Here is a 57,671-nt window from a genome sequence, read left to right on the forward strand (position 1 = left end):
GCTTATCATTTGTTGCAGGCACCTCAAGCAGAACGCCATGGAGGCGCTGGCCTCGCCAAGTCCCATGCACGAAAGAATATCGGAGATCGTTCGCTATATCAACGAACATTATACGGAGGAATTATCACTGCATTTGCTGGCGGACAAGTTTTATATCAGCCCCTATTATTTGAGCCGTTATTTTAAAAAAGCGACGGGTTTTACATATGTAGAGTACGTAAACAGCGTGCGGATTAAGGAAGCTAAGAAGCTGCTGGAGCACTCCTCCATGAAGGTCAATTTAATCGCCAGGAGGGTAGGCTTTGGAAGTGTGACGCATTTCGGGCGGGTGTTCAAAGAGGTTACGGGCAACGCGCCATTATATTATAGAAGAAATCTGTGAAACCAGGTTTTAAATTTTTATTTGCCTAGCTGCGAATACCTCCCTGATGATGGCTTCAAAACACAAAGAAGTAGACCGCACTGTGATAAGGATTGCGGTCTACTTCGATTCGCGTAAAAAATTCTATAGCCAATCTCTTTTTTTAAGCGGTAAGTGTAACAAGGAGTCATGTCCCAGCAAGGCTCCTTGATTATTTTAATTTAGCAATCAATAAAACCGCTTTATTCCTATGCATTGCCTAGCGATGTACCTTCTAATTCACTTCTTAAGCATAGGCCCCAAGGAACATCTCCATGTCATCCTCGACATTTGTGATGCCGCCGATGCCGAACTGCTCCACCAGCACTTTCGTTATGTTTGGAGAGAGGAAGGCAGGCAGCGTTGGCCCGAGATGAATGTTTTTGACCCCGAGATAGAGCAGGGCCAGCAGCACGATAACCGCTTTTTGCTCATACCAGGCGATATTATATGAAATCGGCAGTTCGTTGATGTCATCAAGTCCCAATATTTCTTTTAGCTTCAGCGCAATGATGGCGAGCGAATAGGAGTCGTTGCATTGGCCCGCATCGAGAACGCGCGGGATACCACCGATTTCGCCGAGATCAAGCTTATTGTATTTGTATTTTGCACAGCCCGCAGTTAGGATGACCGTGTCGCGGGGAAGCTGCTGGGCAAACTCGGTATAATAATTGCGCGACTTCATCCGGCCATCGCATCCCGCCATGACGAAGAAACGCCGAATATCCCCCGCTTTAACAGCATCCACCACATCATCGGCGATGCTCGTTACGGTGTTATGGGCAAAGCCGCCAATGATTTCTCCAGTCTCCAGCTCGGTCGGAGGCTGACACTGCTTGGCGAGGGCAATCATCTCGGAGAAATCTTTAGGTTGACCGTCTACACCCTCCGGAATATGCTGTAAGCCAGGATAGCCGGTGTTGCCCGTCGTAAAGATGCGATTCACATAGCCTGGCTTTGGCGGTACGATGCAGTTGGTCGTCATCAGGATCGGACCGTTGAAGTCTTCGAATTCACTAGCTTGCTTCCACCAGGCATTGCCGTAATTCCCGATAAAATGATCGTACTTCTTGAAGGCCGGATAGTAGTGAGCCGGCAGCATTTCGCTATGGGTATACACGTCAACGCCTGTTCCTTCGGTTTGCTGCAGCAGTTCCTCCAAATCCTTCAGGTCATGGCCGCTCACTAGGATGCCCGGGCGATTACGCACCCCGATATTGACTTTCGTTACCTCGGGATGGCCATATACGCCGGTATTCGCTTGGTCAAGCAAGGCCATGGCATCTACGCCGAATTTCCCTGTCTCCATCACGAGTGCGACCAGCTGGTCAGCAGTCAATGCATCGTCCAAAGCAGCCGCTAGCGCACGCTGCATGAACTGCTCGACTTCACGATTAGTATAATTCAGTTGATAGGCATGATACAGGTATGCAGCCATACCTTTCAGTCCATAGGTGAGCAATTCACGCAGGGAACGGATATCGGGGTCTTCTGTGGCGAGCACGCCAACCTCCTGAGCTTTGGCATCAAGTGCCGCTTCATCGTTGCTATGCCAAACCGCCGCATCCGGCAGTGTCGTCCTGCTTGCTGGATGCTGATGCTCCCAGTGCTCACGCACTTCATCGCGAAGAGCGAGCGCCTCCCGAACTTTAGCGACGAACACATCCCGGTCGAAATTGGCGTTCGTGATCGTGGCGAACAACGAATCCATAATAAAAACGGATGTCCGGCGTTCCAGCGCGTCGGGCAGTTCCGTATCGATGCTAAAGAAGGAAATTCCCTTCAAAGTAAAAATAAGCAGATCCTGCAGGTTGGCGACATCAGGCGTTTTTCCGCAAACACCTACGATTGTACAGCCGACACCTTTAGATGCCTCTTGGCACTGAAAACAAAACATGGGCATCTGCTCGTCATGATTATTGAACGGAGCTTGATCCATTGGTTTGACCTCCTAATTTATAATTGTTAATAACGGCTTGTGCAAACATGCACATTGCCAATCCATCCGAAGCATAACGCAGGAGTAAAGGCAATCGGGTGATTGGAATCACAAAATATCAATTTGATCCAAAATATCCATAATTAGAGAAAATAAAGAAGGCAGCTTCACATTGTGGAAACAGAAGTTATTAAAACATCCTATACAAAAGGGAATTTGAATTTTAGAATGGATAATAATGAATAGCAGCTATGGAATTACTGGAGGTATTGTTGTGAGAAGATGGAAGACCCTGTTCCCATGGTTTGGACGGTTACAAATCATGCACAAAATTATTTTTATTTTCCTTCCTCTAATTTTTATTCCACTTTTTATATCGGGATATCTCTCAAGCTATAATTTCAGCCAATCTACCATTCAAAATATGGAGCAAAGCGCACGGGATGAGTCAAAATTAATTGTCTCCCAATTGGATTCTATTATTAGCAATGCCGAGAATAGCGCTAACTTTATTGCTACTGACATTAATCGCATCGTCGCTAGCTCGCCGGAGCAGCGCGATTCGGTACAAGAGCTAAAGTTCAGAAGACAGCTCCAAAGTAAACTATCCACCGGCCTTATTCTGTTTCCTGATGTTGACTCTGCCATTTTCATCGACAAGAACAACCACATTCATACTTCATACTCGCGCATAAACGAGTATGAGCATCAGATATTTAATAGTGGAATGATTGAACAGGTGACTCGGATGGGAAGCTATGGAAAGAATCGCTGGTTTTCTATGGAGCAGCGTAATTTTCTGGTCAGTGACCCGGCGGTTCCAGTTCTTACTCTTGGCAAGGTCGTGATCGATGTAGATAGCGGCAATAAGCTAGGCTCTCTATTCGTCAATGTGAAGGAAACGACATTCTCTTCATTTCTAGGTACAGGGAAAAATCAGGACATTTCCAAAACTTATTTGCTGGTGGATACTGAACAGAGGATTATTTCCAGTTCGAATCCGGAATATGTTCTGGAGCCATTTGATAACTTAATGATTAAGAGGCCTTTGACGTTTTTTGGCGAACCGTATTCCGAGATTATCGATCGTGCCCAAGGGCGGGAATTCATAAGTGTATATCCTTACGACAGAATGAAATGGAGCTTAGTGAACATTAATCCGATGACTGCACTAAAAAGCATGATCAGTCATAATGTTTGGATGACCGTCGCGATTGGGATGGTTTGTTTATTGCTTGCGCTTCTAGGGATAGCTCTGTTATCCAAGATCATAGTAAATCCCCTGCTTCAGCTTGCTAAGTCGATGCGGAGAGTGAAGGAAGGGGATCTGAACGTTACCGCAGCTATTCGTACACAGGATGAGACGGGGCTGCTCGCTTCCGTATTCAACCTCATGATCGATCGAATTAAGCAGCTTATCGCCACCGTGGAGAATGAGCAGCTTCGTAAGCGGGAATACGAGCTGGCGCTTATGCATGCCCAGATCAAGCCGCATTTCCTTTACAACACCTTGGATACGATTTATGTGCTTACGGATATGGAACGAACGGAGGAGGCCAGGGACACGACCAAAGCTCTTGCGGACTTCTATCGCGTTGCTCTTAGTAAGGGCTATGAGATTATTACGCTAGAGGAAGAGGTGAAAATCGTTAATGATTATTTAACGATTATGCAGGTTCGCTATCCTCATATTTTACAATATGATATCGCTATTCCTGACGAACTTAAGGGAATCAACATTCCTAAACTGTCACTGCAGCCCCTTGCTGAAAATGCGATATACCATGGATTGAAGACAAAGGACAGCAGCGGTTTTATTCGAGTTAGTGCGCATGCGGACAGGGAGCAAGTGATTATTAAAGTGGAGGATAATGGAGTGGGAATGTCTCCACAGCTTGTATCCCAAATTACTGATTTCAAAGCGGATTCTGATAAAAGAAAATCGATCGGTATATTTAGCGTGCATGAGAGATTGAAGCTGTATTTCGGTAACATTTATGGCCTTCATATCGAGAGCAGGGAAGGCGAGGGAACGATAGTTGAACTAATCCTACCCAATAACTACAACAAAGGTGAGCATCATGTATAAGGTTATGATTGTTGACGATGAACCACTATTCAGAGACTATATGCGCAGCAAGCTCGACTGGGCTAGCCATGGATTTCATATTTGCTGCGAGGCGGCTAATGGAAGAGAAGCGCTGGAGGAAGCCAAGGAGAATCGCCCCGATCTCGCATTCATTGATATATCCATGCCTTTTATCGACGGGCTGCAATTGGCGGAACTATTAAAGCAGACGCAGCCTGATATATCCGTTGTATTTGTGACAGGGCACAGTGAGTTTGATTATGCGAGGCAGGCGATCCGGCTCGGAGCCCAAGATTATTTGCTTAAGCCGTTCAATAAGGTTGAATTTTCAACGACGCTGCAGCGTGTAAAGCGTACCTTGGATGAACTATCACGGCCTGCTATTCAGGAGAATACCATCCCGCCGAAAACGAGGAGCACTGAAGTTGTTCCTTTTGATGTTCAGGAGAGGCTAATTTTAACCTTAAGGATGAGAGAGATGGATGCAGTCCGCGAGGAGCTAAGCCGAATCTGGCATGAAATGAACAATATCGAAATTTCAAGCGTTATAGGAAGGGGCTATTTGGAGGCACTAATCAACCTTTGCCGCGCTTACATTATTGAGTCTGAACTGAGCCCAGAAGAAGTATGGGGAACCGATAGCACACTTGAACAGCAGCTACAAACGCTTCGATCCTGGGAAGAGGCCGAGCTATGGATTCTTGAGCTCTTCAGCAAAGCGGTTAACTATAGAGAATCCTTTAAGCCATCCAAATCGTATCAATTATTTACGTCAGCCAAAGCATATATTCTACAAAACTATCCGGATTCAGAGCTGACCGTCGAAGGGGTGGCGCAAGCTCTATATATAGATGCCAGCTATTTGCGCAAGGTGTTTAAGAAGGAAGCTAACATTTCAGTCGTAGATTATATTACCTACATTCGCATGAAGGAAGCGAAGGACATCCTGCTAATCAGGTCAATAAAATTATCCGCCGTGGCAGAGAAAGTAGGATATAATGACCCGAATTATTTCAGTAAATGCTTTAAAAAAAGATATGGTCTGACACCTTCCGAATTCGAGCAGCTTCATGCAAAAAAGGCGAATCCTGAATAGATTCGTCTTTTTTGTCCTGTTTATTCCTTATTGTGCTCGATTATTACATTAATCAAAGCACTAAACAATTTTATAATAAAAATACACCTTGAAAGCGTTGCCAGGAACAAGGTGGGCAACAAGCAAAATCTAGAAAAGAGGGGTACAGCATGAAAAAAGTTTGGTTCAAGTCTTTAACAGCTCTAGTAACCATCGCCATGTTATCTTTGTTGCTAGCTGCTTGCTCAGGGGGAAATTCGAATCAGAGTTCTACAAGCCCAAGCGGTAGTACAGGAGAAGAGAAGGTTAAACTCAAGGTGTATGCCCAGCATTTTGATGATGATACCTCCAAACCGTTTGACTATGCGGTAGAAGAACTGAAGAAGGAAATGCCGAATGTTGAAATTGTGCTGGATCCTGCGGTGCAGGACGGATATCAGAAGCTAAAAACCTATGCTGCTACGGGGAATATGCCGGATATATTCGAAACGGACTGGGTAACTTTGCAAACCTTTGCTAAATCCAAAAACGTTCTCTTGTTAGATGAATTTGAAGAAACAGCGGCTTTTAAGAACAAGCTGAACCCGGGGGTTGAAGGAAGATTAATTGCCCCGGACGGTCATATTTATGCTTTTCCGTTTACCGGGATCGAATTCCAAATTCTCTATTACAACAAAGAGATATTTGAAGAGGTCGGTATTGAAGTACCGATCAAGACTGTTGATCAATTAGCGGAGGCTGCTAAAAAGCTGAAGGAAAAAGGATATGTTCCACTTTCTATTTTCGCTAAAGAAAAATGGATCTCCACAGCGCTATATCAAGGTTTTGTTACGCGTGAGGAAGCTATGGGCTACGGAAAGCTGGATGAAGCCGGTGTCACCGAACTGCCTGAATCCTTCGTCACTGCAGCTCATCAACTGAGAACATTGCAGGAAGCTGGCTTATTTGATGTAAACGCTACAAATACGAACTACGATCAAGCTTCCTCTTTATTTTACACGGGTAAGGCTGGGATGTTCGTGAATGGACAATGGGAAATCTATAGCTCTCAAGAGAAGCTCGGCGATAAAGTGGATTGGATGTACTGGCCAGCGAAGGATGAAGAAACCTATGAAAAAACAAAATATGCAGTCAACGGATCTCCGTCTCCCGGCGGCTTCGCTGTATCTCAGTCGACGAAAGATCCAGAGCTGACGGTGAAGGTAGCCAGCTTTCTTGCTCAAAAGGCAGCCGAGTATAAGTACGCTCAGCTTGGCAGCCCTATCGTATCCGTAAAAGTGGATGAGGAAATCATTGCGGATATTCCGCCGATGATGCAGCGCATCGCGGATGAAGTACTTCCAAATGCTACGGATTACGCGGTCGCCTTGAACAATGTTTCGATTAGAAATGTGCTGGATGATAATACCCAAAGTATGCTGATCGACGGTTACTCCACAGAGCAGTTTATTAAAAATCTAAATTCCGTATTGGCTAAAGAGAACAAGTAAGATATAGAGACCCAGGCCATCCCCCTTGATATATATATTTAAATCAGGGGGGATTGCTCCCAGGAAAGGAGTGGGTTAAACCATGAATAGATATTTAAGCAACAAGAAGGCGGTACTCATTTTTCTGTTGCCGGCATTGCTCGCCTATACGATCGTGCTCATCTCGCCGGTACTGCAAACGATGTATCGCAGTTTTTTTGAATGGGATGGATTAGGTACGGCCGTGTTTAATGGCCTTGATAATTATAAAGAAATGTTCCAGGATCCTCTATTAATGACCTCTTTGCGAAACGGCTTTATTTTTGCAGTTGTCCTTGTCGTTTTTCAAATTGGCCTCGGAACGATTCTAGCGCTTGCTTGTGCCGATCCGCGAGTCAAATTTAGAAAAATGCTGAAAACGGCTTATTTTGTACCGGTGATCTTGTCCGTGACGGTAGTATGCCAGCTTTGGATCGCGATGTATGATCCGACAAATGGCTTGATCAATAAGCTTTTTCAGATCATGGGGATCTCCTATCAACAAAATTGGCTGACTTCGCCGACGGTATCGATTGTTGCTATTGCATTTGTTAATGCCTGGCAGTTTATGGGTTATCAATTCAGCCTCCTCTATGCAGGAGTGAAATCGATCCCCGAGCAATACTATGAGGCAGCGACGATCGACGGCTGCAGCAAATGGATGGCTCACCGTAAAGTAACGCTCCCTTTGATGAAAGAAACCTTTAAGTTCTGTTTTATCATTGCGATCACATCAGGAATCGGCGCCTTTGTACAAATGCTCATCATGACAAATGGCGGGCCAGGCACTAGCAATTATACTTTAACCTTTATGATTTACCGTTACGCCTTCCTGGAGAATAAGTATGGCTATGCCTCAGCCATATCTGTATTATTGGTTGCCATCTCGCTAGTAGCGACGATTATTATCAACAAGGTGTTTGATCGTAAAGATGATTAACATGCATCTTAGAAGGAGAGATCGTTATGCAACGGGTTAAATCATTTCTCATCCAGGTTCCTTTATGGCTGTATTTCATCATTTCTGTTTATCCACTGTTCTGGATGATTTCCTATTCGCTTAAGGACAACAATGAAATATTCGTTACCAATCCATTTGGGCTGCCGACCCAATTTCGATATGAAAACTACGTTAACGCTTGGACTCAATTTAATCTTCCGCAGTACTTTATGAACAGTGTGGTCGTTTCTACGGTGGCAACGTTGTTTATCGTCATTTTAGCGTTAATGTTCTCGTTTGCTATTGCTAGATTACGCTGGAGGTTTCGGGAAGCGGTTCGGCTCTATATGCTGGTTGGCATGTTCATGCCGCTGCAGGTGATTATGATTCCACTTGCTATTCTTGTAAAGGACTTTCATTTGGCGAATACGTATGGAGCGCTGATTATTCCTTATATCGTGATTGGATTGCCATTCTCATCGCTTATTTTCTATGGGTTTATGCGCGATATCCCTTCCGAGATTGAAGAAGCGGCATGTATGGACGGAGCGAGTGTTTATCGGCTGTTCACTAAAATTATAGTCCCCGTAGTCGTACCTGCGATCGCGACGGTGGTTATTTTTCAATTTTTAAACAACTGGAATGAGTTCATGCTGGCGAACATTCTTATTTCCGACGAATCGATGAAAACACTACCCTTGGGACTATTGTTCTTTCAGGGTCAATATAGTACGGATTGGGGAGGAATGGGGGCTGTGATGACGATTGCCAGCCTTCCAATGGTAATCATCTATCTGTTCTTTAGTGAACAGGTTGAAAGGGCGATGACCATGGGGTCTGCGGTAAAAGGATAATAGGCAGAGTTAAATTAAAAGGCCTGAACCGGAATAGCGGGTTCAGGCCTTTCTATGCCTCTTTTGCTTTATATATCCTCCTACATTTCAACTCGACTAGAATGCAGCAGGTGACTGCTGTTATCCTTGGCTTGGAGGTAGATAACTCTTGTTGCAGATGCCGGCGAACTCATTGCTGTGGTCGATGATGACGCAGATATAATCCGCCAGTTCACCCATGATGAGTTCCTTGATGCTGTCTCTGCCCAGCGCGTCCATATGGGGGAAAGTGAAAAAGAGGCGATAATCCGATCCAAACCCGTCATTTCCAGCACCTTGGGAGTAGTCCTTCAGACAGACTCCTGAGAGATTTGGCCAATAACATAATTGAACTTCCAGCTATATATGTATTCTATAAATATATGGATCAAATATAGCATATAGATAAGCGGTAGTCATAAAGAATGGAGGAGAGAAATTGAATAAATCTTATGCACTTTTGAAACAGCGGGTAGTGACAGTTTTATTGGCGATCATATTATTGTTGACACTACCAACAGGTTGGGCCTCCGCATCAGAAGGGGAAGCTGCATTGGAATGGGAGCAAAGTTACGGGGAGAATGTCTCGCTGCTTCACGTAAAGCCGATTAGGGATGGATATGCCATAGTTGGCGTGAACAAGAGCAACAACAACGTATACTTCGCGAAGACAGATTCTTTGGGTACTTTATATTGGGAGAAGAGTTTTGAAGTGCGAGGCAGCAATGGAAAAATTGTAAAATTTACAGAAGCTGTTTCTGCGCAAGATGGTGGATATTTATTAGGGGGAACCCTCGAAGACTTTCATTTTCGCTACAGAGATTTTTACCTTGCCAAAATAGACGATAACGGGTTCATCCAGTGGAACAACATGTTTTCTTCTGGAGCTTACGGGACTTTTAGAGATATCCATTTATCCAAGGAAGGTAGTTACTTATTTGCTGAATCTACAGAAAGCTTAAATACCGGTTCCTTCTCTACCAGTGTAGGCAAGTTATCCTCGGCTGGAGATATGATCTTCAGAAAGACTGTAGGTGGGGGAGGACCTGCGGCCTCTTTTTATCAAGCCAATAAAATTCACGAATTAGCCAACGGAGGTTATGTTGTCGAAGGCGATATCCAAGGTACGGTTCGTATATGGACGTTAGACGCAAATCGGGAGGTAGTTTGGACAAATACTTATAGCGGACTTACTGGAGGTGAGGTAGCTGTAAATGCTGATGACGGATATATGATTGCAGCCGCAAATGAAAATGATGAGGTTGTATTCATACAAAATGATGCCAACAATCAAGAAGAGCAGCGTCAAACGCTAGCGGTGCGAGGGAAAGTGATCTCGTTAGAAAGAACTGCTGACGGTTATTTATTCGGCACTACGCAAGGACTCTATAAGACGAACATGAACGGGGAGGTACTCTGGTTCCAAGCAGTAAGTGATTTGCAACGGGTTTTCGTCGAATCGGATGGAAGTGTGCTTGTCATCGCCAAGGAGAGGCTGCTTAAATTTGGTACAAGCGAAAATCACGAAACTCCCTCGCTCGAATATCTGAAATTCGATTCTCCAAGTTATAGTCTGGGCCTTGAACAGACGTTGGACACGGTAGTTACTGCCGTGTATGGAAATACGTCGAGAAATGTCACTTCTTTAGTTCACTTCTCTTCGGATGATGAGTCCATTGCTTCCATTGATGCTTCCGGCAGCATTACGGGTCACCGATTTGGTCAAACGCATATTCGAGCCATATGGAGCAATCAAGAAGCGGTAGCTAGGGTGTATGTATGGCCATCATCCACATCCCTGCATTTTGATTCTGATGAGTATAGTGTTAATATCGGCGAGCCGCTGGACATTGAGGTTACTTATCGGCTTGGAAACAACTTTACTCAGGTTACGCATATCAGCAGTTATAGCAGCAGTAATCCTTCCATTGCCTACGTAGATTCCGAGGGAAATATTATCGGATTGCAGCGAGGCAGGGTTACCTTGACGGTCACTTATGATGGGCTTGAAGCGACAGCCATTGTTGATGTCTATTAAGGGAAATGGACAGAACGATGAAGCGGAGTTTATTTTGGAATCAGGCTAATCCATCGCCTTGCTTTTATATACATTTCGATATATCGTCGGCGTCAAGTTCTCGAACTTCTTGAACATTTTGATGAAATAACTCGTATCGCTAAACCCGAAAGCATCGCTGATCTCGTTGATGGATAAGTCCGTTGACTCCAGAAGCTGTTTGGCCCATTCGATTTTAAGCCGGGCGACGAAGATGGTGAAATTCTCCCCGGTTTCCTTTGTAAATATGCGGCTAAAATAGCTTGGACTAATATGGCAAAGCTCAGCCATCGCCTGTAATTTGAAATTCTCGCTCTTGTGGGCGAAGATGTAGTCAAAAGCGGGCTGAAGAACCGGATTGGATGACAAGAAGGCATCGGCTGCGGATTGCTTTACTTTCGTCTCAATAAGCGCGCTGGATAGCTCATTTTGAATCGCCTGAATGTTCCGATAAGCGTGTTCCGAGGCACTCATCTTGTCCAGCGAAGCAGGAGTAGTCCCGAGTGCCATTGCCTTCTTGTATGCATCAATCGCTGTGTCTTTACGGATCGCTTCTTCTATAATATAGGTGCATAAGTGAAAGAGCATATCCGCTATCGTGGTCACTTCTTCATAGGATAAGACGGGCAGTGAATCGTAGTCCTTTTTATAGGCAGCGAATTTACTGTCCGTTTCCGCATTGGATGGCCGGGTGACTATTTGTTCGAGCGGCGGTACGTTGGTATCGCGCAGCTTCACTTGGCCTGCCATGATCGCCCCAATATATTGATTATCAATAATGATAGGAATCGCAATATCGATAATATTGAAATGGCATAAATAAATATAAGGTTTATTTAACCGGACAGCCTCTAATCCGGCACGAGCATCGCATTTTTGACAATACTGAGAGAGATAGGAATCCTGTCGCACATTTTGGCAAAAGGACTGGCAGTAACTATGCTTGGTGACAGGAACCCCTTTGTAATCGACCGTGATGATCGCCATTTTGGTCACGAGCGAAAGAGAGTCCTGCAGCTTATGCCATTTTTCCAAATCTATAATACGCCCGATATCAAACCGTGATTTTACCATGCTTGTACAGTCTCCATTAAATGATGTAGTCGTATTTGGTGTGGATTTTCCTACTATATAAGATGAACTAGTAGTTCATCATTATATAAATGGATTTATAGTAGTTAGTTTCTACGGCAAAGAAGGGAATGTAGATTTGGAGCAGCAGCGATCGTAGTAACATTATACGTACTAGCCCCACATCCATTTTAATAGTCCATCCTCTTATATATTATACTAAACTCTATACGAAATTCATGACCTCCAGGACAAAATAGTCCAATTTCACGTCCTGACAACAAAAAAATACGATATGAAATTGCTTTAAATGGGGCTTATTCTTCCGTGACTATACAGGAGCCACTGCCTAAAATAGGGGTATAATCTATTAAGGGAGGAACTTTTGATCATGAGAAGAGCCTTTATTAGTCCGGCAAAATATGTCCAAGGCGAGGATGAATTGCTTAACTTGGGTTATTATGTAAAAACGTTTGGGGATTCCGCGCTATTGATTGCCCATCCTGATGATGTGGCGCGAGTGAAAGAGAAGCTGGATGCAACTGCAACCAAGTTTAATATCACTTTTGTTGAAAGCGATTTCCAAGGGGAGTGCTCAAGACTAGAGGTCGCGCGCTTACAAGCCATTGCTAAGGAGCATCGCTGTGCCTGCACCATCGGACTCGGCGGGGGGAAGGCGATTGATACCGCGAAATGCGTAGCTGAAGGGGAGGCGCTGATCATCGTGCCGACGATTGTCGCGACGGATGCGCCGACGAGCCATTCGGCCGTACTGTATACGCCTGAGGGAGCCTTTGATGATTATGCTTATTTTAAACAAAGCCCTAGCGTGGTCATGATTGATACGACAGTGATTGCGAATGCGCCGACCCGATTTCTTATAGCCGGCATGGGGGATGCGATTTCTACTTATTTTGAGGCGAGAGCCACGGCGAGATCCTATTCGAACGTAAACGCCGGACTGCCAAACGGTGTTCGGGAAGGGATATGCGGAGATGCCAAAGGAACCAAGACAGCATTAGCCTTAGCAAAATTATGTTATGAAATGTTATTAGAAGATGGTCTGAAGGCCAAACTATCCTGTGATCGGAATGTTGTTACGCCTGCATTGGAGAACATCGTTGAGGCCAATATTTTGCTATCCGGCCTAGGATTCGAGAGCGGGGGCTTAGCGGCAGCGCATGCGATCCATAACGGATTAACTTCGCTTGAAGGGACCCATGGTTATTATCATGGAGAAAAGGTAGCTTTCAGCACGATTGCCCAATTGGTTCTTGAAAATGCAGATCAGGACGAAATCGATGAAGTTCTCTCGTTCTGTGCTTCGGTCGGCCTGCCTATTTGCCTAGCTGACTTGGGCGTAGACAGCATATCGGACGAAGAATTGCAGGAAGTTGCCAAGAAGGCTTGTATCCCAGAAGAATCGATTCATTCGATGCCATTTCCGATTACAGAGGAAGCGGTAGCAGCAGCGATTATGGTCGCAGACCAAATTGGACGTGAATTCAAAATGAACAAGGAGGCATAAGGTGAAGAAGATCATCAATCAACCCGATACGCTCGTTAGAGAAATGTGCAACGGCATAGTTTTGGCTCATCCGAGTCTAGTGTTCGATAGTAAGTACAAAATTATTTCCAAGAAAATCATCAACGAGGATAAAGTAACGCTAATCAGCGGTGGCGGAAGCGGCCACGAGCCGGCACATGCGGGGTTTGTAGGGAAGGGCATGCTGGATGTGGCGGTATGCGGCGATGTATTTGCCTCTCCTTCCCAAATCCAAGTCTATCAAGGGATACGAAACTCTGTAAGCAACAAGGGAACGCTGCTAATTATTAAAAATTACAGCGGCGACATTATGAATTTCAAGAATGCAGCTCATTTGGCGAGTGAGGATGGCATCAAGGTCGACTATGTTATCGTCGATGATGACATTGCTGTAGAGGATAGTCTTTATACGGTAGGCAAAAGAGGCGTTGCGGGAACGGTGCTCGTCCACAAAATTGCCGGGGCCGCGGCAGAGGCAGGTTTATCGCTGGGCGAAGTCAAAGAGCTGGCAGAACATGCCGTCGGCAGCATTCGCAGTATCGGCTTTGCCCTTACCTCCTGCACCGTTCCCGCGAAGGGTTCACCTACGTTTCATCTGGAAGAGCAGGAAATGGAGTATGGTGTCGGTATTCATGGCGAGCCGGGCATTCGGAGAGAGGCCGTGCTATCAGCGGATGAATTAGCCCAGCGGATGGTGACGGCCTTGCTGAGCAACCTGCATATGGACGATGACAAAGAACAAGAGGTGGCGGTGCTGATCAATGGGTTCGGCGGCACGCCGCTGCAGGAGCTTTATTTGCTGAATCATTCCGTAACGCGTGAACTAGCAGCGAAGAACAAAGGAATATATAAGGCTTTTGTCGGCAACTACATGACCAGCATCGATATGGCCGGGGCATCGGTAACAATCATGAAGCTTGACCCTACGTTGAAAAAATGGCTGGCAGAGCCTTGCAATACACCGGCATTGGTCGTTCAGGAGCCATTCGAGCCTGTAGTCTTCACGGAGGTTGTTCACAATCCGCAGAATGAGAAGGCGGATCGATCGGTATCCTACAAGAATGAGACAGATCCAGCGAGCGCCATCGTAGAGCATAACCAGCTTTCCCTGCAAAATATCATCTATCTGATCGATCAAATGAGTGAGGTCGTCATTGAGCACGAAGTACCCTTCTGCGAATTGGATGCTCATGCGGGTGACGGGGACTTTGGCATGAGTATTGCCAAGGGATTCAAGCAATTGAAGACTGAGTGGCCGGACATAGTAACGCAGAATTCAGCGGATATTGGCAGCTTTCTAGACGCTTGCTCGTTAATTATTATGGAGCATTGCGGCGGAGCTTCGGGGCCGATTTGGGGCTCTGCCTTCCGAGCGGCAAGCAAATATGCAGGAGGAAGACAAGCGCTCTCTGTGGATGAAGTTGCTGGAATGATGGCTGCCGTAGTTCAAGGTATTCAGCAAACCGGGGAAAGAACATTCGGCAGGGGGGCGGTCGTCGGCGACAAAACCCTAATCGATGCACTTGTGCCTTATGCTGAGTCCTGGAAACAGAGCGCTGGGCGTGGCGAAGATATAAAGACCGCATCGAATAAGGCGGCAGAAGCTGCTGTAGATGGAGCGAAACAAACCGAGGCCATTGTAGCCCGGATGGGTAGAGCCGGAGCGGTGGGCGAGCGCAGTATTGGTTACCCCGATGCCGGAGCCCATGCCTTGGGCGTAATATTTACAGAGCTGGCCAAAGCATTAAAATAGGAAAAGAAGCAAGCACAGCTCCGGGACACCGGAGCTGTTTGCATTTAGAGAATTCTGTCAAGATGCAGGATTTCCTCCACATCATCCATTTGGACGATCAGTAATTCAAACTCCTCCCCATGACGAGCATAAATTTGCGGGAGCAAAATTCCTAGGTTGTTCTTCTCCTCCGTCTGGCTCATTAAATCCTCCAATAAAACCGAAACGCCCCGATGGTCGCCGTAATCCTCTGCCTCAAGAGGCTCCAGGGGAGCGGGCAGAGATATGTATAATGTCTTGGACCAGTCAAGCTCGCCGGGTTCTGTCTTGATTACGAGCTGCAGCGGTCTAAAGGCTTCGTCATAAAAATCGCAATATGCTCTAATTCGCAATTCGCTTCATTCCTTTTCTGATAGCTGCTTCTCCAACTGGGAGAGTATCCGCTGGGTTTCGGCAGACCATCTTATTTCCGGCTCCGTCTCGCTCTGTCTTCTTTCGGCTTCTTGTGCAGCTGCGATCAGGCTGCCCTGCAGGACGCGGCGCTGAATTTGGTCGAGACGCTGTTCAGCGAGATCGAGCGGAATATGAAATGCATCGGCAAGATAAGGAATCGCCTCGCTTCGATGATCCGGGATTGGCAATTTTTCAAACATATAGAAAGGGACAGCCGCATACAGTACGAAATGATCCGCCTCCGACTCCTGGGCGTGCTTGAATAGGCTAGGCATATGGCGCTGATCTCCCGAGTGCCTGAGAACATGGCATAATTCATGAAAGAAAATGACCCTGGCCTTGGCGTCATCCATATGCTTGTTCAGAAATATAACCCGTTCTTCGTTATCGGAGAAGGAAGGACAGGCGGCGTATACGAGTTCTATGTCAAAAGCTTCGGCAATCCGCTCAATATCATGCTGCTCAGCATCCAGCAGGCCGCTGCTTCGATATTTAGAGTTGATCCACTGCTCTAGATAGGTCTCTTGATAATAGGAAAACAACATGGATATCACCTCTTATGGGAATGTATGTTCGGTTCAGGGGTGTAAATAAAGGTCCTGGAAGTAAGGACCCGAGTATGATCATTAAATGGGATGATGCTGCCTCCATTATATTCATTTATTGGATTGGTTGTCCAGCAGCTTCTTCTTCTGTTCCCGATAAGCCTTCAAAGCAGCTTCCATCATGGCGATTTCATCAGGAGTATATGCTTCTGGCCCGCCGTAAAAAGACATGCTTGCCTGCATTCCCTCCGTTGGTGAAGGGTCGGAAGTACGTCCCAGCAAATAATCCCCGTTCGTATCCAGCGCGTCGACGATCCTTCGCAGCGATTCGGGATCCGGCTTCCGGTCGTTCGTCTCATATCTCGACAACTGAACCGTTGTTAAGTCGGCTCGTGATGCGAGGTCTTTTTGGGTTAAGTTTTTCAGTTCTCGAAGATGCTTGATCCGATCGCCCAGTGTATGCATAGACACTCCCTCTTCTTGAATGTGCTAATAAAAAACGACATGCACAATATATATCATTGCCATACTGGTATGAAAACAAATAAAGTGTAAGTTGTTGACAATGCCATATTGGTAATATATAATGCGATTAGTGTTACCGATTCGGTAACATAAACTTTGATTAACAAGTTATATTATTCATTTTACATGGTTCAGGCTGGTAAATCAACACTAGTCATAAAGGAATGTTGCCGTACTGGTAATTTCGAAGGCGTCAAAATTATCTTCATGGAGGGATTGGCAATGGGGAAAAGACATATTAATTCATTTGGGATTTTTCATAGTTTACCGGTGGACGAAGCCGCAACTCGGTCGGCAGTCATTCAGCTTCTCGAAGAAGTGAGGCAGTATCGGCAAATCGGTTATATCCGCCAGATGGTGAATGTAACTCATAATTATGCTCCAAGATACCACGGGGCGACCCATCTCGTTTCTAAGCCGACCGAGCAGACAGCGATTCGGAACATCGACAAAGAAGCCGAGCTGCAAAGGAAGTCGGAGCTGCTGGATCAGGCCATGAACGGGCTGTCCAGTACGCAGCGGGAAGTTATTGAACGAAGTTATTTGGATGATGAACGGGAGTATGATTTCATTAGCTGCGGGGAAATGGGGATTAGCGACCGGACGTATCGGCGCATCAAAGCTAGCGCTCTCAAGCTGCTGGCGATCGCAATGAAGCTTGAAGTTTTTGCAGAACCCGAGGATAGGAGAGCAACCGTATCTGTGCATGAAGTCGGCTAAGAGTCGGCTTCTTTTGTGGGGGGAGAGAAAATTACTTTAATTAAGGGGGGAGTCCCAGCATGGCCTCATCTTCTAACATAATCCAAAATTATTATATAAAAGCTAAAGTTTTATTATATATCCACATCATTGTAAGCGCTTTATAATCTGAGTGTAGCAAAAATACCATGTTAAAAGGAGTTGTTGTTAGTGGGTAAATGGGTTAGAGCTATTGCTTTAGCAGGTGTAGTTGCACTTTTTACATCTATGATCACTCCTCTTCAAGAAACAAAGGCTGCTGGAGGCTTCGTTATGGGGGGAGACGTTTCAATGCTCCATGAAGTTGAGCAGTTAGGCGGGAAGTTCTACGATCAGGGCACTCCAAAAGATGCTCTGCAAATTTTAAGCGCTCATGGCATGAATGCTGTCCGATTGCGTCTATGGGTTGACCCGTATGACAGTTTCGGAAATCCTTATGGCGGTGGAACAAACGATCTGGCTACGACTATATCTCTTGCACAGCGAGCGAAGGCACAAGGTATGGAGGTGCTGCTGGATTTTCACTTCAGTGATTTCTGGGCAGACCCAGGGAAGCAGAACAAGCCTAAAGCTTGGCAGAGCTTAACGTACAACCAACTGCTAACCACGGTATATGACTATACGCATAGTGTAATTACGCAAATGAAAGCGGCTGGCGTGATGCCTGATATGGTTCAGGTAGGAAACGAGGCAAGCAGCGGCATCCTCTGGAATGATGGCAAGGTGGGGGGAGGCATTGATGATTTTACGAAACTCGGAGAACTGTTTACCTCTGCTATTAATGGGATTAATGCGGCCCTCAGTTCTAGTGAGAACATTGAGATTGTTCTGCATTTGGATCATGGCGGCGACAACAATTTATACACTTGGTGGTTCGATAAAATTGAAGCGGAGAACGTGGATTACGATATTATCGGCTTGACCTACTATCCGTTTTGGCATGGAACGATGGGAGAATTGGCGTATAATCTTAATGCGATCAGCAGCCGTTACAATAAGGACGTAATGATTGTGGAAACGTCGTATGGCTTTACGCTGGATGATGGTGATGGTTTAGGCAACTCTTTTTACACGGCGGAAGAAAGCATTGGGGGTTACCCGGCTACGGTAGAAGGCCAGACGGCGTATTTGCGGGATTTGAAGGAAATTGTTAGGGATGTCCCAAACAACCGAGGCCGCGGCATTTTCTGGTGGGAGCCGACATGGCTGCCTGTTGCAGGGGCTAACTGGGGGACGGATGCAGGCAAGCTGTACAACAATGATACTGGATTACTATCTAATCCTTGGGACAATCAGACCTTGTTTGATTTTAATGGAAATGTGTTGTCTACAGTTTCAGTATTTACACCAAGTGCTCCAACCAACCTTGTTGCTAATCATAGCTTTGAGGCCGATGGTTGGACAACAACACCATCTAGTTGGAATCGCTGGGCAGCCGATACGGCATCCTATAATGCTATTAAGGTTGAAGAAAACGGTATTACGGGCAGCTATAAGCTGACGCATTGGAGTGATTCTGCTTATGAGGCCTCTACGTACCAGACTGTTTCAGGATTAAGCAATGGTACCTATACTTTATCCGCTTGGGTGCTTAACAGTGGCGGACAAAATACGCTGCAGCTTTACGCTAAAAATTACGGGGGGTCAGAACGGAACGTCAATCTTCCTGTTAGCCCAACAAAGTGGGTAAAAGTAAAAATTGAAAACATCAGTGTTACAAATGGTCAAATCGAATTAGGCATTTATTCAGATGCGAATGCTGATAATTGGATGAACCTCGATAACGTCAAACTTTATAAAACAAACTAGCCATGAAGTTTGGTTGGCAGTCTTAGGCACGCCATATATCGTTCGCCTAAGACTTTTTTTTTGCTGAAGAGCCAAAATTATTATATACACCCTGAAGTTTTATTATATATCTACCTCCTTGGAAGCGTTTTATAATTTAAGTGAAGCAGAAAAAAGAGGGGGAGTTCTTATGAAGAAAGCCTGGATGTGGTCATTCATCTTCATTCTTTTAATTTCATTAACGGCGTGTGCGCCGAACAGAGAAGGACAAATAGGTGAAGGAAGCACAGGAAATAACGGAGGCAATGACACTGGACAACAGCTATCGGCAGATGACAGCGCCAAGCCGGCTAAGCTTGTAGTTTGGTCTAATGATGACAGCAACCAGCTGAAGGTAGTGGAGCAGCTCGCACAGGGTTATACGGCTGAGACAGGAATTGAAGTTGAAATCGTTCCTGTTAGCGGTTCTGAGCAGGTGCAGAAGCTCGCGTTGGCAGCTCCAGCTGGAAATGGGCCCGATTTGTTCTACCAGCCCCAAGACCGATTAGGCGATCTTGTCGTTCAAGGGCTGGCCGAACCAGTTGAGCTCTCAGGAGAGGAGAGCGGGCAGTATAGCGATGCTGCACTGCAGGCTGTTCAATATGACGGGGCGACCTATGGATTTCCGATCTCGATCGAGACTTATGCTGTTTACTACAATAAAGCTCTTCTGGAGCAAGTACCCGATTCCTTAGAGGAAATCTCGAACATATCCAGCAGCTTGACCCATGTCAGCGAAGACCGCTATGCATTTCTGATGGTTCCGGATTTTTATTATGCGATTCCATTTATTACGAATTACGGCGGATATATTTTTGGAGAGTCGGGGGGCAAATATGACGCTTCCGATCTCGGTTTGAACAATGACGGCGCCGTACAGGGAATGACAGCCTTTGGGCAATTGGTGAAGGATGCCAGCATTCCTGCAACGATGACGATTGATGTTATGGACACGCTGTTCCTGGAAGGAAAGGTCGGGATGGTCATCAACGGCTTATGGGCGATGAAAACCTATGAGGACAAGCTTGGCGATCAGCTCGGCACGGCGCAAATTCCAGCGGTTAACGGCAAGCCTGCCCCATCCTTCGTTGGGGTCAAATCATGGTTTATTTCTTCGTATTCGAAGCACCAGGACTGGGCTAAGGATCTTGCGCTTTATTTCACGAATGCGGCCAATGCGACGGTTTATTACGAGCAGACAGGGGAAATTCCGGCACATCCGGATGCCCAGCAGGCGATTACGAATGAATTGTACGCAGGCTTCGTGGCTCAGATTGAAAGCGGGGTGTCCATGCCGAACATTCCAGAGATGAGCGCGGTGTGGGAAATGGATAGTGCAATTGACTTTATCGTCAAAGGCGATGATCCGAAGGCGGTGCTCGATGAAACGGCGGAGCAAATTTCCGCGCAAATCGCAGCTTCTGGGCAGTAAGCAATTTTAACATAAGGGAGGAAGCGGGATGGAGGAATCTCAGGACATCCCACGGCATTCGACACATCGACCGTGGCTGGCGATGCTGCTGTCCATTTTGTTTGCTGGATTAGGTCAGCTTTATAATCGCAGCTATTTTAAAGCCATCATTTTTATCGTTATTGAGCTAGTCTTCATTGTAACCTTTGCTGATTTTATTGGACTAGGGTTATGGGGGATCGTCACGTTGGGGACGATTCCCAAGCTTGACCATTCAATCTTTCTGCTCGTTTACGGCATTTTATCGCTAATCATGCTGGCTATCGCAGCTCTTGTATATGGTATTAATATTCGCGACGCGAAGCGGCAGGCAGAGCAAATTCGTCTGGGGTGGAAAAGGCCGCCGTTAAGAGAGACGATCAAGCAGGCGTACATGAACAGCTTTCCTTACTTGTTGTCAGTGCCGGGATTTATATTACTTATTTTCGTTGTTATTTTTCCGCTTTTATTTGCTATTTCGTTAGCATTCACGAACTATGATCTCTATCATTCGCCGCCGCGGCAATTAGTAGATTGGGTAGGCTTTGATAATTTCGTCAATCTCGTTACCGTGCCAATCTGGAATCAATCGTTTCTTAAAGTGCTCTCATGGACGCTCGTATGGACGATCGTATCGACGACGCTGCAAATTGGACTGGGCTTGTTCCTGGCTATCCTGGTGAATGACAAGCGGATCAAGTTCAAGCGCTTGATTCGGACGATTCTGATTTTGCCGTGGGCGATCCCGAACTTCGTCACGATTATGATCTTCTCAGCGCTGTTTAACGATCAGTTTGGGGCGATTAACCGCACTATCCTGCAATGGCTGAATATCGCGCCGCTTCCGTGGCTGACGGATCCGCTGTTTACGAAGCTCGCTCTGATCAGTATTCAAGTATGGCTCGGCTTCCCGTTTTTGTTTGCCCTGTTTACAGGCGTGCTGCAAAGCATATCGCATGATGCTTATGAAGCGGCGGATGTGGACGGCGGAACAAGATGGCAGAAATTTCGTTATATTACACTGCCGCATGTCTTGTTTGCTACCGCGCCACTGCTCATTATTCAATATACGGCCAACTTTAACAACTTCAATATCATTTACTTGTTCAACGGCGGAGGGCCGGCGGTCAGGGGGCAAACGGCAGGCGGTACAGACATTCTGATCTCCTGGGTGTACAAGCTGACCTTTACAACGAACAACTATAATATGGCGGCTGCAATCTCGCTGATCATTGGCGTCATCGTCATTGTCTTTGCCTTTATTCAATTCAGGCGGACGAAGTCGTTCAAAGAGGAGCGTGATTTCGGATGAATCAGCGATGGAAATCGAAGCTGGAGGTTGCCTCCATTTATGGCGTCATTCTCGTGATGTCGCTCATTATCTTCTATCCTCTAGCCTGGGCGGTCGGTCTGTCGTTTAATTCCGGAACGAGTCTGTACTCGGCAAGCATCCTACCGCGGGAGCCTACGCTGGAGCATTACCGGTGGCTGTTTACAAGCCCGGAGAGCAGCTATGTAACCTGGTACAAAAATACGCTGATCGTCTCGACGGTCAGCAGTCTGTCGTCCATCTTCTTTACTTCGATGACAGCGTATGCTTTGTCGCGATTCCAGTTTATTGGCAGAAAAAGCGGGATGTACGCCTTTCTGCTGCTGCAGATGTTCCCTGTGATGATGGCGATGGTGGCACTATACATTTTCCTAAATTTGATCGGGCTGCTCAATTCGTTGGTAGGCTTAATCCTCATCTATGTCGGCGGGCAAATTCCATTCAACGCCTGGCTAGTCAAAGGTTACCTGGATACGATTTCGAGAGAACTGGACGACGCGGCAAAAATAGATGGAGCGGGGCCGATCCGGATTTTTATTCAAATATTGCTGCCGCTGATTACTCCGATCCTGGCGATTGTGGCGCTGACCAACTTTATGCTGCCTATCTTTGACTTTATTCTGCCATCCATCATATTGCATGACAAAAGCAAGTATACGCTTGCGGTGGGCCTATACCACTTTGTTACGGAGAAATACTCCAGCAACTTCACCGTGTTTACGGCGGGGGCAATATTGATCGCAGTGCCTATTGCGGCGATTTATCTCTTTTTACAAAAATACTTTATTTCAGGGCTTGCTGCTGGCGGTACGAAAGGCTAGCCTGCAATGACCAAAAAAGGAGCAGAGAAATTATGAACATCGACTTTATCAAAGGTGCGGATATTTCGTTTGTAGATGAGATTGAAAATGAAGGCGGCGCGTTTTATGAGCAGGGGCAGAAGCGCGATGTGCTCGATATTTTGAAGGATAGCGGCGTAAACTCGGCGCGCCTTCGCATTTGGAACAATCCGGAATTTGATTATTGCAATCCGAAGAAAACGCTGAAGATGGCGAAGCGGATCAAGGAGAAGGGAATGCACTTTTTGCTGGATTTTCATTACTCCGACTATTGGGCCGATCCGTCCAAGCAATACATGCCGAAGGCGTGGGAAAACCTAAGCTTTGAAGAACTTGCTGCCGCTGTGGAGGAATTTACGGCTACCTTTATTACCGATCTGAAAAAGCAGGGCACGCTGCCTGATATGGTGCAGGTAGGCAATGAAATTACGAACGGCATGATCTGGGGCGAAGGAAGAGTCGATGGCGAGCATAATACGCCGGAGCAGTGGGAGAAGCTGAGCAAACTCATTGCGGCAGGCATACGCGGGGTTCGCGCAGCGACGGAAGGGACGGCCCCGATCCCGGTCATGATTCATATCGACCGTGGCGGAGATAATGAAGGAAGCCGTTTCTTCTATGACAAGCTCGCTCAGTTGAACATTGAATACGATATTATCGGCCTATCTTATTATTCATGGTGGCACGGAACGCTAGAGGAGTTTACAGATAATGTTAATGATCTGGCGGTACGCTATCATAAGCCGATTGTCATTGTAGAGGTGGCCTACCCATGGACGATGACGCCCCCGGATGAGCAGCCGCTCATTTTCAACCGCGAGGATTGGATCTATCCAGGTTTTCCGGTAAGCGTTGAGGGACAGAAGAGGTGGTTAGAGGAGCTGATGCGACGGATTAAGGCTATTCCGGATGGTCTGGGCCTCGGTCTCTATTATTGGGAGCCGTGCTGGATTCCTTCCAAGCCGACTTGGTCTGTTGGACACGAGAATAACTGGTCGAACCTTACGCTGTTTGACTATAGCGGCAATAAGCTAGATTCGTTGAATGCCTTTCTTGAAAAATAGCCGCCAGCTTGCTCAAATTGCTTGCGATCATGCATAATGAGAGGTATCTAACACTTAGGTGGTGATACCTCTTGGATTGGGGAAATGATAATATTCGATACGTATTTTCTTCCATAGAACGCTCGCTCCCACTCTATCTGGAATCGATTGGCTACAGTGCGTGGGAGCGTATCTTTCAACGTCCAGAAGGCTATCCGTACTATCACTGGCTGCATACGCTTGATGGCGAAGGCTGCTTCGAGCTTTTGGGGGAATCCATTAAGCTGACCAAGGGAATGGGCGTATTGCTGACGCCGTTTACGCCACATAGCTATTATCCTACCTCAGAACGCTGGTCGACGATTTATATTACGTTTGGCGGTGCAGCGGCAGGGGCGATTATGGAAGCACTGGATATGGATACATCCACCTTTTATGCGGAGGGGGAGGATCGATCCTTTGGCAAGCTGTTTAATGACTTGTTTCGGCGAATTGCCCAGGCCGAGTCTCACTCCAACATTGAGGTTTCATCGGATCTATATAATTTTCTCATGCAGCTGCGCAAATTCGGTATGCTGAATAGCCAGCCGTCGCTTTCTCAATACTACCAAAAGCTGCAGCCCATCGTATCGTGGATGGAGCAGCATATGTCCGACAATATCGGCTTGCCGGAAATTGCCGAACATGCGAACATGAGCATAAATACATTACATGAGCTATTTCAGCAGGCGTTTGATTTAAGCCCTTATTCATATCTGATTCAGCTTCGTATCCGTGAGGCGAAGCGAATCATTTTTCACCATCCAGAGCGTGCCTTGCGCGAGGTCGCTGAGCAGACAGGCTTTAACGATGTCAGCCACTTTGTCGCTACATTCCGCAAGAAAGAAGGGATTACGCCCGGCAAATACCGCGAGCTTCATCTAACGCCTGAGGAGCAGCAAGCTCCCGGCATAGAAACGATATAGCTGTGCAGTAAAATAATATTCATGCAAGTTTAAGAGCAAGGTCGAGGTTCAAAATCCAAGGTCAAGGTCGCAGCCAAGCTGGCCTTGGCCTTTTTTAATTGTCCGGGATATGCGCTCTCCTAACTCTTCTCTATCATAGTAGATCCTTACGATTGGATCGGAGTACAGGTTCAGTCCTGCAAAAAGCTGTCCGTTGGTTGTCCGGCTAATGACCAGGGCATGTCCGTGCATTGTACTTTAGGCGTGTTAAATTTGTATTGTGGAAATGAATCGATAGAGGTTCGGAAGCCGCTGAGTGGATCAGCGGCTTTTGGCATTTCCGGAAATGCCGCGCCACAGGAGCCCGGCGGGTATTGGAAGGAGGTGATAACCATTGCAAAAAGTAGGGTCGGATGAACTGGGGATGCTGGGATGGTACGCTTTATGAGAAGTGCGGTTACAGCCCGGCTGTTGCAAGCCGTTCCAGCGCTGCAAGGTGTATTTCATTCAACGGCCGAGATCAATGCTGGTGTGGCGGAAGGGCCTTATGTCTTAGTAGTAGAGACTGGAGAGGACACAAGCCCAGCATGGTCAGGCTTCAGGCAAATTATCGAGCTCTGGCTTTATGTCTCTCGCAACAGTCCGCTTGAGCTGGATGTGCTTAGCGAGCAGATGATTTATGCGTTGGACAAGGAGCTTCTGGCCGCAGAGACGGGGGAGAGGTTCCTCTGTTTATATGAGGGAACTACAGGAGCGGATTCGCTGGACGAGCCACGGGATGCTGTGAAGCGAGGCTTGCGGTTCGCATTGATCGTTCCACAGCAGATGAGTTCGTCGGTGCAAATCAGCAGCGATCCATGGTTGGATGCCGTCCAAGATTGGACGCGACGCATACTGGGCGAGGCTTGGCGGGTCTATAACGGCAGTTGGCCGTTAGGCTATGAGGCTCCTGCTGTGATGTGGAGGATTGCCGATATGGAGGTATCTCCGCAAGGCAGGGGGGTCTATGAATTGCAAAAACAATTCACGGCCTTTATAGCCGGAATGGATGCTGATCAGGAGCATCAGGCCATTCTTACCCTGGTAGAGGGCTTGGGCCGAAGCGTTAAAATTCCTTTGCGGCCGGAGGACAAGTCGTATTTAACCATTCTTGAACCGAAGGTGAATATGAACGCGAATGGAGTAACGGAAGGACAACTATCAGTAACGTTTAGCCGGCGCATCACGGGCTCTCTTGATGGAGGTTCGCTGATGCAGTTCATTCAACACACACGAATATAAATTTGAGGTGAGAAAAGCTATGGCACAAAAAAAGCAGCCAGCTAAAGCTGTTCAAGCTACTAAAGCAGCTAAAGCGGTTAATACAGCTAGTGTAGTTAACGCAGCCAACGCTAGTGCGGCCAAGGCAACCGGGGCTGGCAAATCAACGGGTGAAGCAGCCAGAGTTGTCAAAACAACCGCAGCATCTGAGGCTGCCGAGCCAGTATATCCGCTTGATGAAATTATGCAGCAATCGGAGGTGCTGATGGGCGTAAAGCCAGAAGTGCTGGCTGGCACATTCCATCATTTGCCCGGCGACATGTCCAGCGCCAGTCTAACGGTACAGGAAGCAAAAAAGCAGGTACAACTATTTTTGAATAGGAAGGTGAAGTAATTATGGCAGCAGGAAATTGGAATTTGACGAGTCAGCCGGTATTGCCGGGGCTGTTCATGAACTTTGTAAGTGCGGCGGGAGCGGCGATCGTGCCGGGTGCCCGCGGAGTAGTAGTTGCACCCGTGAAGGCGCACTGGGGGCCAATCGGGCAGTTTGTAGAGGTGACGAGCGAGAATGCCATTAAGGAGCTGTTTTCGAATGATGAGTTCAGCGGGGCTACTGCTTATACGACGCTGTTCTTGTCCTTGCTGGGCGGAGCGAAGAAGCTGCTGGCTTACCGGATGGCGGACAGTTCGGCGGCAGCGGCCGAGATTGTGCTGAAGAACAGCGAAGCGAGCCCGGCGGACGCATTGAAGGTGAGTGCCAAATATGCGGGCGAACGCGGCAATGCTTTTAAGGTGACGATTCAGCCAAGCCTTGCTGTGCCGGACGTGAAGGAGCTCAAGCTGTATGAAGGCAATACGCTGCTTCGTACGATTACACTTGGGAATGGCGATGTGGATGCCGCTGTCGCTGCGATCAATAAGGATTCGGGAAACAAGTGGATCGTGGCAGAGAAGCTTGCCGAAGGCGTGCTTGCCGACGTGTCAGGTGTGGCTTTAGAAGGAGGAGCCAGCGGTATTTCCGGGATTACGAACGCGGATTATATCGCGGCTACGGAAGCTTTTGAGACGCAGGATTTCCATGTGCTGACGCTCGATGGGGTGACGGATGCCGCGCTTCGGACGAGCCTTGTTGCCTGGGTCAAGCGGGTTCGCAGCGAGGGCAAAGGCATTATGGCTACGCTCGGCGGGTCGATGGCGGAGGACACAGGTGCGGATGCGGTGAATAAGGCGATTGCTCGAAGCGCAGCTGCCGATTTTGAAGGAATCATCAACGTGGGTACAGGGGCTGTATTGAATGGCAAATCGTATTCCTCTGCACAGGTCGCTTCCTGGGTTGCCGGGCTGATTGCTGGACAAGCGTTGAAAGAATCTACAACGTATGCCGCGTCACCTTTTGATGACGTGACTCGCCGCTGGACGCGCTCGGAGCAGGAGCAGGCGGTGCAAAACGGCGTATTCCTGCTTGTACACGATGGTCGCCGGGTCAAGGTGCTTCGCGGGGTGAACAGCTTGATTACTTTGCAGCAGGGCCAGAACAAGGGCTGGAAGAAAATCCGTAAAGTTCGCGTCATCGATCAAATTAATGCGGATCTGCAGCGTCAGGCAGAGGATCATTATATCGGCAAAGTTAACAACACAGCGGAAGGGCGTCAGGCTTTAATTAGCGCAGGGAAGCAGTACCTGCAGACTTTGGCGGCAGAGAGCGTTATCGAAGCTACCGGTTACGATGTGACGCTGGATGCGAGGTTTTATGGGGACAGCGCGATTATGCAGCCAGAGAATGATCAAGTCTTCCTAACCTGGAGAGCGGATGACACCGATGTGATGGAGCAAATTTTCGGCACGTTCTACGTGCAATAATTTAGAGGGGGAATAAATACGATGGCACAATATTTGGATCCTAGCCGCGTCATTTTGGGGACGTTCGGACAGATTTTTATCAATGGAGTATGGCAGTCGAACTTGAATCATTTAGAGGCCAATGTCGAGGCCGATAAAAGAGAGCTCAACCTGGTGGGCACGGAATATACCGTATTTAAGCTGGGGCGCAAAAAAGGCACCGGTACAATGAGCGGCTACAAGGTCACCTCCGATATGATCGAGAGAGGCTTTCAGAAGTTCAACATCATTCAGAAGCTGGATGATCCGGAGGCGTACGGTTTTGAGTCGATCGAGCTTTTGAACTGCATGGTCGACAGAATCCAGTTGGCCAACTGGACGGCCGGCGAAGAAGTGGTGGAGGAGACGCCGTTTACTTTTGAAGGCTTTACCCTGCTTGACCCGATTCACGCACCATAATTGAATTTTGAATGGAAGGGAGAACACTAGCATGAGTAATGTAAAAGAGTGGAATGAACAGGATATCCTTGACGGTCTCTTCGAGACGGCAGCCAATCTGCCGGAAGAGACCGTTTTTATTTCGCGGCTGAGCCTGCGAATTACGCTGCGCGGTTTGACTTCCAGCAAGGTCGATTCGATCCGCGAGCGCTGCACGATCCGTAAAACGACGAAAGGCCAAGTCACGGAAAAGATCGACAGCGAGCTGTTTAATGCGACATTGATTAAAGAAGCGACCTCTTCATTGGAGGTCGTGCGAAAGCAGGACGACGGCCAGGAGCACACCGTGAAGCTGAGCGGCTGGGGAGATGAGCGCATTACGAGCCGTCTCAAGCTGTCCGGCGGAGACGAAGCGGTGCGCCGCATGCTGCTCGCCGGGGAACTTGACGCCGTAGGCGACAAGGTGCTGGAGCTGTCTGGCTTTGGGGTGGATATTGCTGACCTAAAAAACTAACGAACTCCGGCGGCATGACGACTTTGCTATTCCATATGTGGAGCAGGCATAGTCTTCGCCCCGGGGTGTTCTGGTCTCTCCCGAAGGGAGAGCGCATGCTGCTGCGGGCTTTTACGGAGATGGAGCTGGAGATGGTGCCATCTTCAGCCTCGCCGCCCGACTCCGGACGGAAGCATTCTGGATGAAGACGGATGGATTATGGCAGAAAGGAGGTAAGACGTGGCGAATCATGAACTGCGTTCATTGGATTTAGCAATAGATTCCCGGGATATTGATGCCGCGGAAAAGAAGCTGCGGAGCCTGGATCGAATACTGGAACAAACCCAGCGGCGCGCCATCGCTCTCGGCAAGACGAGAATGAGGCCGAGCATTACGCTGGAGGAGCGTTTCACGGAAACGGCTATTCGGCTGAGCGCAACGATGAAGCGGCTTAACCAGGCCGCAGCTCGCCCGGTGGCCGAGCTGATTGACCTGGCTACGCCGAAGATCGCCGAGATCAGAGGGGCGTTGCAGGAGCTGAGCCGTACCCGGTGGCGGGTCGAGGTGGAAGGAACGGCCTGGGGGGCGGTAATTGGCGACTCATTTGATGAATGGGTGGGTGCGGAAGGGCAGAGTACACTGCAGCGCATTTCGGCGACGTTAGGGGAGGCGCTTGGAAGTGGATTAAGGGGATTTATATTAGATGCGCTTGGGCTTGGTGAATCCAAAGAGGTAAGGTATGAGCGCGTCGTAGACTACTTGGAAAATAATCCGGTTGTAGAAGAATCGCTTTATGCGGAAGCTGGCCGGAAGGCTGGTGATGAGTTTTTTCAAGCGTTTCTAGGCGCCTTTGATTTAGAGCAAATTTCAGGGAAGTTATGTAATTTGAAGTGTGATAGTGGGAATACGGGAATGGGTTTTTATGGCGTAGGTGACCCAGGATTAGATCTATTCGACCCGGAGCTTTTAAATGAGTTTCGTTCAGAAGCTCTTAAAGAGTACGTTTTTGATAAAGGTGACGAATTCATTAAGAAAAACGTTGGTGAACTTCACAGTACTTTTGAAGAGAATAAAAAGTGGGATTTATCAAATAAATCATGGGTAAAGAAGGTAAAGAATGGTCCTATCGGCTGGCTAGCTAAGAATGCTTGGAAGAAAGCGCCTATTATTGGAACAATTATTGGTGCTATTGATGTTATTAGAGCCGAACCGGGCAGAGCAAGAGCCGAAGCCTTCGGTTCTCTTGTAGGCAGTACGGTATTAGGAGGGGTTGGCGGATATGTTGGCACTCTTATTGGTGGTCCAGGAATAGGCTTTCTTGGTTCAGTTGCTGGAGGAATGACTGGTGATCATTATGGCGGGAATATTGGCGGAGCCATCTTCGATTGGTTCTATAAAAAAGAATCACACCCATTTGATTCAAATTATCCTATGAGAACCCCTAAAGGTCATGCCTATTCGAGTAGTCGCGGTAAATTTGGTCAGACTACCGATATAGAACAACGAAAGCACGAGATCATTTTCGGTACTGGTAATAAGCTTTCTGGAACCCCGTTAACAGATGAGGAAATTTTGAGTAAGATCGAATATTTCAACTCATTAAAGCCGCTCCCTGTTTCTATTTCCCCCTGTCCCGAAGTAGCTGCACCTCAGCCAACCACTGAGATTACAATAAATATGCCTCCAGGCATGATTCAAATACATCAGCATCAGGAAATTGATATTGAATCCTTGACTATTCAGGTAAGTACAGCAGTAGCGGAACAATTAGGCAGAAGTATGAGAAATATGATATAGGGGGCAGCAAAAGTGGAAATCAGGTTAAGAGATGAAGCCGCAGGCACCGATTTCGTGTTCCCCGTCAACCCGGAAGAGGTGAGGATTACTCGGGGCAAAGGCTACGAGACCGTTAATATTCTATCTTACGGGGAATTTGATATCGCGACGGAAGAGAGGGTGAGAGAAATCACCTTCTCTTCTTTTTTCCCCACATGGTGGGGAGATACTGAGGCAGAGCCCGCTCCAAAGGAAGCCATGCATCGGCTGACGGAAATCATGAACAGCAAGCGGCCAGTTCGGTTGATGATCGAGAATCTGGTGAATTTGCTCGTCTTTATCACGGTGCATGACACTACGTTTAAGGGCGGTGAGCCCGACGATATTTATTTCGATCTGACGGCCCGGGCGTGGAGACAGCCTAAGATTCATACGAAAGCGGGAAGTGCTGCAGGCGGTGGGAATGCTGGCGGGAGCACAAGTCGTCCTGATTTGAAAAAAACACCGAAAACCTACACCGTCAAATCTGGCGACAGCCTCTCCAAAATCGCCAAGCTGGAGCTTGGCGACAGCTCCAAATGGTCGGCTATTTATAATCTGAACAAGAAAACGATCGGTCCTAACTCCAATTTAATCAAGCCGGGGCAAAAGCTGGTGATGCCGTCATGAGTTACGAGGTGGTTTTGGAGGATAAGCATTATTTACGGGAGCTGATTGAGAGTGTTTCCTTAACGGATTCGCTCGATCAAATCTCGTATGAGGCTCGCATAAAGCTGCGTGTGCCTCCATCCGGACTGGCCATCGCGCCGGGGCAGACGATTCGCGTAAGCGGGGTGCCCCATGGAGGGAAGGAAATGGTTTATCTTTTGAACCCCGGCGTGGTGTGGGAGTGTATTAGCAGCAATCGTGGCAGCAAGAGCCTCAGCCTCGTCGTGTACGATCGGACGATTTATCTTGCGAAATCCGAGGATGAGTATTTGTTCTCTTCGGGAGGAACGGCCAGTCAGCGGCTCAAGAAGTATGCGCAGGATTGGCAAATCAAGCTCGCTTCTATCCCGGACACAGGGAAGGCGTTGAGCAAGGCGACCTACCGCTCCCAAGTGATTTATAACATGATCGTGACAGACTTAAGGGAGACGGTGAAGCTTGGCGGGGAAGCATACATGCCGCGGATGACGCCCACAGGCCTCGAGTTGTTCAAAATCGGCAGCAACAAAACCGTATGGAAGCTTGAAGCCCTGGAAGGCATCGATCAGTACCGGACGCTGGAGGGGACGGTAACCAAAGTCAAAGTGATTGGCAGCACGGATAGCAGCAAGCCGTCAAGTTCGAGAACTAGCAACGATAAAAACAAAGCCGATCCTCCTTCGCAATTCCTGGCGGTTGAGACGGGGGAAGTAAGTAAATTCGGAACTTTGCAGCGGATCGTACAGGATGAGGATGTAAAGACTCCGGCGGATGCCAAAAAATTGGCGAAAAGCATGCTGACCGGTCTCCAGGAAACCTTCACCGTGAATGGACTCGATATTAACACCCTTCGAGCCGGGGATAAGGTAGAGCTAAATGGTATGGAGCTAATCGTCATGTCGATTTCCCATGAGCTGGGGGAGCCAGGGCGCATGTCGCTGGAATTGGGGACGTATGATCACGTGAAAAGGAGGTATTATCTCAACTATGGCTGATCCTTATAAATCGTTGGCAGCTGCGTTCCGGGAGCAGATGACGGGGTATGCCAAAGATATGCTGTCCGGCATGTCCACAGAGCTCGGGACGATAACGGCTTCGGGGCTAAAGCTCGACAACTTCAAGCATGAAATCAAAAGTTACCTTGTCGCCGACTTCCCGGTAGCCTTGGAGGTGCCGGCTTTTCATATGGTTGGAACGATGATGTCGCCCGTCGATCAGGAGGGGTATCCACTTGGAGTACCGGGCCCGCGTACTCGCTTTGAGTTTGAGGCTGCCGAGATCAAAGAGGTTCGTGCTAATTTGGCGGACGGCCTTCAGCCGGGAGATCGCGTCGTAGCGGTGAATATGAATGGCGGCCATGAAGTGGTTGTCATGTGCAGGGTGGTGAGCCAAGGTGGCTAATTTATTTCCGGAGGAAAAAGAATGGGGCTCTGGTGCAGGCGCGGCTGGGCTGGATGAGCTGGACGACGTGCTGGAGAGGCAGAACGCGGGAGAAGGGAGAGCGTTTGGGCGCAGCTGGATGTTTGATTTTGAAGCAGGAGAGTTCCTCATGACCCCTACGCGAAAAATAGTGCTTGCCGACGAGACTGCAGCATGGATTATGTGGTGCGAGAAGGCGGTGCGAACCGCAAGATATCATCATGTCATTTATTCCCGTAATTACGGTCAGGAATATGACGGCTTGATCGGCAGGGGGATGAGCCGCGGGGCGCTTGAATCGGAGATTCAACGCATGACGACGGAGGCGTTGTTGGCAGATCCGCGTACGGAGCGGGTGGATCAGTTTTCTTTTAGCTGGTCGGGGGATGCCTGCTTGTTCTCCTGCCGCGTGATGAATGCAAGGGAAGAGACGGCGGTTTTAGAAGGGAGCGTGAGTGTGTAATGGCAGGATTGCCAGTATATTTGCAAGAACAGACGGAAGAACAGATTATGCAGCGGATGCTGAACCGGGTGCCTGACGATATTGATAAATCGGAGGGCTCTTTTATTTGGGATGCGCAGGCTCCGGTGGCATTTATGCTGTCGGAGGCGGGGCTTTGGGCGAGGCAGGTGCTGGAATGGGGCTTTGCCAGTTCGTCTTACGGGCCATACCTGGATATGCGGGCGGGAGAGCATGGCGTTGTGCGGCGTGCGGCGACGGCGGCAACCGGACAGGTTCAGTTTACCGGGACGCCCAGAACGATGGTGCCTGCGGGAACGCTTGTAGCTACTCCGGCAGACGAAATTACAGGAGAAGCTTCCATTGAATATGCGACGACGGCTGCTGTAACACTGGATGACAAAGGTGTGGCATTAGCGGACATTCGTGCCGTAGAGCCGGGCCGCAATGGGACGGTGCCTGCGGGTGTGATTACGGTGATGTCTGCTTCGGTGTACGGGATATCGGCAGTAACAAACCTCGAGGAGACCCGGGGCGGTACGGATGTGGAGTCGGATGAATCATTGCTGGAGAGGTTTTTGAATCAGGTACGGAGCCAGGGGACGAGCGGCAATAAGGCTCAGTATATGAAGTGGGCCGGAGAGGTGCCGGGTGTTGGCGGCGTGCAGGTTCGTCCGTTATGGAACGGAGCGGGAACGGTCGGCATTTATTTGCTCGATACGGACAAACGCGCGGCTAATGATGATATCGTCGCTGCTGCCCAGCAGTATATCGACCCGACCCAGGATGGGCAAGGAGAAGGCACGGCCCCGGCCGGTCCAATCGTGACGGTGATGGCGGCCGAGGAAGTGCCAATCAACATCAGCGTTAAGCTGACACTGGCGGACGGCGCTACTATAACCGAGGTGAGATCGTTGATCGACAAGGGAGTACGGGCTTATTTGAAGCAGCTTGCCTTTGTTGATCCCCTCGTTCGAGTAACCCGGATTGCTTCGGTTTTGCTCGATATTCCCCCGATCATCGATTACACGATGCTAACCGTGAATGGCAGCACGGATACGAACATCCAAATTCAGCCTGGTCAGGTCGCTGTGCTGGGGACGGTGGATGTGTATGAGTAATGTAGTGATGGAACGTTCTTGGGATGACACAAGCAGGAGGCGACGATTGTTGTTGAGGATGGTGAGAGCCCATGAATTTTAATGCGATGATGAGTGCTGAAATGGGTGGTTGTCTATGAGTACTCAGATGATGACGAGTCCGAAAGGGCGTGAGCTTTTTTCGTACCTGCCGGGGTATTATGAAACTTCCCGAGTGATGCAAGGGGACATGAACGCAAAGGGCATGGAACTGGATTTGCTGTATGAGACGCTGGATGAAACGTTGGAGCAGTTTTTCGTAAAGACGGCCACTTGGGGACTGGATCGCTGGGAGCAGGAGCTGGGGATTGAAACAGACTTGGCCAAGCCGCTAGAGCAGCGGCGAGCTGTGGTGGAATCGAAGCTGCGGGGTGCCGGGCAATTCACGGGCCGATTGGTCAAAAATGTAGCCGAAGCCTACGATGGCGGCGCGGTCGATGTATCTTTTCATTCGGATGAATGGAGTTTTACGGTGAAGTTTATTGATACAATCGGCGTTCCACCGAATCTGGACGATTTGAAAGCTGTCATCGAGGAGCTTAAGCCAGCTCATCTGGCGGTAGAATTTGAGTTTAGCTATTTGTTAATTCGAGACATTCATGCCGTTATGACGCTAGGCGAATTGGAGCAGGTGCCGTTATCAAAATTTGCAGGAGGTGGTTCAGTTGGCAAGTAACACAGAACATTTGAATTTGCTGAAGAAGGATCCGGTAGCGGATGGGAATGAGTATTTTGATATTGAGACGATGCTTAATGACAATTGGGATAAGATTGACGAGGCGATGGGGGATATATCTTCTATTCCTACGAAGGCTAAGGATGCGGCAGGCGCGATCACGGAGCTTTTTCAATCTGGCGTTGACGGAAAAAACCGCTTGGAAGCCGCAGTCATCGCCAAGGAAGGCACGGTTTCCAAGCAAGGAACGGTTGCAACCTTTGCTGAACTGGACACGGGTATACGCAGCATACCTGTGGGTGTTGATACAAGCGATGGAACTGCTGTAGCCGGGGACATTATAAGTGGAAAAACCGCTTATGTGAAAGGTGTAAAAGTGACTGGTAATATCCCCGATAGAGGTGCAGGGGGAATTGTTACTCCTAGCACTGTGGATCAGACAAAAGCAGCCGGGCGATATACAAGCGCGATAACAATTAAAGGCGAACCTAATCTAGTGGCGGGTAATCTGCCGAAGGATAAGAGTTTTTTCGGGATAGTCGGCGCATTGGAGCGTATGACCACAGCGGAGAAACAGGCTATTGCTGCTGCGATAACAGGGAAGGGTGTGCCAGCTAGTGTCAATGATTCGAATACACTACTAGCCAATAAAATAAGCCAGATTAGTCTTTTTAATCGTCTTTCAGGTGAAATCTCCGTTACGGGTAAGGGATTGGATGCCATTCACATGATAAACAACATAGGTTTTAGGCCGATGTTAATTATTTTCACTTTTAGATTTTATCGCCCTACGACAGCAGGTAATGGTTTGGAAATCAATTTTGCACAAATTCCTATTATCAGACAAGTACCCGGAAATAACGGAGGTGGCAGTATTAATGCTAAGATAACAGCGTTTGGCGGGGGTACTGACACTGTGAGGGGGGCGATTCTGGCACAATTTCAGGAAAACTCTATAAGTTTCCATGTAGATTTTACGAGCGATATTCCAACGCCGCAGACATTCAGATACGAAATAATAGGGGGGTAGATTGCGACACTATAGGTAATTCCACCCTCCAAAAAGAAGTTGGTAATACTTTGTAGCGCAAAACGATTTATAATGTGTAGAAGAAATGAAACGAATTTATTAATCCAAAGATCGAGTGAAGCGATAGAATTTGCAAATACAAACGAAGCAATAATACAGTAAATTATTAAGTTTACAGGTAAGGGAGATTCAGTGAATTATAGTGCAGGTAATATAAAAGATGCTAAAGATGTCCTCGTAGTTAATTAAAGGCAGTTTATTTACAAGGATAGCAATAGTGACATCACGGTTTTAAATTGTGAATACTTGGCCAATGGATACGGAAAAATTACTAAACAGGAACAGCAGAACAGGGGACAAGAGCAGCGCCGAATAGGCGTTTTTATTTTGCCCTCGGAGCCGATCCGGGGGCTATTTTTATAGTAGAAAGTAGGGGATGGAATGGACATTGCAGCTATCGTGGGGCTTTTGGCAGTGATCAGCGGAGCTATACTAGGTTGGACTGGCCGTTCTCGTCAAGTTAGGAAGGAAGAACGGTCTGAAGGTGGAAGCGAAGGTGCGATGCGTCAAGACGTCGAGTACATCAAGCGCGGCGTCGATGATATTAGGGTGGACATGCGGATTCAAAGCCAGCGAGTGGACGGAATATCTGAGCGAGTGACACGAGTAGAGGAATCTACCAAGCAAGCGCACAAGCGGATCGACCGCTTGGAGGAATAAACTATATTAGACCGAGAAAGGAAGATTACGATGGACTGGGACGTTATCTTTGAACTTATTCATCCGATATTGTTCGGGGTCGTGGCGGCGTGTTGGGTGATTGGCTATATTCTTAAAAAGACGCCAAAAGTGCCTGATTGGAGCATCATCTACATGGTTACCGCGGTTGCTATATTATTAACGGTTTGGCTGCTCGGCTGGGGGCCGGAATCGCTCATTCAGGGCATTCTTACCGGAGCTTTTGCGGTATATGGCAATCAGTTCGTGAAGCAAGCGGTGAAAGGGGCGAATGATAATGACAACGATATGGATTGACGCAGGGCATGGAGGTAAAGATCCAGGGGCAGTTGCCAATGGATTGAAGGAAAAGGACATCACTCACCGTATATCTCTTGCCATGAAGCGGCTTATAGAATCTCAGTACTCGGAAGTGAAGGTGCTGCTCTCACGCAGTGCAGATGGAGATATGACATTAAAAGAACGTACCAACAAAGCCAATCAAGCGGGGGCTAATATCCTCATTTCCGTTCACTGCAACGCCGGGGGCGGCGCTGGAGGATTCGAGTCTTACCGTTATACTTCGGCATCTGCGGCTTCGAAATCTCTACAAGATGTGCTGCATAACGCAATTATGACGGAGCTCAAGTCCTATAACGTTACTGACAGGGGCAAGAAGACCAAAAATCTGCATATGCTAAGAGAAAGTAAAATGCCCGCGGTTCTGACAGAAAATTTATTTATGGATGTAGCTAACGATGCAAATAAGCTAAAGCAGCAAGAGGTTATTGAAGCCATCGCCAAAGGGCATGTGAACGGTACTGCCCAATTTTTGAGCTTGAAGCCTAAGGGAGGCAAACAGCCAGACACGGTCGATCCAGAAAAAACAAAGAACTGGAAAGAAAACGGCCGTGAATGGCTCATTGCAAATGCCGGGATTAGTCCAGAATGGAAGGCAACCGACTCGGTTGATGTCGGAACGCTCGGTACGATTCTTAGCAGGCTACACAAGTAAATCCTATGGGGCCAGGAAGTTTACTCTGCGTAATTGCAGCTTGGCTGCTTACTTTGCCTATTTAGTTTACACGAACTGTATTCGTTACATTTAAAAACCACCGTTTATCGGTAAAAACACAAGCTTGCTGTATTTCATACAGATAGAAATGAGCTATGAGGGCTGAATGGGCAAAGTACCGTAATCTAGATGTAGGAAATACATGCAGTCCTCAAAAATATTCTTTGTGCCCTGATACAAAATGTAGAGAATACATCTAGCGGCTATCTTCCCCCAAACGAAGAGGGTGTCATCCTCCCGTAGGAAGCGGACATCCTCTCGCAAACGAACTACCTAATTGCGGGCAAACCGCAATGATCAGTCCCAACGATCAAGCCCCAATCTATAGAAGCAAGGGGAATGGCAACCTAATTTGCCCCTGACGAGGCGCCCCTGCCTGTTTTTCATGATCAGTAGACGCTAAACAGAATATACACCACATATATGCATGCGAACAGTAGGCAGAATGCTATGATCCACAGAATTCCTTTTCCCTTGCCTCTATATTTTTCACCTAGCTTCCACATGATGATCCTCCTCCTTAATCCACTTTGTTTAAACTTTTAACAGCGCATGTATTAGACTTTACTAGATCCCCTTGCTATTCACCTTCTATTACACTGCCACCCACAACTTTCATTAACGGCCAACTCGCCATCATCATTGCCGCAACCATACCGAACCATAACCCGCCACTACTAATACTTAACATTCCCGCGAGTAAACTAAACGAACCTAATTCGAAGAAAAGAGGGGGTTTAGGTGCCTTTTTCCACTTGCTAAGAGAACGTAGGTTCGTATATAATACAAACAAATGTTCCTATCGGGAGATGATTCTGGTGAAAAAATACATGAACCAAGTGGTCGAGATCATTTACATGGATCGCAGTGGGAAAATCACGCAACGTTCGATTCATATTCATGCCATACGCAATGGGCTGCTGCGGGCAACATGCCTGCAGACAGAAGCTCCGAGAGCCTTTAGAATTGAGCAAATCCTCGCCACTCGCCCTGTAAAACAAACTTCAAGGCAACCTGTAAATCAACCGATGAAACAGTCCTTACCTTTAAAAGGAGGAAAATACCATGCTTCCTGATCTGGAACGCAAGCTGCTGCGAATTATTTATAACTACGGGTCACAGCGGCGTAGAATGCCAACGATGAAGGAACTTGAACGTACAACGGGCAGATACGAACGAGATATTGCAGCAGCTTTGCAACAGCTGGAGGTTGAAGAATATCTTCTGTGGCCTGATAAATCCACGTTGTTCAGCCTTAAGCTGCTTCATGCTCCGCAGCCTGAAGGGAGAACCGTAGGCAAGGTACGGCAGGGGCAGCGCAGCGATATTGAGTATTGGACGAATTATTGAAGGCGTTACATAGATATTTATGATGATGCAAAAAAATTTTTTTAAGAATGCCCTCAACATCTGGTCGATTACTTTGTACACAATTTTCAATTTCTAGAACAAGGATTGCTTGGCAGCATGCTGAGCAATCCTTGTTTCGTTATAGTACGCCTTCACTATATTAGGTAAATTAAACTTTGATAATCTATATTGACCTATGGAAAAATAAGGATTATAGTTAAATTACATATATAGGAATCTTCCTATTATATGGTCTTGAAGTTTTTTATTGGTGATCCTTAAGTTTTAAATATGGGCATAGGGGGTGATTGCTGCTTTGAATCCTACAACGACGATATGCGATAAACTGGAAGATTACATGGAGAGGGAGGCGATGACGCTTCATCTTTTTGCAGAGAAATCTGGAGTTAACGCAGGTACGTTAAGCGGCATTTTAAATGGCAATCGACCAATCGCAATTGGGCAGTTAGACCGCATTACGCATGCGATGGGTTTCCCTGAAGGAAGTCTGTATGAACTGTTTGTAGATGAGTGCTTTATCTCGGCTGCTCCTCATTGGCGACGCTTGCGTCCGTTCTTGCTTCGTTGTGCCGAACTGAAGAAGCTTGATTGTATACGGGAGGTCTTATCCCGGTTGCTTGAAGATCTGAAGCAGGTTACGGGGATTTTTGAAACAGCTGAATTAATGTTTGAGCAGGAATGGTATGAAGCGGCTGTTGTAATGTATGAAAGTGTAATTGAAAGTGAAAGATCGAACCATTCTGAGAGATTGGCGATCAGTTATTATAGACTATTTAAAATTGATAGCAGAGATGGATATAATAGTCTAGAATCTGCTATAAAGTTTATCCCATATCGACATAGATTGCCAGTGTCCTACACACTTGATGGGCTTATTATGTTAACGGAATTGTACTTTGTTTATAAGAAATGGGAAGAAGTCGAGAATTATGCAAATGAGATGATCGATCTAACTAGGGCTTTATATAAGAATCAACAATGGCAAGACTCTGACTTCACACCTGCACGGCCATTGGTTTATTACTACGGTAGAGGCTATTTGTACAAATCAGGTTCTTATGAATGTCGCAGAATGTTTGAAGAATCCAGAAGATGGATTGCAGAATATGCGGATCTCAGCTGGTTTGAAGGACTGGATGAAGCAGGATTGCTGGAAGTTGAACGATATAAGATGTTTGCTGAAGCAAATCTACTCTCTGTAGATATTAAGGATGGGAAACGATCTAGAATAGCTGAATATGTACAATTTTTGGGAGATAATCCAAGTGAAATTTTAGAGGGATTAATCACTTTACTTGAATCAGCAAATCGTTATAAATTTTTTGTAGATGAGCACCTGGATAAATTTGCGGATGAAATTCAATACTATAGCCGTATTAATCGAGAAAACCGGGGGAAACTAGGCGAGCTCGAAGTTCAGTACAAAGAGCCATTTCACACCTTTCGTTGCTCACTGTTTTTTCAAAAGTATGCTATTTATTGTTTTAGAAAAAGGCTATTGAAAGAAGGGGTTAGAAATACCCTACGCAGCTTCAAATATTCTATTAAAATAAATAGTAAGCCCAACATAGTTAACAGCATGGTATTGTTTGAATTTTATCGCAACTACACGACAAAGGAACAACGTAATGCTTATGTTAAATATTGTAGAGAGGTGTGGGACTATGAAGAAGAATTTAATGTGGATGACTACACTAATTCTTTACGTTAGTATACCAGGCCAACTTCTTGTTACCTTAATGACACATGGTGCAGGTAACTAGGAAAAGCTAACTTGCTTTTCAAAGTAACATTCACCCGACCAGCTTCCAAAGCTGGTCTTTATTTTATTTGTTTTTACCTAAAATTACAAAAAATGATTTTGCAAAACCAATATAGAGGTCATATTATGCAACTTATCCTAAAATATCCATAAGGTGGTGTTTTAGGTGAATAGAACAAAATCCAAATATATTAAACATAGAATAGAAGAAGAACGGCAGCGGCTCGGGCTGTTGGCTAAGCAGTATGGTTTGCAGGATATGCGCGTGCTGAAGCAGTCTATGGAGCTTGATCGGCTGATTAATCAATATAACGAAGTGAAATATGAGTATATGCGCAGGAAAGAGCCGATTGCTTAGAGCAATCGACTCTCTATCCATTAAATATAGAGATTTTTCAACGAAAAGAGGTTGCCAAGCTTTGGAGCAAGGTTCGCACGTCGTATTGATATTGGTTGATTGGTGCAATCGGCTTATCGATTCCCAGTAGTTGATAGACGGCAATTCTGGCAGATCTGACGGAATACTCCTCTGTAAAGACGACATCATCGGGAATCTCGCAGAATTGGCCGATAAAGGCCAGATTCGTTGAGCCTTCGGGGATGACCTGAGGCCGATCACCGAGTGTTCTTGGCATGAACTGCGCCGTAATATACGGCATCATGCAAGGAATGCAGTTTGCGGAGCGAATAATTTCATCCTTGTCGTTCTCGAATTTCAAATGCTGCAATAGCTCTGTCAAAATTTCCTCTCCGGTACAATCGCACATTCTCTTCTTCACATAGTCGCCTACTTGATCTGGGTACAAGCCGTAGCCCCAGAACACTTTCACATCATCAGGCTGATTGCGGAAATGGGGCTGATGCGCGAGTACAATGGACATGAACCAATTGGAATCCTTGAAGGTGACCAGAGCGCCGGTACCGGCCTTGTTGCGCGTGAAGCTCTCCATCAATTCAAAGAAGCGGGAGCCCTCGCAGGTGACGGTGAAGGATTCCCATTTGGATTCGTCGATATGGTCATCGAAGGACGAAGGGTTGCCGAGCCTACCCGGCTTCTTCGCGGCGATTCGATCCCACAGCTGCCAAGAGCTTCCCTTGCCGTTTAGCCGAGGAGGCGTTGTCATCGATCCCAAGCTGGAGCTATCTGTCATCGAACCGTTCGTCATAATAACAAGATCTTCTTCGGCCAGATCCAATACTTTCTTCTTGCCATCCTTCACATAATGCATACGGGTCACGGTGATGCCATCGCCTTCTTTGAAATCCAAATCCGTTACCGTACATTTCATTTCAAAGTCCACCCCATGCTCCTGCAAATATTGGTGCAGCGGAACAATAAGCGAATCGTATTGGTTGTAGGGGGTGCGCGTGACGCCTTCCAGCGTATGAATTCGCGGGAACTCATGCATGAAGCGGATCATGTACCTTTTGAGCTCGACTGCGCTGTGCCAAGGCTGAAAGGCGAAGGTCGTCGCCCACATAAACCAGAAATTCGTCTGGAAAAAATGAGGCCCGAACCATTCGTTAATCCGCAATCGGCCCAATTGTGCTTCCGGCGCGATGATCAGCTTAGCCATGGCGATGCGATCACCCATGTCAAATCCCATGGAGGCCACATCCTCGATTTCGCCATTCTTATTCACAAGCCTAGCCCGTGAATGCGTAGGATGCGCCGTGTCAAAGGCCACGATCTCCTCCCTTACCGATTGGCTTGGGTCATCCACAGAGGGGATGGAGCTCAGCAAATCCCACAAATTTTCATACGTTTCATCGTTCAGCATCCGGCCGCCGCGAATCACATAGCCATGCTCCTGATCTCCCGCACCGTCGTTGCTCCCTCCAAGTACTTTTAAATCCTCGATGATATGAATCTGCTGTCCAGGAAGACCGCAATCCCTAATTAGAAAAGCCGCGCCCGCCAATGAAGCAATGCCTCCTCCAATAAAATACACCTGGTTGCTGTATGCGCCCATATTGATCATCCTCGCCTTCGTAGATTTTGATGAAACCTCAGGACATGAGAGACATCTTAAATGTACGAAATTTCCTTTTTATAGAAAACCGACAGAAGGCGAGAGTTGTATCATTTTTGGACAGTTTCATGCCATTGTCTAGATTTTGGACACTTCTCATAGCGATGTAAGGCTCGTTCAAAATTACCCTCCATCAGCTCGCTTAATCGCTCGACAATCAGCGACGGCGACTCCTTCATGTCATTCTGCATCCACTGAATCACGAGTCCCGTAAAAGCAAGCGTATAGAAATTAGCGAGGAAGCCTTTGTCTTCACAGGCAACGCGCATGCCGCTGCCTACTTCATGGACGACCCCGAGCATAAGATCATAGGTGGCAGCATAGAGGTACGAATCCAGATGACTCCGTGCGAGGGAGTGGAGCGTGTTCAAACAAAAGGCCCTATTGTTCTCGATATAGGTGAAAATCGTATAAAGCCCATGCGTCCAATTATGATAGCTGCGAAATGGGGAAAGGCTATCGATGGCTTCCGTCTGATAAATCCAACCTAGCAAATCGTAAATATCTTGAAAATGGTAGTAGAACGTTTGCCGATTCACCCCGCAATGATTTACGATTTGCTTGACGGTGATTTTGCTTAAGGGAAGCTCCTGCATGGCTTGCTTCAAAGAATGGGCCAAGGCCTTCTTGGTGATAGAGGAAGTGGACAAAAGGATCACCTGCTTTATCATTTTGTTAACCATATATATCCAATCGTAGCACAAAAAACAAGCTTCACTCTTTAACAAAGAGTGAAGCTTGCCGGAATTTGCATGCGTGTCTCTAAGGCCGAAATTAATTCGTCTTGGATTTGTTGTAAATATCGAAGGCCACGGCGAGAAGGAGGACAAGTCCTTTAATGCCTTGTTGCCAGTCGACCCCAAGGCCGATGAGGGACATGCCGTTGTTCATGACACCCATGACCAGGCCGCCGATGATGGCGCCGATGACGGTGCCGATGCCGCCGGAAGCGGAAGCGCCGCCGATGAAGCAGGCTGCGATCGCATCCAGCTCAAAGTTCGTTCCCGCTTTAGGCGTTGCGGCGTTCAGGCGTGCCGCGAAGATAAGGCCGGATAGCGCCGCCATGGCCCCCATGTTGACAAAGACCCAGAAGGTCACTTTTTTCGTCTTGACTCCGGATAATTTCGCGGCTTTCTCGTTGCCGCCCAATGCGTAAATATGCCGCCCAGCAATCATCCGATTCATCACGAAGGAATAGATGACGATGAGCACAAAGAGGATAACGAGAATGTTCGGGAACCCGTTATACGTGGCCAATACGTAAGTGAATACGTTAATGACGGCGACGAGCGAGACGACTTTAGCAATGAACATCCAGATGGGGGCAATTTCAAAGTTGTATTTGATCTGCGTCTTGCGATCCTTCCATTCCTGCCAAATGACAAGCAGAGTAAGAATGACACCGAGCACGATCGTCAGGATGTGAATGTTTGCGCCCCCGAACCAGTCCGGAAGAAATCCGGAGCTGATCTTCTGGAAGGACTTCGGAAACGGCGAGATAGACTGGCCGCCCAGAATGATCATGGTCAGTCCCCGGAACAGCAGCATGCCGGCTAGGGTAACGATAAAGGCGGGAATCCTCACATAAGCGATCCAGAAGCCCTGCCATGCTCCGATCAGCGCACCGACTCCAAGCGAAATGATGACTGCAAGAAAGGGAGGGAGCTGCATGTCGACCATCATGATGGCTGCCAGCGCCCCGATAAAGGCCGCGATGGAGCCGACCGATAGGTCGATGTGTCCCGTAATAATGACGAGCACCATTCCGATCGCTAACACAAGAATATAACTATTTTGCAAAATCAAGTTCGTAACATTAAGCGGCTTCAGTAGAATGCCGTCGGTTAGGATTTGAAATAACACCGTAATGAAGACTAATGCGATAATCATGCCGTACTGGCGGATATTTTTTTTGAAAAGCTCGCTAATCATTTGCATCTCCTTACCCCCTGCCTCGAGTCATGGATTTCATCAGTACTTCCTGGGTGGCGTCCTCCCGGTTGACCTCGCCAGTAATGCGCCCTTCGCTCATGACATAGATGCGGTCGCACATGCCGAGAAGCTCCGGGAGCTCCGAGGAAATGAACAGGATGCCTTTCCCTTCGTCTGCCAGTTGATTGACGATCGAGTAAATTTCGTATTTGGCGCCGACATCAATGCCGCGGGTAGGTTCGTCCAGAATAAGAATTTCGGGCTGCGCATAGATCCATTTGCTTAGCACGACCTTTTGCTGATTGCCTCCGCTTAAATTAACTGTTTTTTGCAGAATGCTCGGCGTCTTGATCTTTAATTTCTCGCGGTAATCCTCCGCTACGAGCACTTCTTCGTTCTCATTGATCACGCCGCGGCGGGACAGCTTGCCCAGGTTGGCGAGTGAAATATTCCGCTTGATATCGTCGATTAACACGAGTCCGTAATCTTTGCGGTCTTCGGTCACATAGGCGATGCCATGCTGAATGGCGGTGCTGATATCGTTCAGCCGGATCTCCTTGCCGTGCAGCAGCAGCTTACCCTGGATGTTTTTTCCGTAGGATTTGCCGAAGATGCTCATCGCCAGTTCTGTCCTTCCGGCTCCCATGAGACCGGCCACGCCGACAATTTCGCCGCGTTGGATATGGATATTGATGTTGTCCAGCATTTTGCGGCCTTCCTGCTCGGGATGATCGACCTGCCAGTCCTGTACCTCGAAAATCTTCTCCCCAATGTTCGGAACTCGCTCCGGATAGCGATGCGTCAAATCCCGGCCGACCATGCCTTTGATGATCACATCCTCCGTCACCTGATCCTCGTGCATATCCAGCGTCTGAATCGTCTTCCCATCCCGCAAAATCGTGATCGAATCGGCGACCTTCTCGATTTCATTCAGCTTATGGGAAATAATGATCGAGGAGATCCCCTGCTTCTTCAGCTCCAGGATCAGATTAAGCAGATTCTCGCTGTCATCCTCGTTAAGCGCGGCCGTCGGCTCATCGAGGATGAGCAGCTTGACCTTCTTGGAGAGTGCCTTGGCGATTTCTACGAGCTGCTGCTTTCCTACCCCGATGCTAATGACATGGGTGTTAGGGGATTCCTTTAGCCCGACAGTTGCAAGCAGTTCTCTCGTTTTGACCGTTGTTTCGTTCCAGTTGATGATGCCGCGCTTCGTTTGCTCATTGCCGAGAAAAATATTTTCTGCAATCGATAGATAGGGGATCAAAGCCAGCTCCTGGTGAATAATGACGATGCCCAGGCTTTCGCTCTGCTTAATATCCTTGAATTCGCAAACCTCGCCTTTGAATAAAATATCTCCTTCATACGAGCCATGCGGATAGACACCGCTCAGCACCTTCATCAGCGTGGATTTGCCGGCGCCATTTTCCCCGCAAAGGGCATGTATTTCGCCTTCTTTGACCTTTAAATTCACATTCTCCAGTGCTTTGACGCCTGGAAATGTCTTCGTAATTCCTCTCATCTCCAAAATGAAGTCACTCACTGTCCTCACCAAGCCTTTCGTCTCCATTCGAGTACAAAGGATAGCGGAGGCCGGGTAGGCCACCGCTGTATTTATGGGCAAGCTGTTTACGGGAACCGCATCAAGCTTGAAGAGCTCATGCAGACTGCATGACAGCGGCAGCAGCTTCCCAGCCCATGGAACTCCCGCTGCATGACAGCGGCCGCAGTTTCCCGGCGCATGGAACTCCCGCTGCATGACAGCGGATGACCGCATGCACTCGCCCAAGTCACGCCATTTACAGTCCCAGATCCTCTTTCGTGTAGTAACCGGTCTCGACCAGCTGTTGTTCCACGTTGTCCTTGTCTACCGATTTTGGCTCCAGCAGATAGGAAGGCACGACTTTGACTCCGTTGTCGTAGGTTTCAGTATCGTTCACTTCCGCTTCCGTGCCTTCGAGAACGCTGAGAGCCATGCCGACGGCTTTTTTCGCCAACTCGCGCGTATCCTTGAACACCGTTTGCGTCTGTTCGCCTGCTAGAATCGACTTAATCGAAGCGAGCTCCGCATCCTGCCCGGTTACGATCGGCATAGGCTTATTGCCGGAACCGTAGCCGACGCCTTTCAAGGATGAGAGAATACCGATACTGATTCCGTCATAAGGAGATAGAACCGCATCCACGTTCTCAGTTGCATAGTGAGCGCTCAAGAGGTTATCCATACGCGCTTGCGCTGTTGCGCCGTCCCAGCGGAGGGTGGCGATTTGCTCCATTTTCATTTGGTTGCTGCGGACGACCAGCTTGCCTGAATCGATGTAAGGCTGCAGAATGGACATCGCGCCGTTGTAGAAGAAATATGCATTGTTGTCATCCGGCGAGCCGCCGAACAGCTCGATATTGAATGGGCCTTGGCCATCTTTCAGTCCAAGCTTCTCTTCAATGTAAGAGGCCTGCTGTACACCGACCTGGAAGTTGTCGAACGTTGCATAGTAGTCCACATATTCGCTGTTCATGATGAGGCGGTCATAAGCGATGACCTTGATGTCTTGATCGTGCGCTTTTTGCAGCACCTCGGTAATCGCGGAGCCGTCGATGGAAGCGATGACGAGAACGTCCACGCCTTTGGTAATCATGTTCTCGATTTGGGACACCTGGTTCTCTACAACGTCTTCGCCGTACTGCAGGTCGGTGCCGTACCCGTGACTCTGGAATTCCTTCACCATATTGTTGCCGTCATTGACCCAGCGTTCCGACGACTTCGTCGGCATCGCAATTCCGACTGTGCCTTTCTCGCCTTTCGTCGAGCCGCCGCTGCTGTTATCCTTGCTTGCGCAAGCGGATAAAGATAATGCCAAGACGAACGTTAGCAGCAGTAATGTCGCTTTTTTCATAATCGCTTACCCCCTGTGTATAAATTATTTTTACATTTGGATACGCTTTCACGAGACAGTATATCAAGGGGGAGCTATGTTCGTATTTACAATAAAGCTACTCTTTTTATAAAAATCAAACTTATTTGTGATGAAGCATTTTATGGTGAATCTTTATTGGGTTCTAATTATTTGATAATATGGATAAGTGTTAATATTTTATAAAAATGGAGGTTATTGAATGAGCAGCTTCGAACTTCCCGTCTGTATACCGCAAGTGTATGGCTTTCTGCATCATGCACACAAGCTATCTATTATCCTCAAAGATGATACCTATTTACCTTGGTTTTACAGCAGCTATCTGCAGCTTTATACAGCAGAGCATTCGGGTGAATTCAAACTGGATTTTTACTCGTTTGACGGTAAATATCCTCGTCATCCTGGCATTAATACTAACTGGTTCGAGCGAGAATTATTTGTAGGATTGGGCCAAACACTTTTACCGTTCATTATTGGCTGTATCAACAATGGCCGTTATGTAGAAATTTTGATGGATGAATATTATATATCTTGTAAGCCGGCTTATAAGGATTGGCATTTCCCTCATCAGAGCTTGATTTATGGCTATAATGAAGAGAGAGGGATACTCCAGGTTTTGGGTTTTTCCCGAACGGGCGATTATGGCAAAATTGAAATGTCTTTTAGTGAGGTAGAAGAAGCTTTCTACAAATCAAGTGTTGCAGGAATCGGTTTTTTTGAGTGTGACACACATTTAGACTACTCAAATACGAACCCTGAATTAAATCTGACGATTATTAAGACTTATATAGAAGATTTCTTGAATTCGACCAATTCCTTTTTGACCTATACACCAGAAGGTGCTGCATACGGTTTTGAAACGTATAGCGTCCTATGCGATCGATTTAAGGAAGAAGAATCTTTAAGGGACGACATTAGACCGATACATATTATTCTTGAACATAAAAAATGCATGGTAAATAGATTGCAATATTTGCATGAGAAGGGGCAGCTAGCAGAAGCAAACACTATATTGGAGGGATATGGCGGGCTGGTGAAAGAAATCAATCAGCTAAAGCTAATGCAGATCAAATACTATTTTACTCGGGATCGAAAGTTAATAGATCGGGTGACAGAAGGGCTTCTGGGCATCATCAAAAATGAAGAAAAGCTGTTAGAGACTTTGCTGAAAAAACTGGATCAATATGAATTTAAGAGATCACCCTAGCACAGCATAATTATATGAAGCTAATCCTTTCCAAGGATTAGCTTTTTTTGACAAATGCGAGGAATATATAAGGATAAAAGGCTAATATTAACAAAATATTATAGAAAGACATATGGAATTATGTTAGTATATAAACAGTCATTCGACAATTAATCCTTATTATTACATAAACAACCCTTTATTTACAAAGGGAAACTAAAGTCATGCTGAGGAAGTTGCAAACGATTGCGCTGCTGCTGGACGTACAATCAAATGATTGGAGGTTAATGAATGATGGATGATATTCTGTCGCAAATTCTTGATATTTTGAAAGAAGTAATACAGGAGGAGAGCTCTTCTTTAAATAGCAACACGGAGTTGAAGGATGTCATTAATTCGCTATCTGCAATAGCAGTAATTGTTAAGATTGAGAGCATATTTAATATAGAAATATCGGATGAAGAACTTGATTTTCACAATTTTCATACTCCTGCCGATCTTGCAGAATATGTAGCCAAAGAGAAGATGAAAGCAGTAGAGAGCTATGATTAGCGGGCACCCAGGGTTTATTTAAAGCTGCGAATTTAGGTATAGTAGCAATTTATTATTTATTATAAGAATAAATTCTATAAATCGCAGAAAGAAGAGGGACATGGATAAATTGGAAACAAAAGATTATTTGTCATTGGCTGAGGCGCAAAAAAGGATATGGTATACACAAATGCTGTATCCAAGCTCTACTATGTTTAATATAGGCGGTATTGTGACGATCCACGGGGAAGTAGATACCAGAGCCTTGAAGGAAGCGATTTGTGCTTATATCCGCAATAATGATGCATTTCAAATTCGCATTACCATGGTGAATAATACGCCCAAGCAGTATTTTAGTCAGGATCAGGAAGTGGTTGTGGGTTATCGTGACTTTTCTGGCTGTGAAGATACGAAACAGTTTCAAAGATGGTATGAGGACAAAGCTGCGACTCCGTTTTCTATGGAAAATGAGCCTTTATACGAGTTTGTAGTTTTTAAAATGAGCGATCAAAAGTATGGTTACTTTATAAAGGTTCATCATATCATTGGAGACGGATGGTCCATGAAAATCATGACGAATGAAATTAGCTCGCTTTATGAGTCAATGAAAAGGGGGGGGCTAGTCTTCCCCGAAAGGCCGGCCATGCAGTATAGAGACTGCATTGTTAACGATCTGGCCTATATATATTCTGATAAATATGAATGTGATAAGGCTTACTGGAATAAACAATTTGAGTCCCTGCCGGATATCGTTCCACCAGCCAGTGAACAGATGGACGGATGCAGACAAACGTTTTATTTTCAATCGAGCGAATCCAATAAAATCGACCATTATTGCAAGACAAATAATATTTCTCAAAATGCTTTTTTTGTATCTTTGTATCTGCTATACGCGTATAAAATGACGGACATTGAGGATATTGTTATCGGAACGCCTGTTTTGGGCAGGTCGGGAAAAGCAGAACGCAATATTTTTGGGATGTTTGTGAATGCGCTTCCTTTTCGCTTTCGGGTAGATGATTCAGCTCTTCTTTTTCAATTGATGAGAGAGATCGATACGCAGCTGAGACGGAATTACAAACATCAAAAATATCCTTTTAATCATCTGCTGAAAGATTTGGCCGGCGCTCAGAATCATGGCAATTACCTGTACAATGTGTGTGTTAATTATTACGGAACAACGCTTTGTAATACAATGGATGGTTTGTCAGTTTATAATCATGAATTTTATAACGGGCAGCAGGAGTATTCCATGCAGATCGTTATTCGAAAATGGCACGATGATGCAGGGTTTCAACTGGATATAGATTATAAAACAGAAGAATATACAGCCTGGCAGGTGCAGCAATTATTTGTGCGAATGGAACGATTGGCAAAATGGGTAGTAGAACATGAACAGCTGTATGTTTCCGATCTATGCCTATTAACCGACAAAGAACTAGAGATTTTTGTTAAACAATACAATCAAACTGATTGCGACGATTCTGCTGATACGACTGTGGTGGATTTATTTAAAGAGTCGGTACTACGTAATCCTCATAAAATTGCAGTTAGTATGGAGCAGATTGCTTTAACATATCGACAATTGGATGAGAAATCTGATGCTCTAGCTGCATTTCTTTCTAGCAAAGGGATGAAGAATAGCTGTGTTGTCCCTCTAGTGGTGACTCACTCCCCGGAAACTGTAATTGCAATATTGGGAGTTCTAAAGATTGGAGCAGCTTATTTACCGATAGATCCAGAGTACCCGGTAGAACGCATCTCCTACATGTTGAAGGATAGCGGCGCAGAACTCGTGCTTAGCAATATTGCAGAGCTGAATACCGGAGACTATAAAGGAGAAGTAATCAATCTGAATGAAGCTTCTCTTTATAGCCAAGTACAGAATTGGAAATATCATTGCAAAGCTAAGGATCTGGCTTACATCATCTATACTTCGGGATCTACAGGGAAGCCTAAAGGGGTCATGATCGACCATCAAAATTTGACTCATTATGCTACATGGGCTAGAAAAGAGTATGTTACTGAAGAAACAGAGGTCTTTCCTCTCTATTCGTCTTTGGCCTTTGATCTAACGGTTACGTCAATTTTCACACCGCTGATTTCAGGCGGAACGATTAGAGTATACAAGGATAATGCAGATGAGTACATTTTGAAACGGATTGTACAAGATGGTTTCTGTACTCTATTGAAGCTAACTCCGGCTCATATGCGAATTTTAAAGGATTATGATAATTCTCGGTCTACCATTCGTAAACTGATCGTGGGAGGAGAGCAGCTTAACGTAGATATCGCAAGCTCGGTCTATGAAAGCTTTTCAGGAAATATCGAAATATTCAATGAATACGGTCCGACGGAGGCAACAGTAGGCTGTATGATCTATCGTTATAAAAACACCTCGAACAAGACTGGAAACGTTCCCATTGGCAGGCCTGCCGATAATATGCGTATTTACATTTTGGATCGTAATATGATGCCAAGGCCCCCGGGGGAAGTGGGAGAACTGTATATTTCGGGAGCTGGCGTAGCCCGAGGATATTTAAATAATCCAGAGCTGACCAGTGAACGCTTTTTAACTCATATGGAGCTTGATCATCAGAGGTTGTATAAAACAGGAGATCTGGCTAAATTTATTGCTCCCGATTGTATCGAATATATCGGGCGGAAGGACTTTCAGCTTAAGTTAAACGGTTACCGGATCGAGCTAAATGAAATTGAATACCATCTACGCTCTTATGAAGGAGTTATAGATGCCGTTGCTACGGATTATAAAAATAAGAATACTCACTATCTTTGCGCTTATTATGTGGCAGAGAAAGTTATGGACGAGACGAAACTCAAGCAGCATCTTGCCCAGAAATTACCCGCGTATATGATACCACAAGTTTATATTCACCTTAAGGAAATACCGCTCAATATTAATAGAAAAGTAGATAAGACATTGCTGCCTTCACCCCTAATACATATACAAACAGATAGTATTGACAGGCCTACAGGGGATAAAGAAGCCATATTGCTGTCCGTTGCATCCGAAATGATCGGAAGACAGCTTGATGATTTAGGTCTTAATTATTTTCAGGCTGGCGGGGACTCTATTATTGCAATATTAATGTCATCCCGTCTCAAAGATAAGGGATATGAATTAAAGGCCAAGGATATATTGTCCAAGCCGGTGTTCGGTGAGATGGTCTTGTACATGTCCCAGGTAGCAAAGGAGGAAATCCCGCAGCATTCATGTGAAGGGTTCATCCCGCTAACTCCAATAATCAATTGGTTTATGGAGCAAAATTTAAGATTTCCCGGTAAGTACTGCCAACGGGTTCAAATTGTTCTTTCACCTGAATTCACAGTAGATGCATTAGAGATGATATTGCAGAGGCTAGTGAAGCATCACGATACATTACGTGCCAACTGGTCCAAGAGAGAAAACAGGTTGTTCTATAATCCTCTTCATCAGAACAGCTCTGTCAAGATTCAAGTTTTGGATCAAGCGGATCGTACATCAACAAAGGATTTACAGCTGGACGAAGACCTTCTTGTCTATACATCCCTTCATATGGGAGGGGAACGGAATATTTGGGAAATTACAATTCATCATTTCGTTGTTGATGGTGTGTCTTGGAGAATTATGCTTGAGGATTTGGATACTATGCTTCAGCAGCTAAGAGCAGGTCAACCATTGAAGCTGCCTAACAAGACACATTCTTATCAAGCGTGGGCGAAGGCTACTGAGGCTGCTTCAGATCAGTTCGACAACGAATACGAATATTGGAAAAACGCTCTGGCCTCATCCTTTTCTTATCCAATAGTTAATCCAGACTACCCCAAGGATGATATAGCAGCAGCAACCTTTCAACTAGATAGAATGTTAACGGAAAGCTTGTTATCTCATGCGAATAGATCGTTTCATACAAGACCGGATGAGTTATTAATTGCCGCTTTATTGATAGCATTACAAGAAAGTACCGAACAAACGGATCTTCTAATCGAGCTTGAAAATCACGGAAGAGGAGCAGTTGCGGAGCAATTGGATATCTCACGTTCGGTCGGCTGGTTCACTGCCTTGTATCCGTTCCGAGTCATCCTGGAACAAGAGTCGCTCTCCGAACAGATTAAAGCAATAAAAGAAGCTTTACGGAGTGTCCCGAATAATGGGATAGGCTACGGCTGGTGCAGGAGCCTTAACCGTCGCTGGCAATATGAGAAGCCTAGAATCAGATTTAATTATTTGGGGAAATTCCAGTCGGAATACAATTCTTTTAATGTGCTGCCATGTCTATTCGACCCAAAATCCAACCCAAATCATACAGCCCTTCTGCAGATAGACTGTCTTATTATTGATCAGCAATTAAATATTGCGGTCAGCGGAAGTAAGCGCAATGTACAACAGGATACAACAAGAGCATTTCTGCAAATATTTGAACAAACCATCAAGCAGGTCATTGCTTTTTGCAGTAATAGCGAGAAGGTGGAATACACTCCGTCTGATTTTGATGGCGTACAGCTTTCACAGAAGGAACTGGACAATTTATTAAGTTAAGCTAACGATTTGAATTCCGCACTAGGGGAAAGGAAGTAGATTTGCGTGATAAATGCTCAATCGGTTGAGGATATTTACGCTCTTTCACCTGTTCAGGAGGGCCTACTGTTCCATTACTTGAAAGACGAAGGCAGTATGTACAATATCCAGCTCGTCATATGTCTTGATGGTAGTTTAAATGTACAGCTCGTAAAAAAATGCTGGGGAATTATGGTGAGAAAGCATGCAACATTAAGAAGCGTGTATAACTGGGATAAAACTAGTAAAAATTTACAGATTGTTTTGAATGAATATGAACCGGAATTTGCATGCATAGCACTGCCTGACCAGCAATCAGGTGCTGGCTCACTTGAGGAATATTTGCGGATAGATCGGAGCAAGAGGTTTGATCTACGGCGTCCGCCATATAGATTGGCAATTGTAAAGGACGAAAATCATCGAGAATATTTTATAATCACAAACCATCATATTCTATTTGATGGCTGGAGCAGCAGCATATTAATGAGGGACTTTATTTCCATTTATTCTAGATTGTATAGAGGAGAGGGAATTGAGCCCCCAGCGAAGCACAATATATACAAACATTTTGTGCAATTTTGCCTTTATTCGGATGATCGAGATGCCAGCGCATTTTGGAGCCGTCATTTGGATGGATATGATTATTTTATTCCTAAAAATAGTAACGATCATCATCGCTTTGAAGAGCAGCGCCTTATTCTACCGCAGCAACAGATCCATGATTTCTTAAAGCAAGAAGGCTTGACGCTGGCTGCTCTCCTATATGGGGTTTGGGGAATCGTACAGCAGAAGCTTCATAGGCGTAAGGATATATTGATCGGCACGACCGTATCCGGACGCAATGCTCCGATTTCCGGTATCGAGGATCTGGTCGGTTTGTGTATAAACACAGTTCCATTACGAATAAAAGCAGCCTCGGATTTAACGGTGAAATCCTTGCTGCAGAAGGTGATGAGTGATCTTGCCGAGCGAATGCCATATGAGAGCAATTCACTGACCAGCATTATGGAGGCAGGAGAATGCAGCGGAAATTATACTCTGTTTGATTCCATTGTGGTTGTTGAAAACTATCCTGTCATGGTCAGTGAGGCCCAGGGATTCCCTCCATTCGATTACTATACCTGCGAGACAAATAACTATGAACTGACCTTAGGTGTCGAACAGACCAGGCAAAACGAACTCGTGCTTATTTTAAGTTACAACAATGCGAAATATTCATCCGACCAAGCGAACACTTTGGGAGAGGTTTTTCTAGCAGTTCTATCACAGATGCTTGGAAATGCAGAGCAAAAGATTAGTAGTATCTCTATGATGACAAAGACTCAGGAATCCGCAATCCTGCAGAAATATGGTGCCGATGGAAGACATGAACCGGAAACCGTTGAGGGCTTTTTCGTTGAGGCTGCAAGTGCTTTTCCTGATAAAATAGCTGTCTCTTGCGGTGAGCATAGTCTGACCTATGACCAATTAAATAAAAAATCTAATCAATTGGCAAGGGTGTTAATAAAACGGGGAATTAAAGAAAACAGCATTGTAGCAGTATTGTTTTCACGATCCGTTGAATTAGTTGTCGCTATTGTGGCGGTTATTAAATCCGGAGGCGCGTTTGTACTGATTGATCCAGAACTGCCCGCAGAACGTAAAAATCATATCTTAAATGACAGTAATGCTCAACTTTTATTGCTATCCGATAACGGTATGGCCGAGGAACTGAAATACGAAGGAAGTATATATCCCTTTTCCTGCAACGATCCTATTGATGAACTGGACGTTGACGTCAGCGTGAATATTTTACCCGAGCATCTTCTTTATGTGATTTATACATCGGGAACAACCGGCTTGCCACAGGGTGTAATGATTGAGCACGGCAATCTTTATGTTTACATGAAATCGTACCAGGAGCTATTTGGTATTACTGAACAGGATACTACGATACAGCTGTCACCCGTTACATTTGATTTGTTTATTGAGCAGCTTTGCCTTGCACTATTTTTTGGGGGAACACTGATTATTCCTGAATCGACAGAATATCGGAATATGGAGCAGCTCCACCGGATTATTACAGAACAAAAGGTTACTTTGCTTACATGTTCCCCGCAGGTACTGAAAATATTTAATACTATGCCGCCTATGCCATCCGTGCGACTGGCGATCAGTGGCGGAGATGTTATGAAGTATGAGTATATTTCGAACTTAAACAAATATATGGAGGTCTATAATGGCTACGGACCTACAGAGGCTACGATAGGCGCAACCTTCTACCGGCTGCCCAAAAAGATGGAGAAGGAAATACCGATAGGCAAACCGATAAGCAATTACGGTTGTATGATATTGGATCAAGATGGACATCAGGTTCCTGATGGAATATTGGGAGAGCTTTATATTTCTGGAGGAGGTCTAGGAAGAGGATACATTAATAACGCAGAGTTAACTAATAAGCGCTTTGCATGGCATCCTATTCAAAATAAACAGGAAAGGCTGTATAAAACAGGCGATTTGGTCGTTCGGCATCGGGATGGCAACATTCATTTTGTCGGACGGGAAGACAGTCAGGTCAAGCTGAATGGGATTCGTCTGGAAACTAGGGAAATTGAAATATATTTAAATATGCACAGCAGTATTGAAGATAGTGTGGTACTAGCATTGTCCGATGCTGAGAAAAATTCATCACTCTGCGCTTTTTATGTTTCCCGAACTCCATTAACGGAAAAAGAGCTGAGAGAATACTTGAGCAAATACCTTCACACAGCATCACTGCCAACACACTTTTTTCACGTGGATGCTATCCCAATGACAAGGCACGACAAAACAGATGTGCGGCAGCTAACAAAATATTTCCATCAGGCCATGGAGAACAAAAAAGACTCGGTCATACCGATGAAATCAGCCTCCGAGAGAATATTGCATAAGATTTGGAGCGAGGTGTTGAATAAACCAGCTATTGGGCCTCATGACGATTTTTTTGAAATCGGCGGTAATTCAATTCATATGATGAGTATTTTCACTAAAATAAATCAGTCCATTCTGGATGCCAACGTTACGATTCAGAATTTATTTGATTATCGAACAATATCGGAACTGGCCGAATTCATTGATCGCAAGTCCATTCAGCAACCGGAAAAAACAGAAGTTGATGTTATTGATTTTTAAACATTAAAACGGGCAACTGAAAGGAGAAATTCAGTGATTACTTGTGGAATAAAGCTTACCCATGACGGAGCAGTAGCTCTTTTAGAGGATAATAAACTAATATTTTGCGTTGAAATGGAAAAAACGGATAACAATCCAAGATTTCAGGAAATTTCGGATACGGAGACCATTACGGTGATATTGAATTCCCATGGTTATTCCATTGATGATATTGATCATTTTGCTATTGACGGTTGGGGGGGGAGCGATGCGGATGCACTGGCTGTTCAGCCTCGGCTTGAAATCGGAAAAGAGTTCAATTGGCTCGCTGC

The 57,671-nt window shown here is 46.4% G+C and carries 52 protein-coding genes (2 of these 52 running past the window's edge); 42 read left to right on the top strand and 10 right to left on the bottom strand.

What is annotated here, in order from left to right; genetic code table 11:
- Positions 1-382 carry the end of an AraC family transcriptional regulator gene (locus CZ379_RS12515; protein ID WP_110931922.1) on the top strand. Its footprint begins 452 nt before the window's first position, so only the last 382 of its 834 coding nucleotides appear in the window; the start codon falls outside the window, past its left edge; its stop codon occupies positions 380-382.
- 265 nt (positions 383-647) lie between these two features.
- Here CZ379_RS12515 and hcp read toward each other — a convergent pair whose 3' ends face one another.
- On the bottom strand, positions 648-2,339 hold the full coding sequence (hcp, locus tag CZ379_RS12520) for a hydroxylamine reductase (protein WP_199925589.1): 1,692 nt from the start codon (positions 2,337-2,339) through the stop codon (positions 648-650).
- 274 nt (positions 2,340-2,613) lie between these two features.
- Here hcp and CZ379_RS12525 point away from each other — a divergent pair, with 274 nt between their 5' ends.
- The 6 genes from CZ379_RS12525 (at position 2,614) to CZ379_RS12550 (ending at position 10,861) form a co-directional block, all read left to right on the top strand.
- Positions 2,614-4,428: a sensor histidine kinase gene (locus tag CZ379_RS12525; protein ID WP_199925590.1), complete on the top strand. Its 1,815-nt coding sequence runs from the start codon at positions 2,614-2,616 to the stop codon at positions 4,426-4,428.
- A complete protein-coding gene (locus CZ379_RS12530) occupies positions 4,421-5,524 on the top strand; it encodes a response regulator transcription factor (RefSeq protein ID WP_110931924.1) in 1,104 nt (367 codons plus the stop codon). Before CZ379_RS12525 ends, CZ379_RS12530 begins: the two co-directional genes overlap by 8 nt.
- Before the next feature lie 149 nt (positions 5,525-5,673).
- On the top strand, positions 5,674-6,993 hold the full coding sequence (locus CZ379_RS12535) for an ABC transporter substrate-binding protein (RefSeq protein ID WP_110931925.1): 1,320 nt from the start codon (positions 5,674-5,676) through the stop codon (positions 6,991-6,993).
- 82 nt (positions 6,994-7,075) lie between these two features.
- Entirely contained in the window at positions 7,076-7,951 is an 876-nt protein-coding gene (locus CZ379_RS12540; RefSeq protein ID WP_110931926.1) for a carbohydrate ABC transporter permease, read from the top strand.
- A gap of 26 nt (positions 7,952-7,977) precedes the next feature.
- Complete coding sequence (locus tag CZ379_RS12545) at positions 7,978-8,805, top strand: carbohydrate ABC transporter permease (protein ID WP_110931927.1); 828 nt, start codon at positions 7,978-7,980, stop codon at positions 8,803-8,805.
- Between the two features lie 457 nt (positions 8,806-9,262).
- Positions 9,263-10,861, top strand: a complete 1,599-nt coding sequence (locus CZ379_RS12550) for an Ig-like domain-containing protein (protein ID WP_110931928.1) — start codon at positions 9,263-9,265, stop codon at positions 10,859-10,861.
- A gap of 45 nt (positions 10,862-10,906) precedes the next feature.
- On the opposite strand, the gene CZ379_RS12555 is transcribed toward CZ379_RS12550, so the two are convergent.
- Positions 10,907-11,953: a PocR ligand-binding domain-containing protein gene (locus tag CZ379_RS12555; RefSeq protein WP_110931929.1), complete on the bottom strand. Its 1,047-nt coding sequence runs from the start codon at positions 11,951-11,953 to the stop codon at positions 10,907-10,909.
- Between the two features lie 388 nt (positions 11,954-12,341).
- On the opposite strand from CZ379_RS12555, the gene CZ379_RS12560 reads away from it, so the two are divergent.
- Positions 12,342-13,478 (top strand): glycerol dehydrogenase, encoded by a 1,137-nt coding sequence (locus CZ379_RS12560; protein WP_110931930.1) that lies wholly within the window; start codon positions 12,342-12,344, stop codon positions 13,476-13,478.
- 1 nt (position 13,479) lies between these two features.
- Complete coding sequence (dhaK, locus tag CZ379_RS12565) at positions 13,480-15,249, top strand: dihydroxyacetone kinase subunit DhaK (RefSeq protein WP_110931931.1); 1,770 nt, start codon at positions 13,480-13,482, stop codon at positions 15,247-15,249.
- A 44-nt stretch (positions 15,250-15,293) separates the two neighbouring features.
- Here dhaK and CZ379_RS12570 read toward each other — a convergent pair whose 3' ends face one another.
- The 3 genes from CZ379_RS12570 to CZ379_RS12580 all read right to left on the bottom strand — a co-directional run bounded on the left by CZ379_RS12570 (position 15,294) and on the right by CZ379_RS12580 (position 16,691).
- Positions 15,294-15,620: a hypothetical protein gene (locus CZ379_RS12570; protein ID WP_110931932.1), complete on the bottom strand. Its 327-nt coding sequence runs from the start codon at positions 15,618-15,620 to the stop codon at positions 15,294-15,296.
- 6 nt (positions 15,621-15,626) lie between these two features.
- Positions 15,627-16,226, bottom strand: coding sequence for an ImmA/IrrE family metallo-endopeptidase (locus tag CZ379_RS12575; RefSeq protein WP_110931933.1), 600 nt, complete (start codon positions 16,224-16,226; stop codon positions 15,627-15,629).
- A gap of 111 nt (positions 16,227-16,337) precedes the next feature.
- On the bottom strand, positions 16,338-16,691 hold the full coding sequence (locus CZ379_RS12580; RefSeq protein WP_110931934.1) for a helix-turn-helix domain-containing protein: 354 nt from the start codon (positions 16,689-16,691) through the stop codon (positions 16,338-16,340).
- A gap of 282 nt (positions 16,692-16,973) precedes the next feature.
- Here CZ379_RS12580 and CZ379_RS12585 point away from each other — a divergent pair, with 282 nt between their 5' ends.
- The 28 genes from CZ379_RS12585 to CZ379_RS12715 all read left to right on the top strand — a co-directional run bounded on the left by CZ379_RS12585 (position 16,974) and on the right by CZ379_RS12715 (position 41,422).
- The gene (locus CZ379_RS12585; protein ID WP_110931935.1) at positions 16,974-17,471 is read left to right on the top strand and encodes an ArpU family phage packaging/lysis transcriptional regulator; all 498 of its coding nucleotides are present in this window, start codon (positions 16,974-16,976) and stop codon (positions 17,469-17,471) included.
- A 189-nt stretch (positions 17,472-17,660) separates the two neighbouring features.
- Entirely contained in the window at positions 17,661-19,298 is a 1,638-nt protein-coding gene (locus CZ379_RS12590; protein WP_110931936.1) for a glycoside hydrolase family 53 protein, read from the top strand.
- Between the two features lie 169 nt (positions 19,299-19,467).
- Entirely contained in the window at positions 19,468-20,748 is a 1,281-nt protein-coding gene (locus tag CZ379_RS12595) for a sugar ABC transporter substrate-binding protein (protein WP_110931937.1), read from the top strand.
- Between the two features lie 28 nt (positions 20,749-20,776).
- On the top strand, positions 20,777-22,078 hold the full coding sequence (locus tag CZ379_RS12600; protein ID WP_110931938.1) for a carbohydrate ABC transporter permease: 1,302 nt from the start codon (positions 20,777-20,779) through the stop codon (positions 22,076-22,078).
- The gene (locus tag CZ379_RS12605) at positions 22,075-22,917 is read left to right on the top strand and encodes a sugar ABC transporter permease (protein ID WP_110931939.1); all 843 of its coding nucleotides are present in this window, start codon (positions 22,075-22,077) and stop codon (positions 22,915-22,917) included. The genes CZ379_RS12600 and CZ379_RS12605 overlap by 4 nt, the downstream gene beginning before the upstream one ends.
- Positions 22,918-22,949: 32 nt before the next feature.
- Complete coding sequence (locus CZ379_RS12610) at positions 22,950-23,999, top strand: glycoside hydrolase family 53 protein (protein WP_110931940.1); 1,050 nt, start codon at positions 22,950-22,952, stop codon at positions 23,997-23,999.
- Positions 24,000-24,070: 71 nt separating this feature from the next.
- On the top strand, positions 24,071-24,943 hold the full coding sequence (locus tag CZ379_RS12615; protein ID WP_110931941.1) for an AraC family transcriptional regulator: 873 nt from the start codon (positions 24,071-24,073) through the stop codon (positions 24,941-24,943).
- A gap of 423 nt (positions 24,944-25,366) precedes the next feature.
- Positions 25,367-26,203, top strand: a complete 837-nt coding sequence (locus CZ379_RS12620) for a hypothetical protein (protein ID WP_199925592.1) — start codon at positions 25,367-25,369, stop codon at positions 26,201-26,203.
- Between the two features lie 19 nt (positions 26,204-26,222).
- Complete coding sequence (locus tag CZ379_RS12625) at positions 26,223-26,576, top strand: YqzN/YkzM domain-containing protein (RefSeq protein WP_110931943.1); 354 nt, start codon at positions 26,223-26,225, stop codon at positions 26,574-26,576.
- A 2-nt stretch (positions 26,577-26,578) separates the two neighbouring features.
- Positions 26,579-28,042: a phage tail sheath family protein gene (locus CZ379_RS12630; RefSeq protein ID WP_110931944.1), complete on the top strand. Its 1,464-nt coding sequence runs from the start codon at positions 26,579-26,581 to the stop codon at positions 28,040-28,042.
- A gap of 21 nt (positions 28,043-28,063) precedes the next feature.
- Complete coding sequence (locus tag CZ379_RS12635; protein ID WP_110931945.1) at positions 28,064-28,480, top strand: phage tail tube protein; 417 nt, start codon at positions 28,064-28,066, stop codon at positions 28,478-28,480.
- Between the two features lie 31 nt (positions 28,481-28,511).
- Positions 28,512-28,973 carry a phage tail assembly chaperone gene (locus CZ379_RS12640; protein WP_110931946.1) on the top strand — a complete coding sequence of 154 codons (462 nt, stop codon included), beginning with the start codon at positions 28,512-28,514 and terminating at the stop codon, positions 28,971-28,973.
- A gap of 14 nt (positions 28,974-28,987) precedes the next feature.
- Positions 28,988-29,158, top strand: coding sequence for a cupin domain-containing protein (locus CZ379_RS26195; RefSeq protein ID WP_199925854.1), 171 nt, complete (start codon positions 28,988-28,990; stop codon positions 29,156-29,158).
- Positions 29,159-29,192: 34 nt separating this feature from the next.
- A complete protein-coding gene (locus tag CZ379_RS12645; protein ID WP_110931947.1) occupies positions 29,193-30,749 on the top strand; it encodes a hypothetical protein in 1,557 nt (518 codons plus the stop codon).
- Positions 30,750-30,761: 12 nt separating this feature from the next.
- The gene (locus CZ379_RS12650; protein ID WP_110931948.1) at positions 30,762-31,397 is read left to right on the top strand and encodes a LysM peptidoglycan-binding domain-containing protein; all 636 of its coding nucleotides are present in this window, start codon (positions 30,762-30,764) and stop codon (positions 31,395-31,397) included.
- The gene (locus CZ379_RS12655; RefSeq protein WP_110931949.1) at positions 31,394-32,410 is read left to right on the top strand and encodes an XkdQ/YqbQ family protein; all 1,017 of its coding nucleotides are present in this window, start codon (positions 31,394-31,396) and stop codon (positions 32,408-32,410) included. The genes CZ379_RS12650 and CZ379_RS12655 overlap by 4 nt, the downstream gene beginning before the upstream one ends.
- Positions 32,403-32,816 (top strand): hypothetical protein, encoded by a 414-nt coding sequence (locus CZ379_RS12660; protein WP_110931950.1) that lies wholly within the window; start codon positions 32,403-32,405, stop codon positions 32,814-32,816. The genes CZ379_RS12655 and CZ379_RS12660 overlap by 8 nt, the downstream gene beginning before the upstream one ends.
- Positions 32,809-33,297, top strand: coding sequence for a DUF2634 domain-containing protein (locus CZ379_RS12665; protein ID WP_407668665.1), 489 nt, complete (start codon positions 32,809-32,811; stop codon positions 33,295-33,297). The genes CZ379_RS12660 and CZ379_RS12665 overlap by 8 nt, the downstream gene beginning before the upstream one ends.
- A complete protein-coding gene (locus tag CZ379_RS12670) occupies positions 33,297-34,415 on the top strand; it encodes a baseplate J/gp47 family protein (RefSeq protein WP_110931951.1) in 1,119 nt (372 codons plus the stop codon). The genes CZ379_RS12665 and CZ379_RS12670 overlap by 1 nt, the downstream gene beginning before the upstream one ends.
- A gap of 115 nt (positions 34,416-34,530) precedes the next feature.
- Positions 34,531-35,109, top strand: coding sequence for a YmfQ family protein (locus CZ379_RS12675; RefSeq protein WP_110931952.1), 579 nt, complete (start codon positions 34,531-34,533; stop codon positions 35,107-35,109).
- Positions 35,099-36,139 carry a hypothetical protein gene (locus CZ379_RS12680; RefSeq protein ID WP_110931953.1) on the top strand — a complete coding sequence of 347 codons (1,041 nt, stop codon included), beginning with the start codon at positions 35,099-35,101 and terminating at the stop codon, positions 36,137-36,139. The genes CZ379_RS12675 and CZ379_RS12680 overlap by 11 nt, the downstream gene beginning before the upstream one ends.
- Positions 36,140-36,580: 441 nt before the next feature.
- Complete coding sequence (locus CZ379_RS12685; RefSeq protein WP_110931954.1) at positions 36,581-36,859, top strand: hypothetical protein; 279 nt, start codon at positions 36,581-36,583, stop codon at positions 36,857-36,859.
- Positions 36,860-36,889: 30 nt separating this feature from the next.
- Complete coding sequence (locus CZ379_RS12690; RefSeq protein WP_110931955.1) at positions 36,890-37,174, top strand: phage holin family protein; 285 nt, start codon at positions 36,890-36,892, stop codon at positions 37,172-37,174.
- A complete protein-coding gene (locus tag CZ379_RS12695; RefSeq protein ID WP_110931956.1) occupies positions 37,155-37,871 on the top strand; it encodes an N-acetylmuramoyl-L-alanine amidase in 717 nt (238 codons plus the stop codon). Before CZ379_RS12690 ends, CZ379_RS12695 begins: the two co-directional genes overlap by 20 nt.
- Positions 37,872-38,740: 869 nt before the next feature.
- Positions 38,741-39,007: a hypothetical protein gene (locus CZ379_RS12700; RefSeq protein ID WP_407668666.1), complete on the top strand. Its 267-nt coding sequence runs from the start codon at positions 38,741-38,743 to the stop codon at positions 39,005-39,007.
- Complete coding sequence (locus CZ379_RS12705) at positions 38,997-39,281, top strand: hypothetical protein (protein ID WP_110931957.1); 285 nt, start codon at positions 38,997-38,999, stop codon at positions 39,279-39,281. Before CZ379_RS12700 ends, CZ379_RS12705 begins: the two co-directional genes overlap by 11 nt.
- Before the next feature lie 373 nt (positions 39,282-39,654).
- Entirely contained in the window at positions 39,655-41,013 is a 1,359-nt protein-coding gene (locus CZ379_RS12710) for an XRE family transcriptional regulator (RefSeq protein WP_234404900.1), read from the top strand.
- Between the two features lie 217 nt (positions 41,014-41,230).
- Positions 41,231-41,422 (top strand): aspartyl-phosphate phosphatase Spo0E family protein, encoded by a 192-nt coding sequence (locus CZ379_RS12715; RefSeq protein ID WP_110931959.1) that lies wholly within the window; start codon positions 41,231-41,233, stop codon positions 41,420-41,422.
- Positions 41,423-41,459: 37 nt separating this feature from the next.
- Here the strand turns inward: CZ379_RS12715 and CZ379_RS12720 are convergent, their stop codons facing one another.
- From CZ379_RS12720 to chvE, 5 genes are all read right to left on the bottom strand, one after another.
- Positions 41,460-43,037 carry an oleate hydratase gene (locus CZ379_RS12720; protein ID WP_110931960.1) on the bottom strand — a complete coding sequence of 526 codons (1,578 nt, stop codon included), beginning with the start codon at positions 43,035-43,037 and terminating at the stop codon, positions 41,460-41,462.
- Between the two features lie 110 nt (positions 43,038-43,147).
- Positions 43,148-43,756: a TetR/AcrR family transcriptional regulator gene (locus CZ379_RS12725; RefSeq protein ID WP_234405047.1), complete on the bottom strand. Its 609-nt coding sequence runs from the start codon at positions 43,754-43,756 to the stop codon at positions 43,148-43,150.
- 115 nt (positions 43,757-43,871) lie between these two features.
- Entirely contained in the window at positions 43,872-45,035 is a 1,164-nt protein-coding gene (gene mmsB, locus CZ379_RS12730; RefSeq protein ID WP_110931961.1) for a multiple monosaccharide ABC transporter permease, read from the bottom strand.
- Positions 45,036-45,039: 4 nt separating this feature from the next.
- Positions 45,040-46,569: a multiple monosaccharide ABC transporter ATP-binding protein gene (gene mmsA / locus CZ379_RS12735; protein ID WP_199925818.1), complete on the bottom strand. Its 1,530-nt coding sequence runs from the start codon at positions 46,567-46,569 to the stop codon at positions 45,040-45,042.
- Between the two features lie 256 nt (positions 46,570-46,825).
- Positions 46,826-47,917, bottom strand: a complete 1,092-nt coding sequence (gene chvE / locus CZ379_RS12740) for a multiple monosaccharide ABC transporter substrate-binding protein (RefSeq protein WP_110931962.1) — start codon at positions 47,915-47,917, stop codon at positions 46,826-46,828.
- A 220-nt stretch (positions 47,918-48,137) separates the two neighbouring features.
- Between chvE and CZ379_RS12745 the strand changes: the two genes are divergently transcribed.
- The 5 genes from CZ379_RS12745 to CZ379_RS12765 all read left to right on the top strand — a co-directional run.
- Positions 48,138-49,142, top strand: a complete 1,005-nt coding sequence (locus CZ379_RS12745; RefSeq protein WP_110931963.1) for a hypothetical protein — start codon at positions 48,138-48,140, stop codon at positions 49,140-49,142.
- Positions 49,143-49,412: 270 nt separating this feature from the next.
- Positions 49,413-49,673 (top strand): acyl carrier protein, encoded by a 261-nt coding sequence (locus tag CZ379_RS12750; protein ID WP_110931964.1) that lies wholly within the window; start codon positions 49,413-49,415, stop codon positions 49,671-49,673.
- Positions 49,674-49,773: 100 nt separating this feature from the next.
- Positions 49,774-54,192 carry an amino acid adenylation domain-containing protein gene (locus tag CZ379_RS12755; RefSeq protein ID WP_110931965.1) on the top strand — a complete coding sequence of 1,473 codons (4,419 nt, stop codon included), beginning with the start codon at positions 49,774-49,776 and terminating at the stop codon, positions 54,190-54,192.
- Between the two features lie 45 nt (positions 54,193-54,237).
- On the top strand, positions 54,238-57,360 hold the full coding sequence (locus CZ379_RS12760) for a non-ribosomal peptide synthetase (RefSeq protein WP_110931966.1): 3,123 nt from the start codon (positions 54,238-54,240) through the stop codon (positions 57,358-57,360).
- A gap of 33 nt (positions 57,361-57,393) precedes the next feature.
- Positions 57,394-57,671, top strand: partial view of a carbamoyltransferase N-terminal domain-containing protein gene (locus tag CZ379_RS12765; protein WP_110931967.1) — the start only. It continues 1,426 nt past the right edge of the window; only the first 278 of its 1,704 coding nucleotides appear in the window; it begins with the start codon at positions 57,394-57,396; its stop codon lies off the right edge, out of view.

It is taken from the genome of Paenibacillus bouchesdurhonensis (assembly GCF_900155685.1).
Lineage (GTDB): Bacteria > Bacillota > Bacilli > Paenibacillales > Paenibacillaceae > Fontibacillus > Fontibacillus bouchesdurhonensis.

Excerpts from the sequence above, each read along its gene's own strand:
- CZ379_RS12660 (WP_110931950.1), top strand. The coding sequence starts at position 32,403 with ATGGCTGATCCTTATAAATCGTTGGCAGCTGCGTTCCGGGAGCAGATG.
- CZ379_RS12560 (WP_110931930.1), top strand. The coding sequence starts at position 12,342 with ATGAGAAGAGCCTTTATTAGTCCGGCAAAATATGTCCAAGGCGAGGAT.
- chvE (WP_110931962.1), bottom strand. The coding sequence starts at position 47,917 with ATGAAAAAAGCGACATTACTGCTGCTAACGTTCGTCTTGGCATTATCT.
- CZ379_RS12675 (WP_110931952.1), top strand. The coding sequence starts at position 34,531 with ATGAGTACTCAGATGATGACGAGTCCGAAAGGGCGTGAGCTTTTTTCG.
- CZ379_RS12630 (WP_110931944.1), top strand. The coding sequence starts at position 26,579 with ATGGCAGCAGGAAATTGGAATTTGACGAGTCAGCCGGTATTGCCGGGG.
- CZ379_RS12620 (WP_199925592.1), top strand. The coding sequence starts at position 25,367 with ATGAGAAGTGCGGTTACAGCCCGGCTGTTGCAAGCCGTTCCAGCGCTG.
- CZ379_RS12710 (WP_234404900.1), top strand. The coding sequence starts at position 39,655 with ATGACGCTTCATCTTTTTGCAGAGAAATCTGGAGTTAACGCAGGTACG.
- CZ379_RS12575 (WP_110931933.1), bottom strand. The coding sequence starts at position 16,226 with ATGTTGTTTTCCTATTATCAAGAGACCTATCTAGAGCAGTGGATCAAC.
- CZ379_RS12655 (WP_110931949.1), top strand. The coding sequence starts at position 31,394 with ATGAGTTACGAGGTGGTTTTGGAGGATAAGCATTATTTACGGGAGCTG.
- hcp (WP_199925589.1), bottom strand. The coding sequence starts at position 2,339 with ATGGATCAAGCTCCGTTCAATAATCATGACGAGCAGATGCCCATGTTT.
- CZ379_RS12705 (WP_110931957.1), top strand. The coding sequence starts at position 38,997 with ATGCTTCCTGATCTGGAACGCAAGCTGCTGCGAATTATTTATAACTAC.
- CZ379_RS12605 (WP_110931939.1), top strand. The coding sequence starts at position 22,075 with ATGAATCAGCGATGGAAATCGAAGCTGGAGGTTGCCTCCATTTATGGC.
- CZ379_RS12635 (WP_110931945.1), top strand. The coding sequence starts at position 28,064 with ATGGCACAATATTTGGATCCTAGCCGCGTCATTTTGGGGACGTTCGGA.
- CZ379_RS12600 (WP_110931938.1), top strand. The coding sequence starts at position 20,777 with ATGGAGGAATCTCAGGACATCCCACGGCATTCGACACATCGACCGTGG.
- CZ379_RS26195 (WP_199925854.1), top strand. The coding sequence starts at position 28,988 with ATGACGACTTTGCTATTCCATATGTGGAGCAGGCATAGTCTTCGCCCC.
- mmsB (WP_110931961.1), bottom strand. The coding sequence starts at position 45,035 with ATGCAAATGATTAGCGAGCTTTTCAAAAAAAATATCCGCCAGTACGGC.
- CZ379_RS12545 (WP_110931927.1), top strand. The coding sequence starts at position 7,978 with ATGCAACGGGTTAAATCATTTCTCATCCAGGTTCCTTTATGGCTGTAT.
- CZ379_RS12595 (WP_110931937.1), top strand. The coding sequence starts at position 19,468 with ATGAAGAAAGCCTGGATGTGGTCATTCATCTTCATTCTTTTAATTTCA.
- CZ379_RS12750 (WP_110931964.1), top strand. The coding sequence starts at position 49,413 with ATGATGGATGATATTCTGTCGCAAATTCTTGATATTTTGAAAGAAGTA.
- CZ379_RS12745 (WP_110931963.1), top strand. The coding sequence starts at position 48,138 with ATGAGCAGCTTCGAACTTCCCGTCTGTATACCGCAAGTGTATGGCTTT.
- CZ379_RS12695 (WP_110931956.1), top strand. The coding sequence starts at position 37,155 with ATGACAACGATATGGATTGACGCAGGGCATGGAGGTAAAGATCCAGGG.
- CZ379_RS12670 (WP_110931951.1), top strand. The coding sequence starts at position 33,297 with ATGGCAGGATTGCCAGTATATTTGCAAGAACAGACGGAAGAACAGATT.
- CZ379_RS12530 (WP_110931924.1), top strand. The coding sequence starts at position 4,421 with ATGTATAAGGTTATGATTGTTGACGATGAACCACTATTCAGAGACTAT.
- CZ379_RS12685 (WP_110931954.1), top strand. The coding sequence starts at position 36,581 with ATGGACATTGCAGCTATCGTGGGGCTTTTGGCAGTGATCAGCGGAGCT.
- CZ379_RS12700 (WP_407668666.1), top strand. The coding sequence starts at position 38,741 with ATGATTCTGGTGAAAAAATACATGAACCAAGTGGTCGAGATCATTTAC.
- CZ379_RS12755 (WP_110931965.1), top strand. The coding sequence starts at position 49,774 with ATGGATAAATTGGAAACAAAAGATTATTTGTCATTGGCTGAGGCGCAA.
- CZ379_RS12535 (WP_110931925.1), top strand. The coding sequence starts at position 5,674 with ATGAAAAAAGTTTGGTTCAAGTCTTTAACAGCTCTAGTAACCATCGCC.
- CZ379_RS12625 (WP_110931943.1), top strand. The coding sequence starts at position 26,223 with ATGGCACAAAAAAAGCAGCCAGCTAAAGCTGTTCAAGCTACTAAAGCA.
- CZ379_RS12720 (WP_110931960.1), bottom strand. The coding sequence starts at position 43,037 with ATGGGCGCATACAGCAACCAGGTGTATTTTATTGGAGGAGGCATTGCT.
- CZ379_RS12585 (WP_110931935.1), top strand. The coding sequence starts at position 16,974 with ATGGGGAAAAGACATATTAATTCATTTGGGATTTTTCATAGTTTACCG.
- CZ379_RS12690 (WP_110931955.1), top strand. The coding sequence starts at position 36,890 with ATGGACTGGGACGTTATCTTTGAACTTATTCATCCGATATTGTTCGGG.
- CZ379_RS12540 (WP_110931926.1), top strand. The coding sequence starts at position 7,076 with ATGAATAGATATTTAAGCAACAAGAAGGCGGTACTCATTTTTCTGTTG.
- CZ379_RS12580 (WP_110931934.1), bottom strand. The coding sequence starts at position 16,691 with ATGCATACACTGGGCGATCGGATCAAGCATCTTCGAGAACTGAAAAAC.
- CZ379_RS12555 (WP_110931929.1), bottom strand. The coding sequence starts at position 11,953 with ATGGTAAAATCACGGTTTGATATCGGGCGTATTATAGATTTGGAAAAA.
- CZ379_RS12640 (WP_110931946.1), top strand. The coding sequence starts at position 28,512 with ATGAGTAATGTAAAAGAGTGGAATGAACAGGATATCCTTGACGGTCTC.
- CZ379_RS12610 (WP_110931940.1), top strand. The coding sequence starts at position 22,950 with ATGAACATCGACTTTATCAAAGGTGCGGATATTTCGTTTGTAGATGAG.